This is a genomic window from Polaribacter vadi (assembly GCF_001761365.1).
Taxonomy (GTDB): Bacteria; Bacteroidota; Bacteroidia; order Flavobacteriales; family Flavobacteriaceae; genus Polaribacter; species Polaribacter vadi.
In genome coordinates this window covers 2,506,029-2,563,699 of record NZ_CP017477.1, presented here as the reverse complement: position 1 = coordinate 2,563,699, position 57,671 = coordinate 2,506,029, and the positions used below count along the sequence as shown (strand labels likewise).

Genomic DNA, 57,671 nt, shown 5'->3' with positions numbered 1-57,671 from the left:
TTACAAAAAAATTACTATGATGTTTAAAACTCTTTTTAAAAATTCTGTAGCAAGTTTACTAATTGTTTCATTCTTGTTTTCTTCTTGTGCAAGCCACAAAAGATCTAACATACAGGCTAACGAAAATTTTGTAGTTGAATTAACCAAACCAAAAGCAAGAGGAGGCCTTACAACCACTGCTTTAGAAGGGCTTTTTATGGGTGCAAAATATTTGGTTGATAAATCTACCAAAAAACTCATAAACACCTATACAAACTCTATTTCTATAAACGATTATTATAATAATTTTACTGGAAAAATTAAAAAAACATATTCAGGAATTCAGCTGAAGAAGTATGCAAACCCAATTGAAAGTGAGCAGAAAACGGAAATGAAATCTATAATGACTCGTGAAATTAAAATAGAGCCAAAATCTAGAGGTGCAAAAGCAACAACAGTTTTAGCTTTAGATGATTTTTTCCCGAAAGAAAATGATGATTTATTAAATTTTCATGCGGTTATCGATTTTGAAAGTGATGAAGATAATCCTGGTGTAACTCGTTTAAGTTTTAGTGAATTGAGAGTGTTTTTCTCTAAAACAAAGGTTTTTACTGATGAAAATTTAAATGCGCGTGTTTTAATTTCTATTGAAGGTCAATGGAGAAGCACAGATGGTTCTCCACAAACAGCTACCTTAATTGAACAAGAATATGATTTTAAGAATATTAAATATGGTTATAAAAACCAAATTGATGAACCAATTTTAACAAAGTGGTATTATGATATTCCTATTTTATCTGAATTGGAAGAAAATTCAACATATGGAGTTGTTAAAGTAAATGTTCAGTTAGAAGAATATGAAGGAAATAAAAGCAAATACTTAAACAAATTGCCTTCTATTTTAAGTGATAATAAAAGTGCTATCATTAAAAATGGCTCTTCTACAATTAATAAAATTATTGACTAACTTTTACTCTTTTACAATTTCATAAATAATTTCTGAGGTATACCCATCTACTTTGTCTGAAACTACAATAACTTCTCCTTGTCCTCTTGAGTTTAAAAATGTGTTATTCACAAAACTAGCTAAAGGATTGAGTGCTCCTCTTTTTCCTTCTATTTCTCCTCTATTTTTTATGGTGGATGCAATATTAATTGGATATGGAGAAGCAATACATTTCATAACTAATTTCTCATAAGGAGGTCCATAATTCATGATTTTATCACTAAAAAGAACCGTTTTTCCTTTTTCTATTAATCTTTCTTGATTGTTCATTTCAAAGCGATCACTAGGAAAAATACTATTTATTTCTCCTTTAGAATTCACCTCAATAATCGTAAAATACAAATCTTCTTCTGAATGATTGGTAACCTCAAAAACTAGTTTATCTTTTCCTGGAACAATAGATAAAACATTGTTTCTCATGATATCTTCTGGCTTGCCTATTTCATTTTCTTCTGTTACAACATTTAGTTTTACAGGTAAAGCTCTAAAAGTAAATTCGTATTTTTTATTGTTGAAGTTCAACTTTTTCATGTAAGAACCATGAGCGTATGTTGATAATGTTTTCTTTAAAAATTTAAGGTTGTCAATTTTTACATTTTCTTCAATAGCACTAAAACCATTGGTTGTATAAACATTAAATTGATTATTTTTCTCTGTAATTATAACATCAGATTCTAAGGAATCTACAACTTTACCTAGCTTTGTTTCTTCTAAAAATTTTGTGATATCATTCTTCACTTTTTTATTTTCTAAACTTTTATCAAAAGAGATATTTAAAGAGATTTCTCCAAAGCTTTTTTTATCAATAAAAACAACATAATCTTTTTCGTTTTTGCTCTTTAAATCGCTATTTAATAAAATATTACTTTCATTAAATTTTGCAAGTACAATTTTTCCTTTCGCTATAATTTTAGTGGTATCTAATTGAGTTTCGCCAACTGGCATTAAAAAAACGGTAGTTCCTTTAAAAATTCCTTGCAACTTTCCTGCTTGTATTTTTACTGCATTGCTTGTTAATATATTTTTAATCTTAAAATATTCTTCTTGTTTTACATACTCGTTTTTAAACAGTTTTATATCTTGATTTCCTTCTATTCCTGGATTTTGATTCGGAGAAAACGTATTCATTTTAGAGGCAATCACATCAAACAATTGTCTGTAAGAAAAATCTGAACCTAAATCGTTCATGGCTTCAGAAAAAGCGTAGCTTAAAGCTCCATAACCTTCTGGATGTTCATAATTTAATTCGTCTGCAGAAGCTCCAGAAATTAAAACATAAGGAGCTGCGTTTTCACTTACTTTAACATCATCAAACATATCACTTCCTTGCACTTTTGCATTTTTACTTGGTTCCCAACCTTCAGGCGCAAATACATTTTTAGTTCCTCTTGCTTTTCCTCCTCTTGCAGAAGAACCTGAATGACAGCTGTCTAACAACAATAATAATTGTCCGTTTTTGCCTAATGTATTTCTTAAATTGGTGGTAATTTTTGCTAATTCATCATCTCTAATATGGTTTTCGCCTTTGTAATTATAAGCATAAGAAGCCATTGCATCTACAGGTACTAAAGCTTCATCTTTATCATCTGCTTCATCTAAAGTTCCATCTTCACTGCTATCAAAAATAGGTTGTCCATGACCTGAATAATGAATCACAACAACATCGCCTTCTTTTATTTTAGTTTCTTGTAATTCTTTAAAAGCATTTAAAATTCCTTTTTTTGTAGCTTCTCTATCAACTAAAGTAGTTATGTTTTCAGGGTTAAAACCTTGTCTTTCTAATGTTTCTTTAATTAATGGAACATCGTTTGCAGAACTAATTGCGCCCCAACCTGTACTTCTTGGATAATCTCCAATAGCAATAATTAAAGCATGTTTTGTAGTTTTTGTTTCTTGAGAATATGCAAAGCTAACTGCAAAAATTAGCAGTAATAAAATGTAAAACTTTTTCATAATTTATTTTATAAATAATTTATTTAATTTCAAAAAGGCTGAAAGAAATTCCAAAATAATACCCAAAATCATACACCGATTTTGTAAAAGAATCTAAATCTGTAATTGTTGTTGTATCACCAACTTCCAAGCCATTTGTAAGTTTATTTACAGTTCCATAAGCTACACCTCCAGATAAAGATATTCTACTTTTACTACCTAAAAACATGGTTGGTCCTAATAAAAAGTTGATTCCTCTAGTTTCTCCTGTTATAGGAATTGAGACTCCAAAAGAACCTCCTAAATTAAAATTTTCACCCATTACAGGATAAAAATTAATCATAGTACTAATATTTGGTGTTGAGCTATTCCCAACATCTTCACCAATAATTCCATCTTGGTCTATGTAAAAATCTTTCGCTTTTGATCCAAAATTATTTAACGTTAAAGCAATGCTAGAATTTATTTTAAAACCTCCTTTAGAGAATAATTTTAAAGTTCTGGTTTTTATCAAGTTTTCTTCTGTTGGTGTGCCATTTGCAGTTTCAGAAAAAGCACTTTGTAAAAAATTAAGTTCTATAGCAACTTTGTCAGATTCTATGGTATAATCATAGGTTTGTTCAAAATTTGAGGCTTCTAAACTTGTAAACAAATCTTTAATTTTATTTAAACTTTCTGCTGTATTTAATTGGGTTGAATTGATACTTTTCTTTAACGCTTCTAAATTTTTATAAGTGTTGCTTTTTTGCACCAATTCTCCTCTAGACATTGCTTTATCGCCATTTAAAGTACTGTCTATTTCTGTGGAAATATTTTCAATTTCGTTTGATAATTGAGCAGCATCTTCTTGAACAGCATTGTTTAAGTTGGATAAGAATAAATAATAATTATCATTAGGATTCGATAATCTGCTGTCTTTAAGTTGAGAAGAAGCTTCTTTTAAATTTTCAAGAATCTCTTTTTTATCAAAATTTGGGTTTAACAAGTTTGATAAAAAAGAGGTTTTTACAGCATCGATATTCGTCGTTAATTTATTTAAATCTGCAAATTGATTGCTAACTTTAGATCCTCTAGATTTTCCTCCTCTTGATAAATACGAACTTTCTTTAGCAACATTATCAATATTTAAATTTAAATTTTCGCCAGTAAATGATTTCATGCCACCAAGTAAGGAACTAAAGTTAAAACCACTCATTTTTGGATGAATTGCCTCTTCTTTTACATCCGTTTTTATACTAACTGCGAATGGATTTACATGAATCAGTTTTAATTCTATTAAACTATTTCTTTTAAATTTTGGTCCAGAAAGTGTGTCTTGAATATTATTAAGTTTATCTAACTTATAATAATTAATTTCTTCAGTTTGGTAATTGTAAGTAACTCTGTATTTTTCTTGAGCAATTAAAACAGTAACAGAAAATAAGAGGAAACACGTTAGTAACTTTTTCATTTGTAAGGTTTCTTGGATGATTAAACTTTTAAATCTCTAAAATAGCATATTTTATTTAAATGTAACTACCTAAAAATAGGTATATTAATTCTTAAAATAGAATGCTATAATTTTTTTCAAATCAAATACTTTGCCATTTTGTATTTTTGTAAAATGACAAAAAAATCTTTTACTGTTGATGAAATAAAACGCAAGCTAGAAAACTACTGTGTTTACCAAGATAGATGTCATAAAGAAGTGGAGCAAAAAATGCGTGAATATTTTTTAATTCCTGAAGCAAAAGAAATGATTCTTTTAAGCTTAATGAAAGATAATTTTTTAAATGAAGAACGTTTTGCTAAAAGTTTTGCTCGTGGAAAATTCCGAATTAAAAATTGGGGAAAACAGCGGATTATTAGAGAGTTAAAATTTAAAGATATTTCTGCTTACAATATAAAAACAGCTTTAAAAGAGATTGATGAATCTGATTATATTGCAACAATTTATAACATTACAGAAAATAGAAATGCTGTAATTTCTGAAACTAATATTTATAAAAGGAAACAAAAGTTAATTGGTTTTTTAATGCGAAAAGGTTTTGAAAACGAATTAATTTACAAGGTGGTTAATGAAGTGGTTTCGTAAATAACTTATAAAAAAAACTAGTTTTAAAACTTCTTTAAAAACAAATCATCATTCTTTTTCTTTGCTTTTATAACTGCATTTACATCTTCATTTGGAATTGTAATCGACAATACATAGTGTTTAATTTTCCAAGAATTGCCTTTCTTTTCCAAAACTCCAGAACCTCTACAAGTACCCATTTGTGTGTTTAAAAGTTCATCAAACCAAACAAAATTTCCTGAATTATTTACGTAGATATTTCTTTCTAAAGTAGTAAAACTCCATGCTTTTCCTTTGTCAAAATAAGGTTTACTGTAAGCTTTAAATTCTTCTTTATTCCAATTTTCTGTGGCATCTGTACCAATAAAAACAGAAATACTATCCATTTTACTAAAATAAGTTTCAAAATTTGCTTCTGATGCTGCTAAATGCCAATCATTTAATACAGTATTTACGTTAATTTTGATTTCTTTAGTTTCCAAAACGGAAATTTCTTTCATAGAATTACAACCAACTAAAATGAAAATTAACGCAAAAAAAGAAATTCCTTTTTGAATCATTATTGGTTTGTTTTAAAGTTTAAACCACCTTTATCAGTTTTTCTTGAATCAAAATTTTCCTTGATAGATTTTCTAGAAACACTATCCATTTTTGTAGAATCTAAACCAATAAATTTTACATCAACATCTATTTCGTCTTCAAACCTTTTTTTAGATAAAATGGTATTTATTTTTGCATTTACAGCAGAAAATGCTTCTAAAATTTTTTCAGTTTGTAAGTTAACTTCACTAGCTTGTATGGCTGGTATTGTAGTCATATCTGCCAATCTTAACGTTTCGTTGTAAAAAATATTTATCCTAGCATCAAAAGAAGAAATTGTAAATAAAGCTGGTTTTATACTATCTTTTAAAGATTCTACTAACCCTTTTAATTCTAAAGCATTACTTAAAACTTCTTTTGGAGAAGCTTTTTTAAATCTTTCTAAAAAATCACCAACAGCATTTAATTCTTTCCACTCTTCTACCTCTTTAACAAAAACTGGATCTATTCCTTTTACAGCAGAAAATTCGTGTTCAACGCTTAAAAGAGGTTTCGTATCTTCTTGCTGAATAGTAGTTTCCTGTTTTTTATCACAAGAAAAAATAAATAAAAGTAGTAATAGTGTTATGAAGTATTTCAAAATTATAAATTGAGTTTGTAAAAATAAACATTTTTTAAAACGGATTCCCTTATAGAAAACATAATTTTTAAAAGAAATAAATTTAAGGATACACTAATAAAAATAGTTTTAGAGAAACTAAATTACGAATAATAAAAATAAGTACCTTTGTTGTTGTTAATAATTCAATTTCGTTTTATGAGAACCGTTATTTTAGTTTTGGGTGCAAGTGGACAAATAGGCACAGAACTTACTGAAAAATTACGCCTTTTATATGGTAATAACAATGTAATAGCTTCAGATATTAGAGAAGGAAATACAGAGCTTATGACTTCTGGACCTTTTGAAATTATTGATGCAACTGATAAAGCAGCGATTTTAACTGTTATTCATAAATATAGTGTTACTCAGGTGTATTTGTTGGCTGCTATGTTATCTGCAACAGCAGAAAAAATGCCTCAAAAAGCTTGGAATTTAAACATGAATTCTTTGTTGGCTGTATTAGATTTAGCCAAAGAAAAACATATCGAAAAAATATATTGGCCAAGTTCTATTGCTGTATTTGGGCCAACAACTCCTAAACAAAATACGCCTCAAAAAACAGTTATGGAACCTTCTACAGTTTATGGAATTAGTAAAGTTTCTGGCGAGTTTTGGTGTAATTATTATCATGATAAATTTGGGGTTGATGTAAGAAGTTTACGTTATCCAGGAATTATTTCTTGGAAAACAAAACCTGGTGGAGGTACTACAGATTATGCTGTAGACATTTATTTTAAAGCTTTAAAAGATAAAAAATACGAATGTTTTTTATCCGAAAACACAACTTTACCAATGATGTATATGAATGATGCTGTGAATGCAACCATTCAATTAATGCAAGCAGATACCAAAGACATAAAAATTAGAAATGGCTACAATTTAGCTGCCATGAGTTTTACACCAAAAGAAATTGCTGCAGAAATTAAAAAGCATATTCCTGATTTTGAAATTACTTATAATCCAGATTTTAGACAAGAAATTGCAGATAGTTGGCCACAAACTATTGATGATTCTCAAGCTAGAAAAGATTGGAATTGGGAACATAAATTTGATTTAGAATCGATGACAAAAGATATTCTTGAAAGCTTAAAAAAGCAAAAGAAATAATCTTGTAAGTTTTGTTTTAATTTGCGTCTAAAAGGTTGAAATTAGAAGAGAATTATGAAAGATATTATTTCAAAAAGTTTAGAAAACACTTATACATATCAAGAATATAGAGATTTAGTAAAAGATTTATTGGCTGAAGGAAAATCTACTGGACCAGAACAATCTGACTATATTTTAAACTACAGTAAATTGAATAACAGCAGAATGAAACGTTTGGATAAAACCACCAAAATTTCTGATGAAACTGCGCAAGAAATTCAAAAATTAGCATCACCACAAACTTGGTTGGTACTTACTGAAGGTTGGTGTGGAGATGCTGCACAGAATTTACCTGTAATTCATAAAATGGCGGAACTCAACAAAAATATCAACTTAAAGTTGGTTTTGCGTGATGAAAACTTAGCGTTAATGGATTTGTTTTTGACAAATGGTGGCAGATCTATTCCAAAATTAATTGCGTTAGATACAGATAATAATGTAATTGATACTTGGGGACCAAGACCAAAAGTTGCCACAAAAATGGTTGCAGATTACAAAGAAAAAAACGGAAGCTTAGACCCTCAATTTAAAGAATATTTGCAAGTTTGGTATAATAAAGACAAAGGATTAAGTACACAAGAAGATTTTGTTTCGTTGATAAAATCGACTTTATAAACGGAAACTAACTTTATAAAAATAGATTAAAATCGCAAGTTTGAAAAATTCAAGTTTGCGATTTTTCTTTGGTATCTTTGCAGTCTAAAAAATCTATACAATGTTTGTTGATTATACCGAAATTTCTGAAGATGCTAAAGTTTGGATTTATCCTTCTAACAGAAAATTTTACCCTGCAGAGATTCCAGAAATTGAGCAAAAAATAAAAACATTTGTCGAAAATTGGAAAAAAGAGGACGAAAATTTTAAAGTTTCCTATCAGTTTTTATACAACAGGTTTATTGTTTTAATTACGGATGATGAAAATGCCACAATTACAAATACTGACATTGATGCTTCTGTTTCCTTTATTTTAGAACTGCAAGAAACGTATAAAGTTGAGTTGTTAGACAAAATGAATGTTTGTTTTAAACAAGGCGAATTTGTACAATATAAAGAGTTGAAAGACTTCAAAAAATTGGTAAAAAATAGAGCTGTTACTGCAAAAACCATCATTTTTGATAATTTAATTACCAATAATCACGATTTTAAAAACTTCTGGAAAATACCAATTGAAGAGAGTTGGTATAACCGTTTTTTATAATTTTTTATGCTTCAAGTAAACAACATCACTTTTGGATATTCTAAAAATAAAATAGTTTTAGATAATTTTAATTTCACTTTGCAAAAAGGCGAACACCTTTGTGTTATGGGTGAAAGTGGTTGTGGAAAATCTACTTTATTAAAAGCAATTTACGGTTTGTTAGATTTACAAAAAGGCACTATTTTTTGGAATGAAAATCAGGTTTTAGGTCCAGAATTTCATTTAGTTCCAGGAATGGACTTCTTTAAATATGTGGCTCAAGATTTCGATTTGATGCCTTATATTTCTGTCTCTGAAAACATAAAAAAATTCTTATCGCGTTTTTATCCTGAAGAAAGTGAAGCAAGAACGCAAGAATTGTTGGACGTAATTGAAATGAAAGCTTTTGAAAACACAAAAGTGAAAAACTTAAGTGGTGGACAAAAACAACGAGTTGCTATTGCTAGAGCTTTAGCAAATGAACCCGAATTAATTTTGTTAGATGAGCCTTTTGGACAAATAGATAACTTTAAAAAAAATTCATTAAGAAGACGTTTATTTAAATATTTAAAGGATAAAAATATTGCTTGTATTGTTGCAACACATGATAAAAATGATGCCCTTTCTTTTGCTGATCAACTAATCATCATTAGAAATAACAAGATTTTAGCAAACAATAATCCCAAAGAAATTTATAATAATCCAACAGAAAAATACATTGCTGCTTTGTTTGATGATGTTAATGAAATTGTTATTGATAACAAAAATCACTTGTTATATCCTCATCAAATAAAAATTGTAGAGAAATCTGATATTTCTGCAACTGTTTTAAACTCCTATTTTAAAGGTGCTTATTGGTTAATTGAAGCTGAAGTTGAAAATCAAATTGTGTTTTTAAATCATTTTGAAGAATTAGAAAACGGAAAAGAAATCAACTTGAAAATCTGCTAAGGAATCTTTTAAAAAATTTCTTTAATCTTTATTAAATTCCCATTAAATAAAACTTCCTCATTTTCCTTTTTTCCTAATAACAATTTTCCAATTGGTGATGAAATAGAAATCGCGAAATAGGTATTGTTTTTTACTGATAATTGCCCAGCAGAAATACTTAAAAAATAGTTGGCTTTATTTGTAATAATAACGCTTCCTAAATGTGCAATTTTAGAGCTTTTAGAAATATCAACTTTGGATAAAATTTGGTTCATTATAGAAATTCCTTCTAATTGCTGACTTGCTTTTTCCATCTCTAACTGCAACATGGCTCTACCTGTTTCGTGCTTATCTCCTGCAGAACTTTTAGTTTCAGATTGCAATCCTTTTTGGTTCGATGAAATAATTTCTTCAACAGTTTGTAAACGTTTATTTACAAAATCTTTACACAAATTAAAAAGTAGTTCTTTAGTTTTTAGTTGCGACATATTTTATCTTTATTTTTCCTCTTTTTAAAAAGTAGAAAATGCAAATGCTCCATAATTTCCATGATGGGATTTTGAAACTGAAACATCTATTTTCTTGTTATTTTGATACAAATAAGGAATTCCTAAATCGTTTTTCAAAAGTTGAGTATCATCAGTAAAAAAAGATACTAATTTATCGTTTATAATTTTGGTTGAACTTTCATTTTTGTCAATAAAAAACAACTCTGAAACCATTTTTAAATCCCTATTTTCTTTAGCAACAGAAACAATATAATTTCCTGATATTAAATAATTTATGAAATATTTTTTAGTTTCAATCTGAACGACTCCTTCCCTATCTGAAATTATTTTACAAGAAAACTTTTTAGGTGCAAAAAATCTTTTTTTATATTCTTGAACATAGCATTTATAAGCAGCTTCTTTCATAGACCAAAACAACCAAACTTTCAAAAATGGATTTGCTGATTTTAAGATTTCATTAATCTCAAAATCGGTAAATTGTTTCTCTAAAAATCCTTTACGTTGCCAATTACTTTCGGTTTTTGCAAGATTTAAATCAACAACATCATTGCCAATCATTAGGCATTCATTTTAGTTTGAATAATAATGACTGTTTCTTTTACAGAAAGCATTTTTTCCATAGAATCGTTATCAATATGAATATCAAACTCGTCTTCCACATCTAAAATAATATCAACCAAATTTGCAGAATTAATGTCTAAATCCTTTATAAAATCGGTGTCTTCATTCATGTTTTTAAACCCTTCTTCATTATGAATATAAGGTTTTACAATCGTCGTTAATTTTGCTATGATTTCTTCTTTTGTCATTTTGTAATTATAAATGTCTCCTTGAGCGCAGTCGAAAGGTTTATTGAGTTCTCGACTGCGCTCGAACTGACACGTTATTGTTATAATTTAATATTTTTTAAAGATAACACAAGCATTTACATCACCAAAACCAAAACTTGCTTTTGCAACAATATTAATTTCTTTTTCTATTAATTTTGTTGGAATTTTATCCACAGAAATCAAATCTTTAATTTCTGGATGCACATCTTCACAATTGATATTTGGAAACACAAATTGCTCTTTTATTTGCATCACAGAAGCCACACTTTCAATTGCACCAGCTGCTGCCAAACAATGCCCAATTTGCGATTTTATGGAGTTGATAAAAGGAAAATCTGCTCCTTTTCTTTGCAAAGCTTTCGTCCAGTTTTCTATCTCTAAAATATCTTTTGTTGTTGCTGTTAAATGGCCATTTATCGCATCAATTTCATCTGCAGAAATATTGGCATCTACAATTGCATCAGTAATACATTTTTGAACAGCCTCTGCATTTGGCGCTGTTAAAGTTCCTCCATTTCTTTGTCCTCCAGAATTAATATTGCCTCCTAAAACCTCTGCATAAATCGTTGCATTTCTTGCCAAAGCACTTTCTAAAGATTCTAAAACCAAAGCTCCTGCTCCACTTCCAGGCACAAAACCTGCAGCAGTTTCACTCATGGGTCTTGAGCCTTTTTCTGGATTATCATTATGCTTGTAACTCATGACTCTCATTGCATCAAAACCTCCCCAAGTATACAAACTGCTATCACTAGAACTACCTACCAACATACGTTTTGCTTTGCCGTTTTTAATGCGCTCAAATCCTAACAATAAAGCTTCTGTTCCTGTTGTACATGCAGATGAATTTGTGGTTACTTGATTCCCAAAACCTAATATTCCACCTAAATATGCAGAAATTCCACTTGCCATGGTTTGCACAACAGATGTGCTTCCTAAACGTCTTACATTTTGGTCGTCAATTTTATAAATCGATTCTCTAAATTTTTCAATTCCTGAGGTTCCTGTTCCAAAAATTAAGCCTGAATCGTAATCTAATTTCGAGTTTTCATCAACGGAAAAACCTGCATCTTTCCACGCATCAATTCCAGCCATACAACCATATAAAATAGAGGTGCTATTGAATCCTCTTAATTGTAAAGGCGATAAATATTCGAGTTTTTTTTCTTCGGATATTTCTGGAATTCCTCCAATACAACAAGAAAAACCTTTGTCTTTTAATTCTTGATGAAATGTAATTCCGGATTTGCCTGCTTTTATTGCATTTGTAAATGCTGATAAACCAACGCCATTTGGTGCAACAACTCCTAAACCTGTAATTACAACTCTGTTTTTCATTTATGCTGATTTTTTGACACGGATTTCATGGATTTTCACAGATTTGACTCTTCTTAACTTATATTTTTCATACCTGAAAGATTTTTAAAACCTGTCAGATCTATTCTAAATTATTAACATTCCAGAAATTGTTCCTCTACAAACCAATTCATTTTTCTCATTCATCATTTTAACTTTACATTTTAGTTTGTTAAATCTAAAATATTCTTTTTCTGAAATAACAGTTACTTTTTCGTTTGGTAAAACAGGTAAAAAGAAATCGATATTATTAGACGTTAAAGCAATTTTTGGTTTTTTTTCTTCGGATAAAATTTCATCTTTCAAAAGAAAAATTCCTAAACAAACTAAACCAATTTGTGCCATTGTTTCCGTTAAAATAACGCCTGGTGTAATTGGATTATTTTTAAAATGGCCTTCGTAAAAAAACTCGTTTTTTTTAAATGTATAGTTTCCAATAATTCCATTTTCTGAAATTTCTGTGAGTTCATCAACAAACAAAAATGGTTTTTTATAAGGAAGGTTTTTTATGATTTCAGTTTGATTCATTCGCTTTATTAAAAATAATTTTTGTTATTTCTACAAATCTACCATTCCAACAAAATTCGTTGTGCAGAAAAACCTGGGCCAAAACTTAACATTAAACCTCTTTCACCTTTTGCAGGATTTCTATCCATAAATCGTTCTAAAACGTATAAAACTGTTGCACTAGACATATTTCCATACAAACGTAAAACTTCTTTAGTATCGTCTATATTTTTGCCTAAAACTCCAAATAAATCTTCTACAGTTTGTACAATTTTCTTTCCTCCTGGATGAAAAATCAAGTGGTTTACATCGTCAATTGTTAACTTATTTCGTTCTAAAAAAGGATGTACAATTGCTGGAAAATGATCTGAAATTTTCTGTGGAACCTCCTTGTCTAAAATCATTTGCAAACCAGAATTCACCAAATTGAAACCCATCATATGTGTTGCATCGTAAAAATGATACATGGCTTCATCAACGATTTCTGGACCTTTATCATCTTTATAAGAAGATAAAATTACAGCTGATGCTCCATCACCAAAAATGGCTGCACTTACAATATTTGCCATAGAATAATCTTCGAGTTGAAACGTTGCTGTTGGTGCTTCTACAGCCACAACAGCTGCTCTTTTATTTGGATTCGATTTTAAAAAATTCTTTGCATAAATAATACCTGAAACTCCTGCTGCACAACCCATTTCAGTTACTGGTAAACGCACAATATCTTGTTTCATTTGAAGCGAATTAATCAAATATGCATCCATAGAAGGAATCATAATTCCTGTGCAACTTACTGTAATTATATAATCGATTTCTGTAGCCTTTAAATTGGCTTTTTCTAACGATTTTTTGAGTGATTGCTCTGCTAATTTTACAACTTCTCTTGCGTAAATATTATTTTTATCTTCGAAAGAAGTTGCTGTAAAAACTTCTTCTGGATCCATAATTGAGTAACGTTTATCAACACCTGCTCCTTCAAAAAGTTTAGTGACTTTTCTTTGAAAACGAGTGTCTTGATCTTGCATCCACATTTCTACAAACGGAATGATATCTTTTGTTTCTCGATAATACTTTGGAAGTTGTTTTGCAACCGATGTTATTTTTACTTTCATATTTTGTTGTTACACTGAGATTCACAGAGTTTTTTCACAGAGATTCTCGGAGTTATTCTATATATATTTTTTGACACAGATTTCACAGATTTTCACTGATACAAATGCTGTAATTTTCTTTAACTTAAATGACTAACTTACTTCAATCTTGAACCTTAAAATTTGAACTCTTCAGAATCCATAAAAAACGAAATGCCCATTTCCACGAAATTTCTGGTTTCAAATTTATTTTTTCTGACATTTCTACTAAATCCTTCCTTTTAAAACCTCTTAAAACGGATGTTAATCCATCTTCAATAATCATTTTGTTGCTGATGAAAATTGATAGTAACATAAACAAATAATAAGCTAATTTATGTCTGTGTAAATCGTTTACTACAATCCCTATTTTGGTTTGTTGTAACGTGTTTTTTAAAAATGAAACTAATGCTGGTTCCTTAAAATGATGAAAAAATAAGGTTGCTAAAACAACATCAAATTCACGTTTTTTAAAATCTTCAGAAAAAATATCTTGGGTTTCAAATGTTAACTCATGATACTCTAAAGATAATTCATTTGCATAATCAATTGCTGTTGGATTTGCATCAATTCCAATTAATTTGAATTTATAATTGTTTTTTCTCCCGAATTTTGCAACATCTCTCAAAATATCTCCATGACCACAACCAACATCTACAATGGTAATTTCTTTATCTTTTGGATGGTTTTTTAAGATTGATTTTAAACCATTTACAGTTACTTTATTTCCTCCTAACCATCTATTTATATTTTCTAATTTATCTAAAGTATCTCTTAATAAATCGCCACCAATAGAAAAATCGTCCATCAATTCTTCTTTGTCTGTTCTTTGTTTTGTGCTGATAAAAAAGTCCATTATAGCTTTATTGGTTTTCCATGTGTTTGTTTAATAATCATTGGCAATAAAAACGGCATTTTGCTTAAAATTTGTAGTAAAACGTTTGCAATTTTATCGTTTCTGAACAATTTTGCAATAAAATGACCTGATTTTAAACGCCAACTAAATTGATGATTCCATTCTGAAATATAGTTGTTTTCGAGTTCTTTTCTTGTTAAATTTTTATCATCTAAATAATTTAGAATGAGTTTAGACGCAATTTGCGCAGATTGGATTGCCATACTCATTCCATTTCCACAAAGTGGATGAATCATTCCTGCAGAATCTCCACACATTAATATGTTATTTTCTACAGGATTTTTGGTTTCAAAAGAAATTTGACTAATAGATAAAGGTTGCTCAAAAATTGGCTTTGAATTTTGGAATATCTCCTTTAAAAAGGTGTTTTTGAATACTACATTTTCCTGAAAATCATCAATATTCTTATATTTTTTAAAGGATGAAAAACTAGTGATATAACACAAATTAATCACATTATTCTCTACTTTAGAAACGCCACAATAACCACCTTTAAAATTATGAAGTGCCACTAAATTTGTTGGAAATTCTCCTTTTACATGAATCTTAACACCCAAATAAGGCGATTTTTTTTTGATGAAAGTACGTTCCAATTTTACATCTAATAACGAACGTTTACCAAAAGCGCCAATGGTTATTGTTGATGTAAAAGTGTCGTTTTCTTTCGTTTCTACACTAAAAACAGCATCTTTAAAAGTAATATTTGTAGCAACGTCTTGTAAAATTACAACGCCATTTTCTTTTGCTTTTTCTGATAAAATGAAATCTAATTTGTAGCGAGAAATTCCAAAACCACCTAAAGGTAATTTTGCAGAAATTAGGTTATTATTTGTAGTTGATAATTGAAAATCATCAATTTTTACTGCACCAAAATCAAAAGGATTGATCTCTAAAAAAGACAAATAAGGCAATACTTCATTAGATATATATTCGCCACAAACTTTGTGTTTTGGATAGCTATTTTTTTCTATCAACAAAACACTTTTGCCAAATTTTGAAAGATGAATTGCGTTACACAAACCTGCTAAACCTCCACCAATAATAATTACATCAAAATTTGGGGAATTTTCTTTCATTCAACTAAATTACTGAACAAATTTGAATAAGAATGCAAACACATCTTAAATAATTTAGCATTTAAATTCAAAATACTAAAAAAGAGAATTATAATTTCTTGTTGGCTTAATTAACCAAATCTGCCAATTCTTTACCCACCAAACTACCAATGGCAATGCCCATTCCTCCTAAACGAACTCCACAAAACACATTGTTAGAAAGTTGTTTTACAATGGCTTTCTTTTGATTTCCAACACCCATAATTCCACTCCATCTGTGTTCAATTTCAAAATTTGTATTGGGTAAAATGGTTTCTTTTAAAATTTTTTCAAGTTGATGTTGTATTATCTCAGTTTCGCCAAATTCTGAAGTTTCTTCTGTTTTAAAATCGAGATTTCTTCCTCCACCAAACAAAATACGATTGTTAATATTTCTAAAATAATAATAACCTTTGTCTAAATGAAAAGTACCTTTTATTGGTAAGTTTTTAATTGGCTTTGTAATAAGTACTTGTGCTCTTGCAGGTTGCACATTTTCCTTTAATAATTTATTAGCAAAACCATTTGTTGCAATTAATAATTTTTTAGTGTAAAAATCTAATCTGTTGGTTTTTATGTTGATATTTGCACTATTTTCTACAAAACTTTCAACTGAAATATTGTTTAAAATTTTTACACCTAAAGCCTGTACTTTTTTTAGTAGTTCTGATGCCATTTTTCCAGTATCAATCTGCCCTTCAAAATTATTAACAATGTATTGTTGATGCACTTTTTGAAAACCAAAACGATTAGCACAAACAGAAAAAACATCTTCTTTAAAAATAGGTTTTAATAGCTGGTTTATTGCTTCTTTTTCAGCAATACATTTCTCAAAAAAATCTCCAGATTCACATAATTCAAAGCCTTTATTTGGCTGAAAATCGATGTTTTTATCACCCAAATTTTTACGCAATAATTGCAATCCTTTCCAACGTTTATCTACCAAATTAAAAACTTCTTCTTCTGTATGAGAATTTAAATCATCAATAATTTCTGACAAACTACCAAAACAAGCAAAACCTGCGTTTTTTGTACTTGCACCTTGAGGTAACATTCCTTTTTCAAGAATTAAAATTTTTGCTTTTGGATACTTTTTTTGGAGTTCTAAAGCACAATTTAAACCTACAATTCCACTACCAACAATTGTAAAATCGATGTTGGTAAACCATTCTTTTAATTCCCAGTAACTGTAGTTCATTTATAGTTTTTTTTCGAAACAAATACTATTTTCCATTGCTGTGTATTGCCCATAATTTGGAATAATTTTATAACCACATTTCTTATAAAATTGTATAGCTTCAATTTGTCTTTTTCCTGTTTCTAAAACACATTTTTTATTGCCTAATTCTTTTGCCCAAATCTCTAATTCTGATATTATATTTTGTGCAAAACCTTGTCCTCTTTTTTCTGATACAACAAACATTCTTTTTATTTCCACAGAAATCTCATCGAACTTTTTTATGGCTCCACAACCAACTGGAAAATTTAATTGTGCTGAATTTATTTCAGTATCATCATAAAGTACTACAACCTGTTTTAGAACATCAATATTATTAAATTGATTATAAAAAGTATGTTCATCACCATCAGTAATTTTAAGATACGCATCTAATTGTTTTACTAAATTTATAAAATCTGAACTCTCTGAATTTGTTCTTACAATATTCATTTTATATTATTTTCTGATAAAAGCTGTTTTTGTACTTTATTATTATTAATTATAACTTTTTTATAGTCTTCAAAGTTCTTGTAATTATTGGGCGAATCTTTAATTTGATCATATAAAAATGTTTTATCTATTTGAGGATAAATAATAATTGTTTCTCCAAAACGCAAATCGAAAAGTTTCATGTTTACTAAAAGTACAGAAAAACCATCAGGACTTGCAGAAAAAACCCAATCATAAGAATTGTTAGAAACTTTAAAATCCCCTTCAGCAGTTAAATAAGGGAAATTTCTAGATTCTACCAGATACGTTTCAACAGAATTTATATCATTTGTTAAAATAAATAGCGTTAGTTTTTCTGTGATAACATCACTTTCAGGATCTATGTATTCACCTATTTTTATCCCTTTAAAAATAGTGCTATCTTTTTGTATCACAAAAGGAAAACCAGAAACAGCATAATCGTAAACAGCAACAGGAAATGGAGATTTATTCAAAGGTAAACTCTTATAATAATCACCAAATTTTTCATAGTTTTCTATATCTTGTTTAAAAAGTTGATGATCTCTTCTTGAAGTATCTAAATGTTGTAATGCTTTTTCATTTAAAGAATCTAAATGCCAATTTTTTTTATTTAACTCTGTAGTTTTTTCTTCCTTAACTTCTTGCTTTTGGCAAGATAAAATAAAGCTCAACATTACTAAAGTTAGTATAATATTTTGTTTCATCTCTAAAAATTTTTAATATATTAAACTGCAAAACATCAAAACTTAAATTTTAATTGCACCCAAACTGGTTCTTTTTTGTTAATGTTCAAATTGCTAAAAGAAAGTCCTAAAAGGCGTACAGAATTTTCTAATTCTTCTTGATATAACAACTCTTTTACAATGGGGAAAAACTCGCTTTTTTTACTCATATAATGCTCTACAGTTTTACTTCTTGTTTGTCTCGTAAAATCTGAATATTTAATTTTTAAAGTGATGGTTTTTCCTTTAGAATTACTTTTTTCCATCCGTTTTTCAATTTCATCAGCAATATCATGTAGCTTTTCTAACATAAAAATTTCAGAAGAAATATTTTCAAAAAAAGTACGTTCTGCTCCAACAGATTTTCGGATTCTATTGGGTTTTACTTCGCTGTTATGAATTCCCCTAACAATATTATAATAATGATTTCCAGATTTACCAAACAAAAGTGATAGTTCTTCTAACGATTTTTTCTTTAAATCGTTTCCAACAAAAATGCCCAAATTATACATTTTTGCAGCAGTTACTTTACCAACTCCGTAAAATTTATTGACAGGTAATTCCTCTAAAAATTTGATGACTTCTTCTGGATGAATTGTTTTTTGTCCATTTGGTTTGTTAATATCTGAAGCTACTTTTGCAATAAATTTATTAATAGAAATACCTGCTGATGCTCGTAAACCAGTTTTATCATATATTTTCTGGCGGATTTCTCTAGCAATATCATTTGCAGAAGGATTGTCTTTTTTATTGACTGTAACATCTAAATAGGCTTCATCTAAAGAGAGTGGTTCCACCAAATCTGTATATTCGTAAAAGATTTCTCTTATTTGTGCTGATAACTCTTTGTAACGTGCAAAATCTGATTTTACAAAAATAATATGTGGACATTTTTGTTTCGCCAAAACATTGCTCATAGCAGATTTTACACCAAATTTTCTGGCTTCATAACTTGCAGCAGAAACTACGCCTCTATCTCCTCCTCCACCAACAGCAATGGCTTTTCCACGCAATTCTGGGTTGTCTAATTCTGCTACAGAAGCATAATAAGCATCCATATCTACATGAATTATTTTACGAAAAGGAGGTTGTAATTCCATCTTTCGAAAATACGAAAGATGTTTCTTTTTTTTATGAAAACAAAAATCTTATTAAGATAAAAACCACCAATTAAATTGATGGTTTAGAAAAAGTTTAATTAGCTAGATGCTTGTGCTTTTTTAGGATTTAACATAATAAATGTTCCTAAAGCTGTTAAAGCTGCATATTTACCATAATTTCCTAGCTTTTTAATAGCTGCTTTTCTGTCAATTTCTTGATCTTTTTTTTCTGTTATCATCTATAAGTGAGGTTATTTTGTTCTCAAATATACAAAATTAATTTCCTAAAAAATCAATACAAATTTCGGTAACTTCTTGTAATTCTTTTGATACGTTTTCTTTTTCCCAAGGATGAGAAACATTAAAAACGTGATCTGCATTTTCGATAATTTTTAAAATGCTTTTAGAATTCCAAGAATTTATTTTATGGGCTTCATCAACAAGAATTGAAGTGTCTTTATTTCCGTGAATTACCAATTGTGGAATGTTAATTTGTTCTACAGCTTTTTGAATGTTTAAACGCTCTTCATGAACTTTAAAATTTTCATAAAACTGAATATAATGAGGCATTTTTTGTTTTGTTCGTCCATTAACAACATATTTTACGCCATCTTTTTTCCAATTTTCTAAATCGCCAATTGTAGAACTTCTTGAGCCAATATCTGAAATTGCTGCCAAAGAAATTACTTTTTTTATTCTTGCATCTTCGTTGGCTTTTATCAACACAATTCCTCCACCTCTACTGTGTCCAATTACAGAAATATTGTTAATATCAGCTTCTTTTTTATATTTTTCTTCGGATGAAATCCAATCTAAAACACTTTCTAAATCATCTAATTCTTTGGTGTAATTGTTATTCCCAAAAGCTTCTAAATCTGGAAAATCAATTGGGTTTTCTGGAGTTCCTCCATTATAAGCAAAATTAAATTTTATAAAGAAAAAACCAGCTTTTGCAAATTCTTTAGCCATTAAATTCCAAGCTCCCCAATCTTTAAAACCTTTATATCCATGACAAAAAATCACTACTTTTTTAGGCTGATGATCATCAACATAAAAAACATCGGTTACAATAGGTTTTTGGTGTTTGCCTCCAACTAATATGTTTTTGGTTACTTTCATAATATTATTGTATAAAAAGATTCAATTATATCACCTAAAATAAAAGAAAATATCGAACTAAAAAGATTAAAAAACTGCTGTTATACAAAAATATAATAAAAATGAATTCAAGTTATATTATTGGATGTACAAATAAACAGCATTTGCAATTGCAACAAAACCTGTTAAGCATCCTAAAATAAAATCCATTTTTGTGGCAATATATGTTAATTTATCCTCAATTTTATTAGCAACAATTGCATAGACAGCATATAATGTAAAAGACCCCATTGTTGAGCCTATTGAAAAGAAAAACCCGTTTAAATAGGAGTATTCAAAATACTCTAATCCTATTAGAAAGGAAATTGATGTAAAGTAAAAAGGAATCGCAATTGTGTTTAAAGAAGACATTAAAATTCCATGAAAATAGGCTTTCGATTTAGGAATATCTTCTTTTTCTTTTTTCTCTTTTGATGTATAATGCAATCTAAAAAAATTGATAGATAACAAAAGTAAAATTACAGTTCCTATTTTCTGAATTAAGGTAATATATTCTGAATTTTCCATTAAAATATTAGATAAATACGCACCAATATTTGCCTGAAAAAATAAAACAGTTGCATACCCACCAATTAAGTAAAGTGCTGCTTTTACACCATTTCTTAAACTAAACTTTACCACTGTTAAATTTAGAAAACTAGGAGTTATACTGCCTCCTGCAGCAATCATAAAACCCAAACCTATAAAGAGAAGAATATCCATATTTTTATATATCAGCAAAAAAACAAAGAAACGCATTAATAAATTAATGCGTTTCCTATTTATACTAACTTAATTACTTTCTTTAAATAACACCTTGAGCTAACATGGCATCTGCAACTTTTACAAAACCTGCAATATTTGCACCAGAAATATAATCTATAGAACCATCTTCTTGCTCTCCATATTGTACACAAGAATCGTGAATATCTTCCATAATATCTTTTAATCTAGAATCTACTTCTTCTCTAGACCAAGAAATTCTTAAAGAATTTTGACTCATTTCTAAACCAGAAGTTGCAACACCACCAGCATTACTCGCTTTTCCTGGAGCAAATAATATTTTTGCTTTTGTAAACTCGTGCACTGCATCTGGAGTAGAAGGCATATTTGCACCTTCTGAAACACACATACAACCATTTTCAATTAACGTTTTTGCTTCTTCTCCATTTAATTCATTTTGAGTTGCACAAGGCAAAGCAATATCGCATTTTACAGACCAAGGTCTTTCTCCTTTAACAAATTTTGCATTTGGATATGTATCTACATATTCGCTAATTCTACCTCTTTTTATATTTTTGATATACATTACGTGTGCTAACTTTTCTGTATCAATTCCATCTTCATCAAAAATATAGCCTCCAGAATCTGACAATGTTAAAATAGTTGCCCCTAATTCAATTGCTTTTTCTGCTGCATATTGAGCAACATTTCCTGCACCAGAAATAACAACTTTTTTACCTTTAAAAGAATCGTTTTTGCGTTTTAGCATATTGTCTGCAAAATAAACATTTCCATAACCTGTTGCTTCTGGTCTAATTAAAGAACCTCCCCAAGATTGCCCTTTACCTGTTAAAACTCCAGTAAACTCATTGCATAGTTGTTTATATTTACCAAACATAAAACCAATTTCTCTTGCTCCTACTCCAATATCTCCAGCAGGTACATCTGTATTTGAACCAATATGTCTAAATAATTCGCTCATAAAAGCGTGACAAAAACGCATAATTTCGTTGTCTGATTTTCCTTTTGGATCAAAATCTGAACCTCCTTTTCCTCCACCCATTGGCAACGTTGTTAAAGAGTTTTTAAAAACCTGCTCAAAAGCTAAAAACTTTAAAATACTTGCATTTACTGTTGGATGAAAACGTAAACCACCTTTATATGGACCAATTGCAGAGTTCATTTGTATTCGATATCCTCTATTTACTTGAATTTCTCCATCATCATCTACCCAAGACACTCTAAAAGATATTAACCTTTCTGGCTCTACCATTCTTAAAAGAATGTTTTTACCATTATAAATATCATTTTTTGCGATATAAGGAATTACAGTTTCTGCAACTTCTTGAACTGCTTGTAAAAATTCGGGTTCATGGTTATTTCTTGTTTTAACCATTTTCATAAATTCTTTAATTTTTGATTCCATAATTTAGAGTGTGTTTTTTTACGAATTGTACAAAATATAATGCTGTAAATATAATAATTTTCAGTTATGTAAAATTAGATATCATAAATTTTAAGGTTGATATTTTAGCAAAAAGCAAAAAAAAAGCATCATATAAATGATGCTTTCTTTTTTGAATTGAGTCTTTTATTTATATTACTCCTAAATCTAACATAGAATCTGCTACTTTAATAAAACCAGCAATATTTGCTCCTTTTGCATAATTTATATAACCATCCTCTTCTGTTCCGTATTTTAAACATGCTGTATGAATAGAATGCATAATCTGAAGCAATTTTTCATCTACTTCATCTTTTGTCCAGCTCATTTTCATAGAGTTTTGAGTCATTTCTAACCCAGAAGTTGCAACACCACCAGCATTTACTGCCTTACCTGGTCCGTATAAAATTTTAGCATTATGAAATACATGAACAGCCTCTGCAGTACAACCCATGTTAGAAACTTCTGCTATATACTGTACACCATTTGCAACTAATTTTAGGGCATCATCTCCATTTAATTCATTTTGAGTTGCACAAGGCATTGCAATATCGCATTTTACACTCCAAGGTTTTTCGTTCGGATAAAATTTAGAGTCTGGAAATTCTTCTGCATAAGGAGAAACAATATCATTATTAGAAGCTCTTAAGTATAATAAGTAATTTATTTTATCGGCATCTAAACCTTTTTCATCATAAATATATCCATCAGGACCAGAAATTGTAACTACTTTTCCTCCTAATTCAGTAATTTTTAAAGCAACTCCCCAAGTTACATTTCCAAAACCAGAAAGTGCAATTGTTTTACCAACAAAAGTGTCGTTTTTAGTCTGTAACATTTCTTTTGTAAAGTAAACGCCACCAAAACCTGTTGCTTCAGGTCTTATTAAACTTCCTCCCCAATTTAAACCTTTTCCTGTAAAAACGCCTGTATGCTCTTGTTGTAATTTTTTATACATACCATACATAAACCCAATTTCTCTACCACCAGTTCCAATATCTCCTGCTGGTACATCTGTACTTGGGCCAATCATTCTCCACAACTCTAACATGAATGCTTGACAAAAACGCATAATTTCAGTGTCCGATTTTCCTTTAGGATTAAAATCTGAACCTCCTTTTCCACCACCCATTGGCAATGTTGTTAACGCATTTTTAAAGATTTGCTCAAATCCTAAAAACTTTAAAATACTTAGATTTACACTTGGGTGTAAACGAATACCTCCTTTGTAAGGACCAATTGCATTATTAAATTGAATTCTGTGCCCTAAATTTACTTGCACTTGACCTGCATCATCAATCCAAGAAATTCTAAATGTTAAAATTCGATCTGGTTCTACTAAACGCTCTATAATTTTAGCAGCTTCGTATTGTGGATTTTCATTGTATATTGTTTCAATAGATTCTAAAACCTCCTTAACAGCTTGTAAATATTCTATTTCTCCAGGGTGTTTAGTTTCTAGATTTGTTAAAATTTCCTTTACATTCATAATGATACAATTAATAAATTTTTATTGAATAAATTTAAGATCAAAAATACATTTTAAAATTGATTGTGTATGAAATTAAATAAGGTGTTTTTTGATATTTAACAATAGTTTATCCATTTTTTGCGAATTTGACTATTTACCAATATATTAAAGGTGTGTTTTTTATTATATATCTATTTTACATAAATCCTTCTGGTGGTAATTCTTCAATTGATTCTTCTATATTTGAAATCGTATTTTCTAATAAAATATCTTCTTTAAAAATAGCTGCCTTATTGTTTTCACCATCAATAACAACTGTAAGTTCCTTTTTAAAAGAAATGTGTCTTAAATATTTATTTTCAAAAACAGCTTCTTGTTTATTTAAATAATCAACATCAAAAAAACCATCTTCTATAAATGGATTTATAGTTAAATAACCGACTTTGAAAGACGTTAAATTTTGGAAAAAATGGGTTCCCTGACTTGGATCTATTCTAAAATTATTTAAACCCGATTCTACAATTATTTTTGCTGCAGAAATTTGCGACCAAAGTACAGGAATTCCTAACCAAGAATCGCTAGATCCCCATCTTCCAGGACCAACCAAAATATAAGGTTTATCATTTGCCACAAATTTTTTATTAATGGCTTCAACAGCATTTGCAATATCTCTTGTGTTGGCAGCACTAAAAGTCTCTGGTTTTACATATACTACATCAAATATATTCTCGTATTTTCCATTTCCTAAAGCAGATTCAGAATAAATTATCGTTTCAGAAACATCTAGATTTTTAGGTAATTTACTAACAGTTTCCATACTTTCTATGATGGGTCTTATCTGTAAAAAACTAAATTCTTTGGGCTTTCCTGCTGGTACATCTAACTTTACAGCAAACTCTATTTCTATTGGGCTTCTCATTTCTCTTTGCCCAATTCGTAACAATTCTTGCAAAATTTCTGGTAATGGAAATGTATTGTATTTCAGAATATTATCGAATGTAATTACACGAACTCCATCATGCATTACACCTGGTCTTATTGTATTGTTTTGTAAATCGTATGTAGAAGCTACAAATTTTAAAGAACCATGGTTTTCTGCTTGCCTTATAGATACTTTCTTTTTGTTGATGGATTCACATGTTGAAATTTTATAACTATCAGGATTTAAATCTAAACCATAAAAATGTTGTTGTGTATCTCTTTGTGTAGAACCTGGAGAAGATAGTTGTAATACTTTCTTTGGATAATAAGGTGAAAAACGCAAGGTTTGCCCTCCACCAACAATAATTTCTCCTAATCCTAGAGCAATATTAGCAATTCCTTCATTCGCTTTTTCATCGCCAATAGGATAAAAATTAATGGAACGTGCTACTCCAGAAATATTAGGGTAATATACATCTTGGTATTGTTTGCCTGTAACTTCTTGCAAAATTACAGCCATTTTATCTTCTTCTATAGTATGTGCTATGGCTTTAAGATATAATTTACTGTTTTCAAAAAAAGCAGATGCAATAACCGATTTTATGGCATTAGAAACCATTTCAACTTTTTTATTGATTTCAGAATCTGGAATCATATAGGTTGCAAAAACACCTGCAAATGGCTGATAGTTAGAATCTTCTAACAAACTAGAAGATCGAACAGCAATAGGACATTTGGTTGTTTCTAAAAATGCTCTAATATCTTCTAAAGCCCATTTTGGTAAATCTTTTGAAATAAATTCATGCAATATTTTTTCATCATCTGTACATTCTGCAGCGAATTTAATAAGTTTATGAGTTTCTATAAATTGATCAAAAACGTCGGTACTAATTACAACTGTTCTTGGTATGGTTATACTAACGTTTTCGTATTTATTGTATAAATTATTTCGTTTTAAAAAGGAATCTATAAAAGCTAAACCTCTTGCTTTTCCTCCTAAAGCACCTTCACCAATTCTTGCATACCCAACAAAACCATCATACCTATTTTTATTAAATTTTACAATTACTCCTCTAGATCTATAAACTCTATAAGCTTTAATTGAATTGATTAAAAAATCTCTTATTTCATTGTTATTTTCAAATTCATCATACTCAATAACGCTTAATAAATTTGCTAAAGGAAACAATGCTCTAGATTTTAACCACTTAGAAAATTCGCTTCTTGTTGCATGATACATTAAACAATCTTCAGTAACATGTTTTATTGCATTTTGAAATTCACTTAAATCTTTAGCTGTTGCCAAAACTTTCATTTGTGTAGGATCCCAAAACTCAAAATCGCCAAAAGCAAAATATTTTATGATATAGTTTTTTATGTCTACTCCTAAAGTTTCTGAATGTTTGTATAAAAATTTTCCTTTCAATTCTAAAGCACGGCTTTCATTATCTGCATTAGAAGATTGAATTAAAAAAGGGAAATAACGCTTGTAATTTCTTACATAATTTAATAACAAAAAGCCAGCTTCTTTATTTCTAACACCATCTTTGTAATAATTAACATCTGATATTACTCCTAATAAATTATCTTTAAACGTATCAAATAAATCAATTCCTTCTTCAAAAGTTGTGGCTAGTAAAATTTTTGGTCTTCCTCTCATTAAAAGCATTTTTCTATGCTCATTTAATCCTTCAGACATAAATTCTTGCGTTTGTTTAAGAAGTACTTTATAAATAATAGGAATATATCTGGAGTAAAATTTTAATGAATCTTCTACCAATAAAATAGCTTTAACACCCACAACATTAATGTCGTTTTCGGCATTCATTCTATCTTCAGTAAGTTTTATAATCGCCAAAAATATATCTGCATTTCCATTCCAATGAAAAACAAAATCGATACTATCTGTATTTTCTTTTTGTAACTTACTTCTTAATTGAGAAGAATGATGACTTAAAGCCGCAATTGGTACATTAGGAAACGCTTCTTTAATATTTTTTGAAGCTTCAAAAGCTTTATAATTGCCAATATCTAACCACGTAATTACAATATCAATTTGATGAGTTTCCATCATTTTTATTGCTCTTTTTGCAGAATTTGCATGAATAAAATTTGGTGGATGTCTTAAGTTTAAAGAAGTATATTCGTTAAAAATTCGTTCTTCGATTCTACCATCTTCTTCAAGCATGTAGTAATCGTAATTAGAGCAAACAATTAGTACCTTATTAATTCTATTTTGCATTAATTTATCAAAAGTTACCTCTTTAAATGCGTATGTTTTTAAATTAGGTAAGATATTTCTCTTCATTTTGTTCCTCTTTTATAATTTACAAGGTATTAATTTTCCTGTGTATATTTTTCATAAAAATACGGATTCAATTGCAAAATTTAGATTCAACAAAAATAAAAATTTGTAAATTCGCCACCTAATTGAAAAGGTAATGTTAGATAAAGTAAAAGAACTTATTGGAGACGTGAATGCTTTTAAAGCAACCACTAAAGAAGAAGTTGAAACTTTTAGAATTAAATATTTAGGAAGTAAAGGATTATTAAAAGATTTATTTGCTGAATTTAAAAATGTAGATGCTGAATTACGTAAAGATTTTGGGCAAGCTTTAAACAAGTTAAAGAGTTCTGCTGAAGGAAAAGTGGCAGAATTAAACGAATCTTTAGAAAATGCTGTAGAAGAAAAAGGTATTTATGGAGATTTAACACGCCCTCAAGAACCTATTGAATTAGGTTCTAGACACCCAATATCTTTAGTAAGAAACCAAATTATTGAAGTTTTTAATAGAATTGGTTTTACAGTTTCTGAAGGTCCAGAAATTGAAGATGATTGGCACAATTTTACTGCATTGAATTTGCCTGAATATCACCCAGCAAGAGATATGCAAGACACGTTTTTCATTGAACAAAATCCTGATATTTTGTTGCGTACACACACCTCTTCTGTGCAAGTACGTTATATGGAAAATAACAAACCACCTATAAGAACTATTTCTCCTGGACGCGTTTTTAGAAACGAAGATATTTCTGCAAGAGCACATTGTATTTTTCATCAAGTAGAAGGTTTATATATAGATACTGATGTTTCTTTTGCTGATTTAAAACAAACACTTTTATACTTTACAAAAGAGATGTTTGGGAAATCTAAAATACGTTTGCGTCCTTCTTATTTCCCATTTACAGAGCCAAGTGCAGAAGTAGATATTTATTGGGGATTAGAAACTGAAACCGATTACAGAATTACAAAAGGTACTGGTTGGTTAGAGATTATGGGATGTGGAATGGTAGATCCAAATGTGTTGAAAAATGCAAACATAGATCCAACAAAATACTCAGGCTATGCTTTTGGAATGGGTATAGAGCGTATTGCAATGTTGTTATATCAAATTCCTGATATAAGAATGTTTTACGAAAATGATAAACGCTTTTTAGAACAATTTAAATCAGTTATATAATGAATTATTTTTCACAATATTGGGATGAGAATAGAGATGATGAATATGCAGATTGGGGGTTCTCAACTTGGTATTTTGAAACCAATAAGGCTGATGAAGTTTTAAAACAAATTACAGTTTATAAAAACGGAAAAGTTACTAAATACGATGAAAACAATCAAGAAGATGAGTTTGGTGGCTTATGTGAAGGCACTTTAACTATTGATGATTGTGATGGAGATGTAATTTCTAAAGAAGATTTTTATAAGATTTGGTAAAATAACCCTCCATAAAAAATATTTTAACAAACTAATTAAAAGAGTTTTAACTCATTTTAAATAAAACTAAAGCCGATAAATTTATCGGCTTTTTTCATTTAACATCAAATTAACTTCTTTTTGTTCGGTTTGTTCCGAACTAATAATTTATCTTTGCGCCATAATTTTACTATTCTTAAAGTATTAGTTTTTAAAATAGTATTAAAGTAAATAAAATGAAACAAGAAATCTGTAAAATAAAAATGGGTCTAGTAGAAAAACTAGGTGTTCATTTAGAAGATAGAGAGCAATTAGCTCCTGTTGCTGCACGTATTTTAGCTTACGTAATTCTTACTGGTAAAAAAGGAAGCACTTTTGATGATATGGTAACCATACTTTGTGCAAGTAAAAGTACCATTTCTACTCATCTTAATCATTTAAAAGATTTAAATAAAATTGTGTATTTCACCAAAACTGGTGATCGAAAAAAATACTTTATTATAAATAGAGATATGGTTTTTCATCATATAGATAATATGGTGCAAAAATGGAAAGAAGAACGTGATATACATTTAGAATTAAAAGAGTATAAAGAAAAGACAAATACTATTGAAAATGAAAACGAAAAGTTCGATTTAACTTTTCATGATGATTATATAAAATTTATAGACGGAGCCACCAGCTCTGTAGAAGAATTAAGAAATAAATTAACCAATAATAAATTAGATATTTAAATCAAGATTAAAATGAAACATACTACAATAAAAACCTTACTAGCACTAAGTGCATTTTTAGTCTTTGTAAGTTGTAACAATAAACAAGAGGCTTCTGCAACAGCAAAACAAGCGCCACCAGCAGCATTTCCTGTAACACAAATACAAACAAAAACAGTTTCAGGTTACACAGATTATCCTGCAACTATAGAAGGTATCGTAAATAGTGATGTTAGAGCAAAAACAACTGGTTATGTAGAAAAAGTATACGTAGATGAAGGTCAAAAAGTACGTAAAGGACAAATGCTATTTAAACTAGAAACGCAGTCTTTAAGTCAAGATGCAGGTGCAGCAAAAGCACGTGTTAATGTTGCACAAGTTGAAGTTGATAAATTAATTCCACTAGTAGAAAAAAACATTATTAGTCCAGTACAATTAGAAACTGCAAAAGCAAATTTAGCACAAGCAAAAGCAAACTTAAGTGGTGTTTCTGCAAATATTGGTTATGCAACTATTAAGAGCCCAATAGATGGTTATGTAGGTGCTATTAACTTTAGAGAAGGAGCTTTAATTAGTCCAAATGATGCAAAAGCATTAACTACAGTTAGCGAAATAAGTCAAGTTTATGCTTTTTTCAGTTTTAACGAAGCACAATATATAGATCATTTACAAAGATCTGAAGGTCAAAATAAAGCAGAGCGTATTAAAAACTCTCCAGATTTAACTTTGATTTTAGCAAATGGTAAAGAATATTCAGAAAAAGGACGCATTCAAACTAGTACAGGACAAATTAACCAAAGTACAGGAACTATTCAAATTAGAGCTGCTTTTGATAATCCAAAAGAAATTTTAACCAATGGAAATAGTGGTAAAATTAGATTTCCTATAGAATATAAAGATGCCATAGTTGTACCTCAAACAGCAACGTATGAACAACAAGGAAATATTATGATTTTTAAATTAGGTCCAGACAACAAAGTTGAAACTTCAATTTTAAAAGTTAAAGGAACAGTAGATAATTTATATGTTGTAGAATCTGGCTTAGAGATTAATGACAAGATTATTATTTCAGGAGTAGGAAAATTAAGAAACGGTATGGAAATAGCACCTCAGGAAACAACTTTTGAAGAGGCAATAAAACCAGTTCCAACTTTATTTAGAAATTAGATAAACAAAACACCTATTAGTCATGTTAAAAACATTTATTGAAAGACCAGTGCTTTCTACAGTAATCTCTATTATCATAGTTTTACTAGGAGTTATTAGTATAACTAGCTTGCCTATAGAGGAATACCCAGATATAGCCCCTCCAACAATTAAGGTAACAGCAAATTATACAGGAGCAAATGCTGAAACAGTTTTAGAGAGTGTAATAATCCCTATAGAAGAACAAATTAATGGTGTAGAAGGTATGACTTATATTACCTCTACAGCATCTAATACAGGAGGAGCAGAAATTACAGTTTATTTTAATCAAGAAGTTGATGCTGATATTGCAGCTGTAAACGTACAAAATCGTGTTGCAAGAGCAACTCCTTTATTACCTTCTGAGGTTACTCAAACAGGTATTATAACACAAAAGCAAGAAACTAGTGCATTAATGTTTATTTCTATGTATTCTGAAAGCGATGAATATGATGCTACTTTTATTCAGAATTACTTAAAAATTAACGTAATTCCAGCAATGCAACGTATAAGTGGTGTTGGTGATGTTAGTGTATTCTCGCAACAAGATTATGCAATGCGTATTTGGTTGAATCCAGAGAAATTGGCCTCTTATAATTTAATTCCTTCTGATATTTCTGCAGCTTTAGCCGAACAAAATTTAGAAGCAGCAGCAGGATCTTTAGGTCAGAATAATGGTGAATCATTTTCTTATACTTTAACGTATAGTGGTCGTTTTAAAGATGAAGCACAATACAGTGATATTGTAATTAAAGCTTTAGGAAATGGACAATTTTTACGTTTAAAAGATGTGGCAACTATAGAGTTAGATGCACAATCTTACGCTTCAAATGCGATGAGTTTTGGAAAACCAGCAGTATTTATGGGGATTTTCCAAACAAAAGGATCTAATGCACAAGAAATTATTGAAAATATAAAAGTTACTTTAGAGCAAGTAAAAGCAGATCTTCCAGAAGGATTAGACATTTTTGTTCCTTATGATACAAGTTTATTCTTAAATGCATCTATTGATAAAGTAATTACTACATTATTAGAAGCCTTTTTACTAGTATTCTTAGTAGTATTTATTTTCTTACAAGACTTTAGATCTACTTTAATTCCTGCAATTGCAGTACCTGTTTCAATTATTGGTACCTTCTTTTTCTTGAATGTTTTTGGATATTCGATAAACTTATTAACGCTATTTGCCTTAGTACTCGCTATTGGTATTGTGGTTGATGATGCTATTGTTGTTGTTGAAGCCGTTCACGCAAAATTAGATGAAGGTGAAAAAAACCCGAAAAAAGCAACGTTAACAGCAATGAATGAAATTTCTGGAGCTATTATTTCAATTACTTTGGTAATGGCAGCAGTATTTATTCCAGTAACATTTGTAACAGGACCTACAGGTGTGTTTTACGAACAGTTTGGTGTAACATTGATTATTGCTATTTTAATTTCAGCTGTAAATGCCTTAACATTAAGTCCTGCATTATGTGCTTTGTTATTAAAACCACATAAAGAAGATGAAGAAATAAAAGGAAAAAGCCCTTTAAAACGCTTTTACACTCTTTTTAATAGAGGCTTTAACGCAACTATAGACAGATATGGTAAGTCATTACAATTTTTATATAGAAGAAAGTTTGTTTCTGTTTTATTGTTAATCATTGCTGTTATTGGTATTTATTGGGCATCAACAACTACACCTACAGGGTTTGTACCTAATGAAGATAGAGGAATTATTTTTGCAAATATTGAGTTACCTCCAGGAGCATCTTTAGATAGAACAGATGCTGTATCTAGAAATCTATACAATAAAATAGAAGGTATAGATGGTATTGTAGCAGTTAATTTTATTAAAGGTAGAAGTTTAATTAGTGGAGCAGGTAGTAATTTTGGTTTTGGTATTATAAAACTTGAAGATTGGGCAGACAGAACAGATCCAGCACTTTCAGCACAAGCTATTACTGGAAAATTATTTGGTGTAGCAGCAGCTATTCCAGAAGCAAATATTATTTTCTTTTCACCACCAAGTATTCGTGGTTTTGGTAACTCAGCTGGTTTTGAAATTAACTTATTAGATAAGTTTGGTGGCGAATTTACAGATCTTGACAAAGCAAATAAAGAATTATCTATGGCTTTAATGAGTCATCCAGAAATTAAATATGCACAATCATCATTTAGTACAAACTATCCACAATACGAAATGGAAGTTAATGTACCTCTAGCAAAAGAAAAAGGAGTTTCTGTAACCAGTATATTCTCTACATTACAAGGATATATAGGTGGAATTTATGCTTCGGATTTCTCTAGATTTGGTAAACAATTTAGAGTATACATTCAGGCTTTACCAGAAGATAGAGCAGATGAAAATGCTTTAAATAGTATGTATGTTCGTACAGATTCTGGTGAAATGACACCAATTACACAATTTGTAATACTTAAAAGAGTGTATGGACCACAATCGGTAACGCGTTTTAACTTATTTAATTCTACCATGATTTCTGGTGCAACCAATGAGGGTTATAGTACAGGAGATGCTATTAGAGTTATTGAAGAAGAAGTTGCAAAACTACCAAGTAATTATACTGTTGCGTATTCTGGATTAACTCGTGAAGAAGTAAATGCAGGAAACCAAACAACGTTCATTTTTATATTAAGTATCCTCTTTGTCTATTTCTTATTAAGTGCGCAATACGAAAGTTATTTACTGCCATTTGCAGTTGTATTATCATTGCCATTTGGAGTATTTGGAGCCTATATAACCACTAAGCTTTTAGGACTAGAAAACAACATTTATTTTCAAATTGCTTTAATAATGCTTATTGGGTTGTTGGCTAAAAACGCCATTCTTATTGTAGAGTTTGCTTTACAAAGAAGAAAAAATGGAGAGAGTATTGTAGATGCAGCAATTCATGGAGCAAAATCACGTTTACGTCCAATTTTAATGACCTCGTTTGCTTTTATCTTAGGATTAATGCCATTAGCTTTAGCAAAAGGTGTTGGATCTGAAGGAAACAATTCTATTGGTTCTGGAGCAGCTGGAGGAATGTTGATAGGAACTATTTTAGGGGTTTTTGTAATTCCTATTTTATTTATATTATTTCAATGGTTACAAGAAAAAGTTTCTAGTAAACCAGCAGTTATTTCTCAACAAAATGAAGATTAATTATATGAAATCAATACTAAAAAATACTAGCCTTCAAAAAGGATTAGTTATAACAGTAATGGCTTTTACATTACAAAGTTGTTTTGTAGCCAAAGATTATACAAGACCAGAAGTTACAGAAACAGAAAACTTGTACAGAACAGATAATTTGCCCTCAGATAGTATTTCTATGGCAAATATATCTTGGAAAAGCTTATTTACGGACGTGTATTTAAGTGAGTATATTGCAGAAGGACTTCAAAATAATATGGATGTTCGTATTGCAATTCAGCAAATGATAGCTGCAGAAGCATACGCAAAACAAGGGAAAGTTGGTTATTTACCATCAATTAGTGTAGGCGCAAATGCTACACATCAAGAGTTGTCTAAAAATGGTCAATTTGGATCCATATTTGGAGGAGGAATAGATCAGTATGACATTACTGCTAATGTTTCTTGGGAAGCAGATATTTGGGGGAAAATTAGAAGTAACAAACGTGCAACTGCTGCTGGTTACTTACAAAGTGTAGCTGCTCATCAAGCTGTAAAAACACAATTAATTTCTAGTATTGCTACTACATATTACCAGCTTTTGGCTTTAGATTCTCAATTAGAAATCACCAAAAAAACGATTGAATCTCGCAAAAATGGTGTAGAAACTATCAAAGCTTTAAAGGATGCTGGATTAACAAATCAGGTTGCTGTAGATCAAAACATTGCACAATACAACAGTGCAAGAGCACTAGGAGTAGATATTGAAACTGCTATTTTTAAAACTGAAAATACATTGAGCATCTTATTAGGAAAAAATGCTCAAAAATTTGAAAGAGGTAGTTTAACAAATCAGAAAATAGAAACCGAATTAAAACTGGGAGTTCCCTCTACTTTATTAAGTAACAGACCAGATGTTATGGCTGCAGAGTATAATTTAATTCAATCTTTTGAATTATCTAATGTAGCTAGAAGTAATTTTTATCCATCATTAAAATTAACGGCTTCAGGAGGTTTCCAAAGTTTAGAGTTAGATAATTTAATTGATACAAATTCTTTATTTGCTACAATTATAGGTGGTTTAACACAACCTATATTTAATAAACGTAGTTTAAAAACTCAGCAAGAAGTTGCTTTGGCTCAACAAAAACAATCTTTACTTCAGTTTAAAAAAGCATTATTAGTTGCAGGAAACGAAGTATCGAATGCTTTATTTACCTATACCTCTGAAACTAAAAAATTCGAGTTTAGAAAAAATGAAGTTGAAGCGTTACGTAAAGCAGAACAAAATTCTGAAGAATTGCTTAAAAATGGTTATGCAACTTATTTAGATTTGTTAACTGCAAGACAAAGTGCTTTAAATGCAGAATTGAATGTTATAGATTCTAAACTACAACAATTAGTTTCTATTGTAGATTTATATGAAGCTCTTGGTGGAGGTTTAAAATAATGTAAAAAAATGGTTAGTAAACAAGAACTTATAGAGTGTTCTATTACCAACTTTATAAGGTATGGAAGCAAGCGTTTTTCTATGAATGAGCTTGCTTCTCAACTTGGAATATCAAAAAAAACAATTTACAAACATTTTAAAACAAAAGACGAACTTATTACAAAAGGTGTTCGTTTTATTATTGATAAATATTTACATGAAGTAGATAAAATTTTAAAGACAACTCAAGATCCTTTAGAAAGAATTATTTTGATTCAAAAAAACAGCCTTAAATATTTAATTTATTTTAATCCCTCTTTTTTATATGGTATTAAAAAATACTATAAAAATGCAGCTATTGTTTTTGAGAAGTTTAAAGAAAAATTTATTGAAAGTAAGTTAAAACCTTTGCTAAAAGAGGCTGTAGAAAAAGAGTATCTTTGCCAAAATTTAAATATAGATTTGTTTTGTTATTTGTATTTTTTAAAATTACAAAATTTAGTTTTTGAACCTAAAAACTTAATTGATATGTATTGTGAAGAAGATGTTTTTAAACTAATCGTTATCAACAGTTTAAAAGGTTATATTACACCAAACTACAAAGACACAAACAGGTTGTTTTCTTAATTACTTTATGAAAAAAGACATCCAAATTCCAGAAGTTACCAACGTAGAAATGGCTGTGGTTTATGAATACAATGATTTGTATAATACAGATGATTGGAATGTGTATATCATCAATAATAAAAATGTTGATTTAGAAATGGTTGTGATAGTTACACAAGGTTTTTCTGACACTAAAATAACTTCTTTATTTCGTAAAAAAATTGATGTTTTACCTGCAAATTCTTTCGCTAAAATAGAGCTCATTCAACCTGAATTATTCAAATTAAACAATCGTTTTCAAGTTACTTTTTTTGAAGGAAATACATTGTTTGAAAAAACATTTATCTTTAAAGAAAACACGATTAAAGAAGGCTCTTTAAGAATGATTGATGAAATTAAAAAACGAGGAATTTTAGCTAGTTAAATCAATCAAACTCTGCCTCTATTTTATGAATATTAGCAATATCTTTATTCAAATATTTAATACTAATTTTTGGCGGAATTGAAATTTCAATACAGGTTTCTGAAAAAACTAAACTTTCAGAAGATAATTTAGATTGAAAATCATTAGACAATAACAACGATTTTAAAATCATTTTAAACATTTTCTTGTCTTTATATTCTTCATACAAAATATCGATTTCCTCTTTATCAATTTCTTTAAATCTTGTAAAATGAATTTCTACAGAAGGTGGAATTGAAACTCCAACAATTAACCTATTAGTTCTAAAACCAGCTTTTTCTAGAATTGGTAAAACATTAAAAACATCCTTTACATATTCTATAAACTTGTTTTTAGTATTGGAACCTAAATCACCTATTTTGGAAATTCCGTTTTTGAATTGTTCAAAAATTTGGTCTGCACCATCAGTAATAGTTTTACCTGTTTTTTTTAGAATATTTTTTTCTTTCATATTATGTTTTTTAACCCTTAAAGGGTTTGAAAACCTTTAAGGGCTGGCATTTCGAAATAACATTCATAATTGCACCTTTTTATCAACCAAAAAACTCTACAAATTTTGATTTTCTGCATTTAAAATCAACCTAAAAAACCAATAATCAAATATAGAATAACAGTAATTGCACCACCAAATAAAGCGTAAGGCAATTGTGTTTTTACATGATCTATATGATCGCTGGCAGAAGCCATTGAGGAAATTATAGAAGTATCTGAAATTGGCGAACAATGATCTCCGAAAATTCCTCCTCCTAAAGTTGCAGCAACTACAATTGTAATATCTGCTCCATGAATATTTGCCATTGGCACTGCAATTGCCAACATAATTGCAAAAGTTCCCCAAGAAGTTCCTGTAGAAAACGCAATAAAAGAACTAATAATAAAAACTACAGCAGGCAATAATTCTGGAGAAAGCCACTCTTTTGTAGCATTTGCAACGTAAATTCCTGTTTCTAATTCCTTACAAGCATCACCAATTGCAAAGGCTAATAGCATTAATAAAGCCAAAGGCATTAACTCACTAATTCCTTTTAAAGTTAAATCAATTGCTTCTTTTGGCTTCATAATTCCTTGAATAAAATACATAATCATTGCTACCAAAATTGCTGTAATTACTGCATATAAAACAGATGACGAACCAGAACCTTCGCCAATTGCTTGCGAAACGTGATTCAAAAACGATGTAGATTCTTTTACAGAGCTCCAACCTGTATAAATTAGGTTAATTGGCATCATAAAAACCATCGTTAATAAAGGCACAATCATATTATATGCCTTGGCTTCAATGCCTTCTTTTGGCGGAAAAGAAGTAATTTCATCAGAGACCATTGGTTTTGAACCTTCGTTCATTAATAAGCCTGTTTCTAAGGTTCTCTTTTCGGCTTTTTTCATTGGACCAAAATCCTTTTTAAACAAAATCACCACAAAAACAAGTGCAATTGCCAATAAAGGATAGAAGTTATACAAGATTGATGACATCATTACAGGAAATGGTTTTTCAATTCCTTGTGTAATTAATAATCCCATAATAAATGCACCCCAAGCATTAAAGGGAATTAAGATAGATGAAGGTGCAGAACTTGAGTCTGCAATGTAAGCGAGTTTTTCTCTTGGTATTTTTAGTTTATCGAAAATTGGTCTATACAAAGTACCAACAGTTAAAGAAGAAATACTGGTTTCTACAAATAATAACAACCCTGTTACAGTTGCCAAAATTTGAACCATTACTCTACTATATCCTGTTTTTTTGGTTTCTAATTTTGTTAATTTTTTGTTGATAATGTTGATAAAACCCTCAACTCCTCTAGAAAATTGAATAAATATTAATAAAGCACCAACCAAAGCACTAAACATGATGGTTCTTGTATTTCCTTCAGATTGGAACACATTTACCATTCCTTCAATCATTGCTAAAGTTCCTGTTAATGGGTTCCAGCCTTCAATAATTAACCAAGAAAACCAAATACCAAGTAATAACGCAATATAAACTTGCTTGGTTTTTAAGGCCAGAATAATTGCAATAATTGGTGGTATTACTGATAAAAATCCATATCCCATAAATAAAAAATTAAAAAGCCCATCCTAACCTTCCCAAAGGGAAGGAACTCTCAACTTTGTGAAAAACCATAAATGTAAATTATTTTTTTTTAACGCATAAACTTTATAATGGTTTTGTACTTACTCAGGTTCCTTGTATCTTTAAAATCTCAATTTAAGCGTTCATTATATGTCAAAATTTTACACAAAAATCACTTCAAAACTTCATAAATTTATAGATGCACAAAAGATATTCTTTGTAGCTACTGCTCCAAATTCTGGAAGAATAAATTTATCGCCAAAAGGCATGGATTCTTTTAGAGTGCTTTCTGAAAACCGAGTTTTATGGTTAAATGTTACAGGAAGTGGCAATGAAACTGCTGCACATTTGCTAGAAAATGAACGCATTACAATTATGTTTTGTTCTTTTGAAAAAGTGCCAAATATTTTACGTTTATATGGAAAAGGAAAAGAAATTAAAGAAGGAGATGAATCTTGGAACGAACTAATTTCGCTATTTCCAGCAACACCAGGAACGCGTCAAATTTTTGATATTACTATCGATTCTGCACAAACTTCTTGTGGAATGTCTATTCCCTATTTTGAATTTAAAGGCGAAAGAAACGATTTAAATAATTGGGCTGAAAAGCAAGGAAAAGAAGGCATCAAAAAATATTGGACTGATAAAAATCAACAAAGTATTGATGGTTTACCAACCCATATTTTAGAATAATTATAATTTTTAGTTTGTTTTATCACTTGGAAAAACAGCTTAAACTGTAAACACAAAAAAATCTATTTTAACCCAATATAGGAGCCAAATTTGTTGGTTGATACAATAACCAACCTGTTAGGCTATATCTATCTTTAAATGATTTTAAAACAGCATGAGGTACTTTATCACTTTTAAATAAAACACAACGTTTTGCAATAGGATCTACTAATTGTAATTCTCTGTTTTTATCCAAAATTTCTAATTGACCACCATCTCCTGGTTCCCAATTTTCATTGAGGTAAATAATCATAGAAATCATTCTGTTATTTCGTCCATCAAATTGATCTAAATGTCTTGCATAATATCCTCCAGAAGGATAATGAGCTAGATGAAATTCGTCTCCAGATAAACTTAAATAACAATATCTATTTAGCGTGCTTTTTGTTTCGGCCAATAAATCCCAAAAAACATGAAGTTCTTGATCTCTTTCTTTATTTAGCCAATAGGTTTTATCACCACGAATTGTTTTTTTTATGGTGTTTTGATTCAACGCACCAATTCCTGCTTGGTCAAAAACATCTATTTTATCAAAAAGAAAATTTTTAATTTCTTTGTAAAGATTGTTATCTATAAAATCATCAATAACTACATAGTTTTGCTCAGCGAGTTCGTCCATCCAAGAAAACCACTTATCAATATTGTGAATCGGTTTCAATAAAATATTTAAAATTTAGTAAAAATTAACTAGTTTAAAATTTTGAACAAAATTACTCCTGATCTAATTTCTTAATTTCAGTAATAAAGTTATCTAAATCGCTATTATTTAAAACCAAATCTATTGCTTTTTTACAAATTTTTTCTGTGTTATCTGATTTAAAGTTTAAACGAATTGCTATTTTTTGCAATAAATTAATTTCTATCAATTTTGCTTCTCCACTTGCCAAAACCATTTTTGACAAACGAAATAAACGTTCTATTCGTTCATCATAACTAATAGGTGAGTTTGTTGGAAATTTTTCTGGATTGTTAAAAATAATCGTAAATTCCTCTAATGTAATATTTAACCTTTCTCCTGCTTTCGCCAATAAAGCTCTTTCACCATCACTAATAGTACCATCTGCTTTTGCAATCTTTACAATATTTGCAAAATGTCCGATTTCTTGTTTATGTTTACCAATAGAATATAAGTCTAAAAATGCCATTTCTTTTTTTTTATAAAAGTAAAGAAAATGAAGTACAAATAAAATTTAAAAGTAATTTTAGGGAAAAATTTAATAAAATATAATTTTTGACGTTTACTTTTTTGTAATTTAGTATCAATTCCATTTTAGGGAATCTTTCATAAAAATAAAATTTACAATGAACAAATTTTCATACTTCAACAGGCAAAAAATAGCCACAGATTTACAAACTACCGAATTTGATTTACTAATTATTGGTGGTGGAATTACTGGTGCAGGAATCGCTTTAGACGCAGCTTCTAGAGGCATGAAAGTTGCTTTGATTGAAAAAAACGATTTTGCCTCAGGAACGTCAAGTAAATCCACAAAGTTAATTCATGGAGGTTTACGTTACTTGAAACAATTCGATTTTTGGTTGGTAAAAGAAGTAGGAACTGAAAGAGCAATTGTGCATAAGTTAGCACCACATTTGGTAATTCCAGAAAAAATGATTTTACCTTTAATTGAAGGTGGAACTTATGGTTCTTGGTTAACCTCAATTGGCTTAAAAGTGTACGATATTTTAGCATCTGTAGAAGGTGAAGACAAACGTAAAATGCTAGATAAAGAGGAAGCTTTAGAACAAGAACCTTTGTTGCCAGAAGCTATTTTAAATGGCGCTGGTTATTACGCAGAATATAGAACAGATGATGCTCGTTTAACAATTGAAGTCTTAAAAACAGCCTTAGATTATGGTGCAAAAATTCTTAGTTATACAGAAGCTACAGAGTTTATTTATAAAGAAGATAGAGTTGTTGGTGCCAAAGTAAAAGATACTATTTCTGGTGATAAATTTGCCATAAAAGCTAAATATGTAGTAAATGCTGCAGGACCTTGGGTAGACGAATTGCGTCAAATAAACCATTCAAAAATTGGGAAGCGTTTGCATTTAACAAAAGGAGTTCATTTAGTAGTTGCTCACGAAAAATTGCCCATAAAACAATCTGTTTATTTTGATGTGCCAGATGGAAGAATGATGTTTGCAATTCCTCGTGGACGAGTTACCTATTTTGGAACAACAGACACCAATTATCAAAAAGATAAAGATCATGTAGAAACTAATTTAGTGGATGCAACCTATTTAATATCAGCAGTTAATAACATGTTTCCAGACATTAATATTTCTTTAGATGATGTGCAAAGTTCTTGGGCTGGTTTGCGTCCTTTAATTCATGAAGAAGGAAAATCGGCATCAGAATTATCTAGAAAAGATGAGATTTTTGTTTCTGATACTGAGCTAATTTCTATTGCTGGTGGTAAATTAACTGGCTACAGAAAAATGGCAGAACGCATTGTAGATTTAGTTGGTAAAAAATACGAACGCAGATTTGACAAAGAATTTGATGAAATAAAAACCAAAGAAATTGTACTTTCTGGTGGAACATTCAAAAATTCATCTGAAGTAAGAAGTTATATAGATGCCATTCACAATAGAATTGCAGAAGTAGATTTTGATGAAAAAGATGCTGAATATTTAGTGCATAATTATGGAAAACAAACGGACATCATCTTGCAAAAATTTGATGATTTAATGCACGATAATATGCAGGAAAAAATGATCATTGCAGAAGTTTGGTTTACAATACATCATGAAATGGCTTGCACACCAACAGACTTTTTTATGCGAAGAACAGGTCGTTTATTTTTTGATGCAAACAGCGTAAAAGTCTATAAAAAACTAGTTTTTAGCGAATTTCAAAAATATTTTTCTTGGGATGATAAAACTGTTGAAAAACATCAAAAAGAACTAGAAGAAAAACTAAAAACAGCAACCACTTTTGAGTAGTTTTTTTTAGTGATTAAAATTTTAATTAACTAATTACCAAATATTTATTACCAATATTAAAAAATATAAAATTTAACACTTTTTAAAACGAAAATTTAAATTGATTTGTATTATCAATTGAAAAATAATGTACATTTGAACTGCTTAATTTATTAATTTTTGGCTTATGAGCATATTGTAATTCAACTTCAGTAACATAGTTTCTTTTTGGGAAAAAGAAACTTAAACAGAATTTTAATAACAATCTAAAATAATAAATTATGAAAACAATATATAGTGCAGCTTTAGTGCTGTTAATTGCCATTTCTTTTTCGGCTAAAAAAGTAATATTTCAAGAAAATAAATTAGTAGCTACTTTTAAAGGTATCACAGAAGACGATTTATTTAAATTTGTAGACGATAAAAATAAAGAACATTTGTTTTACGATATTGATGATGAAATTGAAATAGACTTATATGATGATACTTTTATCGGTAAGAAATTTACACTTACTTGGAAAAATCAAGAAATAGAGGATTTAGATGAAGAAGGAGAAGAAACTGGTAAAAAAATTACGGTTAAAATTATTACTTCTTTAAAATAATTATAAAACACAAAACTAGGCTGTCTAAAAAATATTAAACCTTGTCATGCTGAACTTGTTTCAGGTTGACAATAAATTTATTTTTTAGACAGCTTTTTTTATACACACTCTCTTAAAAGCGATTTGTAAGTTTTTCTCAACTTTTTTGGGTGCACACCAAATTTATACTGTAAAAAGACATATCCATTAATTAAATTTACTTTTATCCAAGAGTTTTTATCGTATTTTCTTGCACTTACAATGGCTTTAGATTGTATAATTTTAAAAGGAATTTTTTGCTTTCTAACTTTGTCTATCATTTCAAAATCTTCCATAATACAAAACTCTTCATTAAAACCTTTAAGTGTACTAAAAGTCTCTTTTGTAAAAAACTGACACTGATCTCCACCTCCAGAAAATAAACCATCTTTGGTAGTAAACTTGCTATTAAAATTTAAAAGTGTAGATTTTTTATCAAATTTATAAGCAAAAAAACCTGCTTTATTGCCTTTTTTTATGGCAACTATTATTTGTTGATAAAAGTCGTTTGGTAAAATTACATCTGCATGTAAAAATAAAAAAATAGCGCCTTTTGCTTTTGATGCTCCAAAATTCATTTGAGATGCTCTTCCTTTTTTATTGGCTATAAAATAGGTAACTTTACTATAATGTTCACAAATTAAATTACTATCGTCTGTAGATTCTGGCGAATTAGAAACAATAATTTCTATAGGAAATTTGTTAGCTTGTTCAGATAAAAACGACAACCTTTTTGTAAGGTTTTCTTGCTCATTATAAACAGGAATAATTATACTTAACATCATACTTAAACTTACGTAAAATTATATGAAACAGTTTTTATTAGTAGTATTTTTTTTATCTGCATTTCAAATCAATGCACAAAATAATGTAAATTATAGTGAAGTTGCTCAAGATTTACTTCATAATATTATGGCTAAAAAACCTTACGAAAAACAAGTAAATCTTTTAGCAGAGAGTACATTAGAAGATTTGGTATCAGAATTAAATACAGATACTAAAAAACTAGCTTTTTGGTTGAATATTTACAACTCATTTATTCAAATTTCGTTAACTGAAAACCCAAAAGAATATAAAGATAGAGGTGCTTTCTTTAAAAAAGAGAGAGTAAAAATAGCTGGTGAAACCTTATCTTTTGATGATATTGAACACGATATTATGCGTAAATCTCGTGTAAAAATTAGCTGGGGTTACTTGCGTAAATATTTCAGACCAAAATGGGAACGTAAATTACGTATTGATGGCGATTTAGAATGGAGAATTCATTTTGCATTGAATTGTGGTGCAAAAAGTTGTCCTCCAGTCGCCTTGTTTTCTGCAGAAAATTTAGATAAAGAACTCGATTTTATGGCAACCGAATATTTAAAAGAACAAACAACGTATAATGCTGAAACCAAAACTGCAACATCTGTAGTATTATTTTCTTGGTTTAGAGCAGATTTTGGTGGACTTTGTGGTGCCAGACAAATTTTAATGGATTATAAAATTACTCCAGAAAAGCCAAAAGATTTAGAGTTTAAAGATTATGATTGGACGTTATTATTAGGAAATTTTAGAACGATTCCTGAATAGAAATCCAATAATTATACAGAAGTATAAATCGTGAGTTTATTGTAGATAATAACTGCTTTAAACTCACGATTTTTTTTTAATTTTTATTCTTCCTTTTCGTTCTCTAAAATATCTTCAGTTAAATCTAAGTTTCTAATTGTTGGACTTACAATTCCAGTAGTAACAACTGTAATTAAAGTCATAGTTCCACCAAAAACTACAGCTGCAACTGGGCCTAAAATTTTTGCTGCTAAACCACTCTCAAAAGCACCTAATTCGTTAGATGAACCTACAAACATAGAGTTTACAGAAGAAACTCTACCTCTCATATCATCTGGTGTTTTTATTTGCAAAATTGTTTGACGAATTACCATCGAAATTCCATCTGCTGCTCCACTTATAAACAATGCTAACAAACTTACCCAAAAGATAGATGACAAACCAAAAGCGATAATACTCAATCCAAAAATAAAGACAGAAATCAACATTTTTCTACCCGTATTTTGGTTGATAGGAATGTACGTTGTTAATAACATCGTAACAATACTTCCCATAGAAATTGATGCGTTTAAAAGTCCAAAACCTTCTGGCCCAACTTTTAGGATATCTTGTGCAAATACTGATAAAATTGCCACTGTTCCACCAAAAAGAACAGCAATCATATCTAAAGTTAAAGTTCCTAAAATTGCTTTATTTTGAAAAACGAATTTTACACCCGCTTTTAAACTTTCTGCAACTGGTTCCCCTATTTTTTTGTTTAAAATTGGTTTTTTCTTGATTTGAAATAGTGTTATAAATGATAAAAGAACGAGTACAAAAACGATAGAAAGTGTTGTATCAACACCTAACCAACCAATAAAAAAACCACCAAAAAGTGCTCCAGAAACAGAAGCAGTTTTCCAGGTACTTGTACTCCAAGTTGCAGCATTATGATATATTTTTTTTGGCACCAATAACGCTACTAAAGAAAAAATTGTGGGTCCGAAAAACGAGCGTAAAAATCCACCGAAAAAAACCAAACCATAAATGGAATATAAAACAGCATTTGTTGACCAACTGTTGATAACTGTATCTGTTGTTAAGAAAAATAAACCTAAACTTATCAACGAAAAAGCACCTGTACACAAGGCTAATAAATTTCTCTTTTCTCTTTGATCTACAATATGGCCAGCAAATAAAGCCATAGAAAATGCAGGAATTATTTCCATCAAACCAATAATACCTAAAGAAAGTGGATCTTTTGTAATGGAATATACTTGCCATTCAATAACAATAAATTGCATAGACCAACCAAAAACGAGTAAAAAACGTACGAATAAAAAAATGTTGAATTCCTTTATTCTTAATGCTGCATAAGGATCTTGTTTCGCCATTAATTAACTCAATTTCATATCCATTAAAATGGCAAATGTTTGGTTGATGTCTGCTTCTTTTACAACAATTGTCATTTCGTTTGTTGTAGAAATAATTTCTTGCAAAGGAATATCTGCCCAAGCTAATTGCTTTAAAATAAAGTAATAAATTCCAGATTGTTCTAAATTCTCTTTTGGTAATTTTATGGTGATAGAAGCCAAATCTAACATATTATGTGTTAGTGTTTCGTTCTCGAATATTTCTTCCACAAAAGGTCTCAAATTCTTACTAGTAACAATATTCGTTTCAAAAATTCCTTGAGAAACCGTTAAAAAGTAATCCTGACTTTCAGAAGATTTGTTTAATATTTTAGCCACTTCTTTTAGTAAAGAAGTTGTATTTTTAAACGTAAAATCGCATAAATCAGAACGTACAATTACGTTTCCTAAATCTAATGCCAAACGTTTTATGTTTTTTCTGATGCGCAGTTCGCTTGCAGGCGAAAGTCTGTTTATAGCCATCATTACTGCACCAACTTTTACATCTTTCTTTAAACTTGCAGAAACTTCTGGTAAAATAATTCGTGCTAAAGAAGAAACATTAATCAATTTTTCGTTTAAAGCTTCTTCTATAAAAGGTGTTTTTCTAATGGTACTTTCTACAACTTCTTGTATGGTTTTCATTGATAAAGTTTAAAATTACAAATAATTGTTCAAAAATAAACAATTTAACACAATCAACTAACTTTTGAAAAAATAAGAGTTAGAAAATTTTACACGGAGACTCACAAAGATTAACAGAGAAAAAAATAAAAGAGTTCCTTTAATACCTATATTTCGCCTATATGAGTCTTGATTCAATTTTATAAAACTTTGTTATTAATATTTCATCCCTTTGGGATTTTTTTGCTCCTCAACTTCATATAATTATAAAAAATCACAATCTAATCTAATTTATTAGTTAACTTTTTAAATTCTTTTTTAGGGTCTTTATCATCATACAGAATATTATAAACAGCATCAATAATTGGCGTTTTTGCTCCTTTTTCTTCTTTAATTTTATAAGCACTTTTAGTGGCATAATAGCCTTCTGCAATCATGCTCATTTCATGTTGTGCAGATTTTACTGTGTAGCCTTTTCCAATCATATTCCCAAACATTCTGTTTCTACTAAAAGTAGAATATCCTGTAACTAACAAATCGCCCAAATAAGCAGAATTGTTAATGTTTCGTTTCATTTTATGTACTTTTTTAATAAAACGTTTCATTTCGCGAATTGCGTTGCTCATTAACACAGATTGAAAATTATCTCCATAACCCAACCCATGAGCAATTCCAGCAGCAACAGCATAAATATTCTTTAAAACTGCTGCATATTCTGTTCCAATAATATCGTCTGTAGTTTTTACATTGATGTACCAACTTTGCAAAGCTTCTGCCATTTTTTTGGCAATATCTTCATCTTGGCAAGCAATTGTTAAGTAAGATAAACGCTCCATTGCAACCTCTTCTGCATGACAAGGTCCTGTAATTACACCAATATTCGTTAAAGGAATATTGTATTCTCTGTTAAAATGTTCGCCAACAATTAAACCAGTTTCAGGCACAATCCCTTTTATTGCAGAAAAAATAGTTTTACTTTCTAAAGATTCTTTTAATTTTGATAATTCGCCTGTTAAAAAAGCGGATGGAATTGCAAATATTAACACATCATATTTAGCAACCATGTAATTAATATCACTAGATAAATCTAAACGATTTGCGTCTAATTCTGCAGATCTTAAATATTTTGGATTGTGATCATTTTCTTTAATATGGGCAATAGTTTGCTCATTTCGCATATACCAACCTACAGTTTCTAAGTTCTCAATCAGCATTTTAACAATCGCAGTTGCCCAACTTCCACCTCCAAAAACGGCAATTTTTTGATGTTTATTCATGTTCTTTCTATTTTGACCTCAAAAGTAAGAAAACTATTATCTTTTGATGAAAACTTGGCTGATTTATTATATTTGTTGCAAATCAATCTTATCTTATGAAAATAACCAATATTCTTATGTTCTCTTTTTTAATTTTGATGATTTCTTGTAAGAAGAAGATTGAAAAACAAGAAGATTTACCCCCAAAAACCGAACAAAAAGTTTCTACAAAATCCGCGAACGTTTCAATCTTAAAGAAAGAATTTGTAATTGAAAACTTGAATGATATTTCACATAAAGTTTGGTTGTATTTACCACCAAATTATGAAAATTCAGACGAAAAATATCCTGTAATTTACATGCATGATGCTCAAAATTTATTTGATGATGCAACCTCTTTTGTGGGTGAATGGGATGTTGATGGCACTTTAAACGCACTTTACGAAAAAACAGGAAAAGGTTTTATTGTTGTAGCCGTAGAAAATGGTGGCGAAAAAAGAATTGAAGAATATACACCTTATAAAAACGAAAAATATGGTGGAGGAAAAGGTGATATTTATATCGATTTTTTGGCAAATGAATTGAAACCTTACATAGATAAAAACTACAAAACACTAACAACTCCTGAAAATACGGCTCTTATTGGAAGTTCTTTAGGAGGTTTAATTTCGTTTTATGGTGGTTTAAAATATCCTGAAGTATTTGGTAAAATTGGAGCATTGTCAACTTCTTTTTGGTTTTCTTCTGATAAAATAAATGATTTTGCAAGAGAAAATGGCAATCAGCAAAACACAAAAATTTACTTTTTAGTAGGTGAAAAAGAAGGAGATTCTATGGTTCCTGACACTGAAAATATGGCAAAATTATTGGTAGATTTAGGTTTTCCAGCAGAAAACATTAAAACTAAAATCGTTGCTGAAGGAAAACATACAGAGTCTTTTTGGAAAACAGAATTTTTAGAAGTAATTAAATTTTTATACAACATATAATAATGAACGTACAAATCATCAACAAATCAAAACACGCAACTCCTAATTACGAAACAGAAGGAGCTGCAGGAATGGATTTAAGAGCAAATATCGAGGAGAGCATCACTTTAAAACCTTTGGAAAGAACCATCGTAAAAACAGGTTTATTTATAGCTTTACCAATTGGTTTTGAAGCGCAAGTAAGACCAAGAAGTGGTTTGGCTGCCAAAAACGGAATTACTGTTTTAAACGCTCCTGGAACTGTAGATGCAGATTATCGTGGAGAAATTGGTGTAATTTTAGTCAATTTATCTAATGATGATTTTGTTATCAATGATGGTGAAAGAATTGCACAATTAATTATTGCAAAACACGAGCGTATTTCTTGGAAAGAAGTTACTATTTTATCTGAAACTGAACGTGGTTCTGGAGGTTTTGGAAGTACAGGAGTTTAAAAACTCCTTTAACTCCCAAAGAGAAAAATGTTTTTAAATAATAATTTACTTTATAATTTTATAAAGTTGACTCATTTTTCGAACCTCATCATGCATTAAATTGAAAGGTAAAAATACGTGAGAATGATAGTTGTAATTTAATTTTTTATAAAATTGAAATGCTTGTTGCTTCTCATCCATAGCATCTAACCAAATTATTTTGTAGTCTTTTTGTTTGGCTTTTTCCTCTAACCAAATCATTAATTGTTTGCCTATTCCTTGGCCTTGTGTTTTTGGGTGCAAGTAAATTCGATGCAATTTTAGTTGTTTTTCTTCGGATAAATTAGATAGTTTATCGTCCCAAATAATCCTAAAATTACCTATTATTTCATCCTTAAAAAGTATAAAATAATATTCCGCATTTTCTTGAGAAAGTTCTTTTAAAATATTCTCTTTTGAGTATTGAGAATTTACATACCAATTTCCATCATCGTTCCAAAAATGGCTATAAGCCAGTGGATAAATTTCTTTCATCAACGTAAAAAGATTTTTACAATCTTCTTTAGTGATAATTTTTAGCTGTAAGTTTTGGGATATTTTAATCATCATTAAAAATAAAAAAACTGCTATAGATTGATTACTTCTACAGCAGTTTTAATAATAGTTAGAACTTTTAATAATACTTATTCTTGGTTTTCAATAGCAAATTTAATTTTACCTTCAAGTTCTTCTGCTAATTCGTGGTTGTCTTTGATTAATGCTTTCACAGAATCTCTACCTTGCCCAAGTTTGGTTTCACCATAACTGAACCAAGATCCACTTTTCTTTACAATTCCTAATTCTACACCAATATCTAAAATTTCTCCAACTTTAGAGATTCCTTCTCCATACATAATATCAAATTCTGCAACTTGAAAAGGTGGTGCTACTTTATTTTTTACAACTTTAACTTTGGTACTGTTTCCAATAACTCTGTCTCCATCTTTAATTTGCGTTCTTCTTCTAATATCTAAACGTACAGAAGCATAAAACTTTAATGCATTTCCACCAGTTGTAGTTTCTGGATTTCCAAACATTACCCCAATTTTTTCTCTTAATTGGTTAATGAAAATTACTGTACATTTTGTTTTAGAAATTGTACCTGTTAATTTACGCAAAGCTTGAGACATTAAACGTGCATGAAGACCCATTTTAGAATCTCCCATTTCACCTTCAATTTCAGATTTTGGTGTTAATGCTGCAACAGAATCAATTACAACAATATCAATTGCTCCAGAACGTATTAAGTTTTCTGCAATTTCTAATGCTTGTTCTCCATGATCTGGTTGCGAAATAATTAAATTATCGATATCAACTCCTAAATTTTGTGCGTAAAATTTATCGAATGCGTGTTCAGCATCAATAAATGCTGCAATTCCTCCAGCTTTTTGAGCTTCTGCAATTGCGTGCAAAGTTAAGGTTGTTTTACCAGAAGATTCTGGTCCATAAATTTCAATAACTCTACCTCTTGGATAACCACCAACACCTAAAGCTAAATCTAATCCTAAAGAACCAGATGAAATTGCATCTATATCTTCAGTAACTACATCTCCTAACTTCATAACAGAACCTTTACCATACGTTTTATCTAGCTTATCTAGTGTAAGTTGTAATGCTTTAAGTTTTGCTTCTTTTTCTTTATTTACTGCCATATTTTTGTCTAAAAATCTATTAAATTCGGTTGCACAAGTTACAAAAAACTAGGTTAATTTTCCTAATAATTTAGTTTCAATTTTGTACATTTATAAACAAATTGTTTTTGAAAGAAAAAAATGAAAAATCTTTATAATTTTGCAATTATTGGGAGTGGACCTACAGCTATATATCTATTAAAGAATATATTAACCCATAAAAATAAAATTGGTTCAAAAATAAATAGTATTACCATTTTCGAAAAAGAAAAAAATTCTGGTATGGGAATGCCTTATAATCCAGAAACTACAGATATTTATAATTTGGCAAATATTTCTTCTGATGAAATTCCTGAATTACAAGAAACTTTTGGTAATTGGTTAAGAAAGCAAAAACCTGAATTTTTAGAGGAATTAAATGTAAAAGAATTACCAATTAGTGATGCTAAAGTGTATAGCAGAATTGCCTTGGGATATTATTTTCAAGAACAATACAAACAACTTTTAGCTGCTTTAATAGCGTATGGAATAAATATTATTGAATTTAAAAATTACGAAGTAATTGATATTAAATTTATAAAAAAAAATGAGGTAGAAATTACAGATGTTCATCAAATAAAAAGAAAATTTTCTTCGGTTGTCATTGCCAATGGTCATCAATTTAAAGAAAAAGACATTCCGAAAAAAAGATATTTTGCTTCTCCTTGGCCCATCCATAAATTATTTCCTAAAAAAAATGAATTTTATAATTACCCAATTGGCATTCTTGGTGCTTCTTTAAGTGCTTTTGATGTTGTAACATCACTTGCCCATCGTCATGGAAAATTTGTGAAAGAAAAAGGAATTTTAAAATTTATAAAAAATAAAAATGCTACAAAATTTAAAATATTTTTACATTCTGCAGAAGGTTGGCTTCCTCATCTTCAATATGAACAGAAAAAACCTGTTAGAGAAATTTATCGTCATTTTAGTAGGAAACAAATTCTTAAATTAATCAACAAAAATGGCTTTATAAATATAGAAGAATTTTTTGAAATACTTTGTAAACCTGCGTTAATAAAAGCCTTTAAAGAAGATAATAAATTAGATGTTGTTAAAAAACTTGAAAATAAAAATTTTACTTTTTTAGATTTTATAAGTTTAATGGCAACAAAACATGAGTATGTAGATTCTTTTAAAGGGATGAAATCTGAAATGACAAAAGCTAAAGATTCTGTTGAAAACAATAAACCTATCAATTGGATGGAAACTTTAGATGATTTAATGTATGGATTAAATTACCATTCAGAATTACTTTCTGCAGAAGATTATTTATTATTAAATAAAAAAATAATGCCTTTTTTAATGAATGTTATTGCAGCTTTACCTTTACAATCTGCAAATATACTTTTAGCGCTTTATGAGGCTAATTGTATAGAATTAATTACAGGCAAAGTTACTATAGACAAGAATGCTCCAAACTCTAATGAAACAGTTTTATCTGTAACATCTAAAGACGGAAAAGAAAAGATTAAAACTTATAAAATGTTTGTAAATTGTGGTGGTCAAAAAAAAATAACAGTAGCTGATTATCCATTTCAATCGTTACTTAAAAACGGTTCTATAACGCATGCAAAAGCAAAATTTGCTAGTCTTAAAGAGGCAGAAAAATTGGCTATAAATAATGATAATATAACTATAAATAACAAGAAAGCAACCCTAAAGTTACCTGGTATTGCTATTGATGCCACTTATAAAATACTAGATAAAAAAGGATTAAAAAATAATTGTTTGTTCGATATTAATTTTACACATACTTTGGGAATAAGACCTTATTCTTATGGTTTGCAAGCTTGTAATGCAACAAGTTTAATTTTGGTTGAATCTTGGGTTTTAGAAAATAAAGAAGGAAACAATACTTTAAAGGATATTGAAGATATTACTAATTTGTACGAAAAAAATAAAGATTTATAATATATAGACTATGTCTTTATATTTTTGATAAAATATTACAATCACATAAAAAATGAATAAAATTACACTAATTTCTGCTGATAAAAAGTCGAAAGTAAAAATTGAGAAAGGAGAATTAATCAGTTTTAAAAAAGAAAACCAAGAATATATTCATCAAAAAGGCAATAAAGGTTGGCGAAAAGCAGATGATGAAATGTTTCCTGTCATTGGCCCAACTGATAAAAACAACTATATTATTCATACCAAAAATGGTGATGCCATTCAAGATCAACATGGTTTGTTACGTGAAATGAGCTATGATGAAATTTCTTCGGATGAAAATACGGCTAGTTTCATCAAAAAATATGAAAAAAATACCAAAATTAAGAATAGTAAATTTCCAGCAAAATCGTCTGAAGAATTCCTTTTTTGGCCTTTTGATTTTTCTTTTGAAAAAAGTTTTAGTCTAGAAAATGGTGTTTTAAAAATTGAATTTACCATTACTTCTCAAGAGGAAATGCCTTTTATGTTAGGCTATCATCCTGCTTTTTTATTATCAGATACTGGTAAAGAAACTTTTGTTGCAAATGACAAAGAATATACTTTAGACAATATTTTAACTGCTGGTTCTAATGCATTTCCTATTTTAGAAACCGATAAAATCACTTTAAAAAATATTGATAAAAAAGATTTAGAAATTTCCACAAAAGGGTTTCATAATTTTATGCTTTGGACAGAGGTTAATAATATGGTTTGCATAGAGCCAATTACACATTATAATTCTTATACAAACCAAAAATATTCGGAAAAAAATATGAGTGTTTTAAACGGAATTATCACCTTTTCTGTTTCAATAAAAATACTTTAGTTTGCTAAAAAAACACCAACATTTTATAATTCATAAACCTTGGGGAATGATTTCTCAATTTGTAAATCCTGCAAAGAGAAAAAAGAAATTATTAGGAGATTTATACGATTTTCCTGAAGGAACTATGGCAATTGGACGTTTAGATGTTGCCTCTGAAGGCTTACTTTTTTTAACGACAGATGGAAAAGTATCCCATGAAATTAGAAGTAATAAATACGAAAAAGAATATTATGTTCAAGTTGATGGAATTATAACGCAAGAAGCTGTAGAAAAACTAAAAACAGGCGTAGAAATTGGTTTTGATGGTAAAAAATATACCACAAAACCTGGCAAAGCTTTTTTAATTGAAGATCCTAAATTTCCTTTAAGAAGTCAAAAAATAAGAGACGAAAGACATGGCCCAACAAGCTGGGTTTCCATCATTATAAAAGAAGGAAAATTTAGACAAGTTCGTAAAATGACAGCTGCTGTTGGTTTCCCAACTTTGCGTTTAATTCGTGTTAGAATTGGCGAGATAGAATTGGGTACTTTAGAGGTTGGTGGTGTTAAAGAATTAGATTCATTCATAAAAAAAGAGAAGTAAAAAATACTTCTCTTTTAGTTTTAATATGATTAAAATTCGAATCCTAAATAAATTTGCCAAACTCTATTTTTGGGTTTGTCTTCGTTATAAATATCACTTTGTCCTATGTGATATCTAACTCCTAAACTTACGCCAGCATCGCTTTTAAAACCTGTACCTAAATTTATTCCCCAGTCAAAATTACTCGGCTCGAATTCTTTTGATGTATCATACAAAATAAATCCTGAATCGAAGGTTTCTTTATGAGAAATTGAAAAACCTATTTGTGGCCCAGCTTCTAAAAAGAAGCTTTTAACAGGATATAACTTTAACATTAAAGGGATGTTTAAATAGTCTAATTTTTGGGTATATGTTCCACTATTATCTATAATTTTATATCCTTGTTTTGAGTATAAAATTTCTGGTTGTATCGCAAAATATTTTCCGATATAAGATTCTCCATAAATACCAATATGATAGCCATGCAACTTTTCAGTTTCAGAATTTCCATCAAAACTTACTGAAGAAATATTATATCCTCCTTTTATACCTGCTGTTGCTTTTGTGTTTGCGTCTTGAGCGTTTAATGAAAGTGTACTTACAATCATTAAAGCTATAGTTATATATATTGTTTTCATTTTTTAGTGTTCTTTTTATTTACCTCCATTTGCTTTTAAATCTGCTAAGCATTGAGCGTCTAATGTTGGGGCTTGACCACCTGAAAGCATGTTGCCTATTCCTTGGCTTGTTTCTGCAGCCCAAAACATTAAACAACTTTCTACATTACAATGTTTTGGATGTTCTGTGTCTTCATGATCACTTTGTAAATTGGTTCCTAAGTTTGTTAAACCCAAAAGATGACCAAATTCGTGGTTAATAACAGCAGTTTCTAGTAAACTTCTATTGGGTTCAAAAGGGCTATTACTTAAACTATGAATGGTTTTTTCGTAAATTACAAAAGACGTATTCCAATAAGCACTTCCTAAAACTGCACCAGTATTGGTATCGTTAGAAGATTTGCCATCAATAAACAATACCCAAATTGAAATTGTTGAGCCTACATTGTATTGTGTTCTGTGTTGTTTTTCTAAATTTACTACTTCATCTAAAGTATAAACTTCTTTTCCTGTTGGTGCAATTTCTTTAGTCTTAAACTCAACTCCTTGTGACTTATGCACTCTATTAATTATAAAATTCTTAAAATTATTTAAAGCGGTTTCTGATGGCTTAAAACCTTCTATATACCCAACCTCTACAATTATCTTTTTGAAGCTACTATCAGAAAGTAAATCATTTGCAGATGAACCTGTAGCTTGCCTGTTTAATGCTGTATTTACATTATCTGTTGGGTTGTTAGTAACCATCTCATCTGTTTCTGAGGTGCATGAAATAAGAACTGCAAAAACAAATAGTAAGCTTGAAAAAATATTTTTCATTTTAAAAATTTTAAAACTTAACAACTGGTTTTAAGCAGTTGTTAAGTATATTAATTTACTGATTTTTCGGTTTTATTTAATTACAACTTTTTAAAAGCTAATGTTACAGAAGCATCAGTTTTACTTTTTAAAGTAACTAAAGTATTGCTATAAGTACTTACAATCCAATCGTTTTTTAAAGCACTTACTGCAGTATTATTTGCAAAATTAATATTTACAAAAGCGTCTGTTTCTGAGCTTACTGTGTATGTACCTTCTATTTCTCCTAAAACAGAATTTATGATGTTTTTAGCTACAATTTTTGAATCATTTGTAAATTCTATAGACCAATTTGCATAATCATTTGCTTTGTTTACGCCTCCAGTTATAAAGGTTTCTACTTTAAATTTTGTACCGCTTAAAATAGCTTCTACTTCTGTAGCAGTATTTGCAGCATCGTCCTTTTCATCTTCAAATTGTACACATTCAGAAATGGCATCTTGAAATTCTGCATCACTTTTAATTTGAATTGATGTTCCATTACTTAAAGTTGCACTTATTGGATAATTTACCGCAAATAACTCATCACCATCTAAACCTGTCATAAAAGTATATAGTTGTTTTTCTGATTGTACAACAACACTTCCTGTTTGTTCTAAAGTAACATTATATGTTAACATGGTTACAGGAAATTGAATGTCTATACAAGAAATAGCGTCTTTACCTTGTTGTTCTGCAGTTTCACATTGTTGTTTTAAAGTACTAAACTCTGCTTGATTGTTTACAACAACTTCTGTATAATTACTTGTTTTTACACTGATAGGAAAATCAAAAATAACAGTGTCATTATCATCATTAAATTCTCCCATAATGTTTAAAACTGTAGAAAAATCTAACTTACTTATTAATGTTATCGGTTTTCCATTTATAGTTGCTGATAAAGGAAAAAGTAATTCTGTACATGAATTTCCGTCTAAAAAATCATCATCAGAACCATCGTTCATTGCTGCTCTCTCATAATTAGATGCAGTTGTTGAAGTTGATGAATTTGCGTTCGGATTTGTACCAACTTCTGTGCTTTCTTCTGATTGACATGAAGTAAAACTTAATATTGCTGTTATTGCAATTGCTGAAATAAATTTTAATGTTTTCATTTTAATTAATTTTAAAGTTAATGTTTCTTGTTTCTATAAATAAAACAACTTTGTTTTATTTTACCCTACTTTTAATTTAGAAAGAGTTTATTTTTTTACCCTTCTAATAGTAAAACAACTAAACATATATTTACCCTACCTTTGTAATTATATTTTTTTATTTTTATCACTTAAAACCCTTTTATGACTAATAAATCTCTTTGTGATGAAATTTATTTTAATGAGTTTTATACTACTCATATACAGTCTGCTAGTAACTTTGCATACTACAAATCTGGTGATAAAAATACCTCTTTAGATTTAGCACAAGAAGCTTTTATAAAAATATGGGAAAATTGTAGAAAAATAGATTTTTTAAAAGCAAAGTCTTACTTGTTTACAGTTATTAACAATCTTTTTCTAAATAAAATAAAGCACCAAAAGGTGGTATTTGAATACGCAAAAAGTAGTCCTTATTTAGATGTAGATAACCAAACTCCTGAATATTTATTAGAAGAAGAAGAGTTTAAAGTAAAACTAAAAAATGCCATTGCAGATTTAACTGAAGGTGAACGTGAGGTTTTTTTAATGAATAGAATTGATGGTAAAAAATACAGAGAAATTGCAGAAATGCTAGAACTGTCGCAAAAAGCAGTAGAAAAAAGAATGTCATCAGCATTAAAAAAATTAAGAACTAAAATTGATGGGATTTAAAGTAGGGTAAATTACTTTTTAGTTGTTACATACATAGAAGCACAGAAAATGGAAGATAAAAATAACATCTTAAAATGGCTAAACAGAGAAACTTCTGATGAAGAATTAGCACGTTTACAAGAATCTAAAGATTTTAAAACTTTAGAGAAAATTGCACATTATGCTTCTCAAATAGAAACACCAAAAGTAAATGTTGATAAAGCACTTGAAGACTTTAAATTAAGAACACAAAAAACCGCTAAAAAAGGAAGGGTATTTCCTTTTAACTTTAAACAAATCTCTAAATATGCAGCAATAATTGTTGTGTTATTAACAACTTCTTATTTCTTATTTTTTAATAACGAAACTAGTTTTAAAACGCAATTTTCGCAAACAAAAACCTTTAATTTACCAGACAATTCTGAGGTAATTTTAAACTCGAATTCTTCAATTACTTTTAATAAAAATAAATGGAAAAGTAATAGACATTTAACCTTAGATGGTGAAGCTTTTTTTAAAGTCCAAAAAGGGAAAAAATTTACGGTAAACACAGAAATTGGAGAGGTAACTGTTTTAGGTACAAAGTTTAACGTAAAAGAAAGAACCAACTATTTTGAAGTTAAAACCTATGAAGGTTT

60 protein-coding genes (1 of these 60 only partly in view) are annotated in these 57,671 nt (G+C 29.3%); 25 read left to right on the top strand and 35 right to left on the bottom strand.

Features of this window, described 5'->3' with window-relative positions:
* The first annotated feature begins 16 nt into the window (after positions 1 to 16).
* Positions 17 to 946 carry a hypothetical protein gene (locus tag LPB03_RS11085; RefSeq protein ID WP_139058974.1) on the top strand — a complete coding sequence of 310 codons (930 nt, stop codon included), beginning with the start codon at positions 17 to 19 and terminating at the stop codon, positions 944 to 946.
* A gap of 3 nt (positions 947 to 949) precedes the next feature.
* Here LPB03_RS11085 and LPB03_RS11080 read toward each other — a convergent pair whose 3' ends face one another.
* Together LPB03_RS11080 and LPB03_RS11075 are read right to left on the bottom strand one after the other, a co-directional pair.
* A complete protein-coding gene (locus tag LPB03_RS11080; protein ID WP_065319674.1) occupies positions 950 to 2,938 on the bottom strand; it encodes a caspase family protein in 1,989 nt (662 codons plus the stop codon).
* A 19-nt stretch (positions 2,939 to 2,957) separates the two neighbouring features.
* Positions 2,958 to 4,367 carry a hypothetical protein gene (locus LPB03_RS11075; RefSeq protein WP_065319673.1) on the bottom strand — a complete coding sequence of 470 codons (1,410 nt, stop codon included), beginning with the start codon at positions 4,365 to 4,367 and terminating at the stop codon, positions 2,958 to 2,960.
* Between the two features lie 153 nt (positions 4,368 to 4,520).
* Between LPB03_RS11075 and LPB03_RS11070 the strand changes: the two genes are divergently transcribed.
* Positions 4,521 to 4,991, top strand: a complete 471-nt coding sequence (locus LPB03_RS11070) for a regulatory protein RecX (protein ID WP_065319672.1) — start codon at positions 4,521 to 4,523, stop codon at positions 4,989 to 4,991.
* Positions 4,992 to 5,014: 23 nt separating this feature from the next.
* On the opposite strand, the gene LPB03_RS11065 is transcribed toward LPB03_RS11070, so the two are convergent.
* Together LPB03_RS11065 and LPB03_RS11060 are read right to left on the bottom strand one after the other, a co-directional pair.
* Complete coding sequence (locus LPB03_RS11065; RefSeq protein WP_139058973.1) at positions 5,015 to 5,530, bottom strand: nuclear transport factor 2 family protein; 516 nt, start codon at positions 5,528 to 5,530, stop codon at positions 5,015 to 5,017.
* A complete protein-coding gene (locus LPB03_RS11060) occupies positions 5,530 to 6,150 on the bottom strand; it encodes a hypothetical protein (protein WP_065319671.1) in 621 nt (206 codons plus the stop codon). Before LPB03_RS11060 ends, LPB03_RS11065 begins: the two co-directional genes overlap by 1 nt.
* A 177-nt stretch (positions 6,151 to 6,327) precedes the next feature.
* Here LPB03_RS11060 and LPB03_RS11055 point away from each other — a divergent pair, with 177 nt between their 5' ends.
* The 4 genes from LPB03_RS11055 to LPB03_RS11040 all read left to right on the top strand — a co-directional run bounded on the left by LPB03_RS11055 (position 6,328) and on the right by LPB03_RS11040 (position 9,445).
* Positions 6,328 to 7,278, top strand: a complete 951-nt coding sequence (locus LPB03_RS11055) for an NAD-dependent epimerase/dehydratase family protein (protein WP_065319670.1) — start codon at positions 6,328 to 6,330, stop codon at positions 7,276 to 7,278.
* Between the two features lie 54 nt (positions 7,279 to 7,332).
* Positions 7,333 to 7,932 carry a thioredoxin family protein gene (locus tag LPB03_RS11050; RefSeq protein ID WP_065319669.1) on the top strand — a complete coding sequence of 200 codons (600 nt, stop codon included), beginning with the start codon at positions 7,333 to 7,335 and terminating at the stop codon, positions 7,930 to 7,932.
* A gap of 100 nt (positions 7,933 to 8,032) precedes the next feature.
* Positions 8,033 to 8,515, top strand: coding sequence for an ABC transporter ATPase (locus LPB03_RS11045; RefSeq protein ID WP_065319668.1), 483 nt, complete (start codon positions 8,033 to 8,035; stop codon positions 8,513 to 8,515).
* A 6-nt stretch (positions 8,516 to 8,521) separates the two neighbouring features.
* Entirely contained in the window at positions 8,522 to 9,445 is a 924-nt protein-coding gene (locus LPB03_RS11040; protein ID WP_065319667.1) for an ABC transporter ATP-binding protein, read from the top strand.
* 8 nt (positions 9,446 to 9,453) lie between these two features.
* Here LPB03_RS11040 and LPB03_RS11035 read toward each other — a convergent pair whose 3' ends face one another.
* The 18 genes from LPB03_RS11035 to LPB03_RS10955 all read right to left on the bottom strand — a co-directional run bounded on the left by LPB03_RS11035 (position 9,454) and on the right by LPB03_RS10955 (position 27,279).
* Positions 9,454 to 9,912: a GreA/GreB family elongation factor gene (locus tag LPB03_RS11035; RefSeq protein ID WP_065319666.1), complete on the bottom strand. Its 459-nt coding sequence runs from the start codon at positions 9,910 to 9,912 to the stop codon at positions 9,454 to 9,456.
* Between the two features lie 24 nt (positions 9,913 to 9,936).
* Positions 9,937 to 10,491, bottom strand: coding sequence for a 4'-phosphopantetheinyl transferase family protein (locus tag LPB03_RS11030; RefSeq protein WP_065319665.1), 555 nt, complete (start codon positions 10,489 to 10,491; stop codon positions 9,937 to 9,939).
* Positions 10,491 to 10,742: an acyl carrier protein gene (locus LPB03_RS11025; protein WP_065319664.1), complete on the bottom strand. Its 252-nt coding sequence runs from the start codon at positions 10,740 to 10,742 to the stop codon at positions 10,491 to 10,493. The genes LPB03_RS11030 and LPB03_RS11025 overlap by 1 nt, the downstream gene beginning before the upstream one ends.
* A gap of 87 nt (positions 10,743 to 10,829) precedes the next feature.
* Positions 10,830 to 12,098, bottom strand: coding sequence for a beta-ketoacyl-[acyl-carrier-protein] synthase family protein (locus LPB03_RS11020; protein WP_065319663.1), 1,269 nt, complete (start codon positions 12,096 to 12,098; stop codon positions 10,830 to 10,832).
* Positions 12,099 to 12,203: 105 nt separating this feature from the next.
* Positions 12,204 to 12,644, bottom strand: a complete 441-nt coding sequence (locus LPB03_RS11015; RefSeq protein WP_065319662.1) for a 3-hydroxyacyl-ACP dehydratase FabZ family protein — start codon at positions 12,642 to 12,644, stop codon at positions 12,204 to 12,206.
* 38 nt (positions 12,645 to 12,682) lie between these two features.
* On the bottom strand, positions 12,683 to 13,735 hold the full coding sequence (locus LPB03_RS11010; RefSeq protein ID WP_065319661.1) for a type III polyketide synthase: 1,053 nt from the start codon (positions 13,733 to 13,735) through the stop codon (positions 12,683 to 12,685).
* Positions 13,736 to 13,877: 142 nt separating this feature from the next.
* A complete protein-coding gene (locus tag LPB03_RS11005; protein ID WP_065319660.1) occupies positions 13,878 to 14,609 on the bottom strand; it encodes a methyltransferase domain-containing protein in 732 nt (243 codons plus the stop codon).
* Positions 14,609 to 15,745 carry an NAD(P)/FAD-dependent oxidoreductase gene (locus tag LPB03_RS11000; RefSeq protein WP_065319659.1) on the bottom strand — a complete coding sequence of 379 codons (1,137 nt, stop codon included), beginning with the start codon at positions 15,743 to 15,745 and terminating at the stop codon, positions 14,609 to 14,611. Before LPB03_RS11000 ends, LPB03_RS11005 begins: the two co-directional genes overlap by 1 nt.
* A 106-nt stretch (positions 15,746 to 15,851) precedes the next feature.
* On the bottom strand, positions 15,852 to 16,961 hold the full coding sequence (locus LPB03_RS10995) for an NAD(P)/FAD-dependent oxidoreductase (RefSeq protein WP_065319658.1): 1,110 nt from the start codon (positions 16,959 to 16,961) through the stop codon (positions 15,852 to 15,854).
* On the bottom strand, positions 16,962 to 17,432 hold the full coding sequence (locus LPB03_RS10990; RefSeq protein ID WP_065319657.1) for a GNAT family N-acetyltransferase: 471 nt from the start codon (positions 17,430 to 17,432) through the stop codon (positions 16,962 to 16,964).
* Complete coding sequence (locus LPB03_RS10985; protein WP_065319656.1) at positions 17,429 to 18,157, bottom strand: hypothetical protein; 729 nt, start codon at positions 18,155 to 18,157, stop codon at positions 17,429 to 17,431. Before LPB03_RS10985 ends, LPB03_RS10990 begins: the two co-directional genes overlap by 4 nt.
* 35 nt (positions 18,158 to 18,192) lie before the next feature.
* Positions 18,193 to 19,275, bottom strand: coding sequence for a DNA polymerase IV (gene dinB / locus LPB03_RS10980; RefSeq protein ID WP_065319655.1), 1,083 nt, complete (start codon positions 19,273 to 19,275; stop codon positions 18,193 to 18,195).
* A 98-nt stretch (positions 19,276 to 19,373) separates the two neighbouring features.
* On the bottom strand, positions 19,374 to 19,514 hold the full coding sequence (locus LPB03_RS16765) for a hypothetical protein (RefSeq protein ID WP_170324218.1): 141 nt from the start codon (positions 19,512 to 19,514) through the stop codon (positions 19,374 to 19,376).
* Positions 19,515 to 19,551: 37 nt separating this feature from the next.
* Positions 19,552 to 20,394: an alpha/beta hydrolase family protein gene (locus tag LPB03_RS10975; RefSeq protein ID WP_065319654.1), complete on the bottom strand. Its 843-nt coding sequence runs from the start codon at positions 20,392 to 20,394 to the stop codon at positions 19,552 to 19,554.
* A 117-nt stretch (positions 20,395 to 20,511) separates the two neighbouring features.
* Positions 20,512 to 21,135, bottom strand: a complete 624-nt coding sequence (locus tag LPB03_RS10970) for a LysE family transporter (RefSeq protein ID WP_065319653.1) — start codon at positions 21,133 to 21,135, stop codon at positions 20,512 to 20,514.
* Positions 21,136 to 21,217: 82 nt separating this feature from the next.
* Positions 21,218 to 22,561, bottom strand: a complete 1,344-nt coding sequence (gene gdhA / locus LPB03_RS10965; protein ID WP_065319652.1) for an NADP-specific glutamate dehydrogenase — start codon at positions 22,559 to 22,561, stop codon at positions 21,218 to 21,220.
* A gap of 169 nt (positions 22,562 to 22,730) precedes the next feature.
* Positions 22,731 to 24,068: an NADP-specific glutamate dehydrogenase gene (gene gdhA, locus LPB03_RS10960; RefSeq protein ID WP_065319651.1), complete on the bottom strand. Its 1,338-nt coding sequence runs from the start codon at positions 24,066 to 24,068 to the stop codon at positions 22,731 to 22,733.
* Between the two features lie 178 nt (positions 24,069 to 24,246).
* Positions 24,247 to 27,279, bottom strand: a complete 3,033-nt coding sequence (locus LPB03_RS10955; RefSeq protein WP_065319650.1) for a PEP/pyruvate-binding domain-containing protein — start codon at positions 27,277 to 27,279, stop codon at positions 24,247 to 24,249.
* A 133-nt stretch (positions 27,280 to 27,412) separates the two neighbouring features.
* On the opposite strand from LPB03_RS10955, the gene pheS reads away from it, so the two are divergent.
* From pheS to LPB03_RS10915, 8 genes are all read left to right on the top strand, one after another.
* A complete protein-coding gene (pheS, locus tag LPB03_RS10950; RefSeq protein ID WP_065319649.1) occupies positions 27,413 to 28,432 on the top strand; it encodes a phenylalanine--tRNA ligase subunit alpha in 1,020 nt (339 codons plus the stop codon).
* Positions 28,432 to 28,689: a hypothetical protein gene (locus LPB03_RS10945; RefSeq protein ID WP_065319648.1), complete on the top strand. Its 258-nt coding sequence runs from the start codon at positions 28,432 to 28,434 to the stop codon at positions 28,687 to 28,689. The genes pheS and LPB03_RS10945 overlap by 1 nt, the downstream gene beginning before the upstream one ends.
* A 215-nt stretch (positions 28,690 to 28,904) precedes the next feature.
* On the top strand, positions 28,905 to 29,402 hold the full coding sequence (locus tag LPB03_RS10940; protein WP_065319647.1) for a GbsR/MarR family transcriptional regulator: 498 nt from the start codon (positions 28,905 to 28,907) through the stop codon (positions 29,400 to 29,402).
* 12 nt (positions 29,403 to 29,414) lie between these two features.
* Positions 29,415 to 30,548: an efflux RND transporter periplasmic adaptor subunit gene (locus LPB03_RS10935; protein ID WP_065319646.1), complete on the top strand. Its 1,134-nt coding sequence runs from the start codon at positions 29,415 to 29,417 to the stop codon at positions 30,546 to 30,548.
* 22 nt (positions 30,549 to 30,570) lie between these two features.
* On the top strand, positions 30,571 to 33,714 hold the full coding sequence (locus tag LPB03_RS10930) for an efflux RND transporter permease subunit (protein WP_065319645.1): 3,144 nt from the start codon (positions 30,571 to 30,573) through the stop codon (positions 33,712 to 33,714).
* 4 nt (positions 33,715 to 33,718) lie between these two features.
* Complete coding sequence (locus LPB03_RS10925) at positions 33,719 to 35,134, top strand: efflux transporter outer membrane subunit (RefSeq protein ID WP_065320121.1); 1,416 nt, start codon at positions 33,719 to 33,721, stop codon at positions 35,132 to 35,134.
* A 9-nt stretch (positions 35,135 to 35,143) separates the two neighbouring features.
* Positions 35,144 to 35,740 (top strand): TetR/AcrR family transcriptional regulator, encoded by a 597-nt coding sequence (locus LPB03_RS10920; RefSeq protein ID WP_065319644.1) that lies wholly within the window; start codon positions 35,144 to 35,146, stop codon positions 35,738 to 35,740.
* Between the two features lie 7 nt (positions 35,741 to 35,747).
* The gene (locus tag LPB03_RS10915; RefSeq protein ID WP_065319643.1) at positions 35,748 to 36,143 is read left to right on the top strand and encodes a hypothetical protein; all 396 of its coding nucleotides are present in this window, start codon (positions 35,748 to 35,750) and stop codon (positions 36,141 to 36,143) included.
* Between the two features lies 1 nt (position 36,144).
* Here the strand turns inward: LPB03_RS10915 and LPB03_RS10910 are convergent, their stop codons facing one another.
* Both LPB03_RS10910 and LPB03_RS10905 read right to left on the bottom strand, forming a co-directional pair.
* Positions 36,145 to 36,633, bottom strand: coding sequence for a hypothetical protein (locus tag LPB03_RS10910; RefSeq protein ID WP_065319642.1), 489 nt, complete (start codon positions 36,631 to 36,633; stop codon positions 36,145 to 36,147).
* Between the two features lie 125 nt (positions 36,634 to 36,758).
* A complete protein-coding gene (locus tag LPB03_RS10905) occupies positions 36,759 to 38,234 on the bottom strand; it encodes a Na+/H+ antiporter NhaC family protein (RefSeq protein ID WP_065319641.1) in 1,476 nt (491 codons plus the stop codon).
* 169 nt (positions 38,235 to 38,403) lie between these two features.
* Between LPB03_RS10905 and LPB03_RS10900 the strand changes: the two genes are divergently transcribed.
* Entirely contained in the window at positions 38,404 to 38,946 is a 543-nt protein-coding gene (locus tag LPB03_RS10900; RefSeq protein WP_065319640.1) for a pyridoxamine 5'-phosphate oxidase family protein, read from the top strand.
* A 67-nt stretch (positions 38,947 to 39,013) separates the two neighbouring features.
* Here the strand turns inward: LPB03_RS10900 and LPB03_RS10895 are convergent, their stop codons facing one another.
* Positions 39,014 to 39,643 carry a 2OG-Fe(II) oxygenase gene (locus LPB03_RS10895; protein WP_231953093.1) on the bottom strand — a complete coding sequence of 210 codons (630 nt, stop codon included), beginning with the start codon at positions 39,641 to 39,643 and terminating at the stop codon, positions 39,014 to 39,016.
* A 52-nt stretch (positions 39,644 to 39,695) separates the two neighbouring features.
* Positions 39,696 to 40,130 carry a hypothetical protein gene (locus LPB03_RS10890; RefSeq protein ID WP_065319639.1) on the bottom strand — a complete coding sequence of 145 codons (435 nt, stop codon included), beginning with the start codon at positions 40,128 to 40,130 and terminating at the stop codon, positions 39,696 to 39,698.
* 157 nt (positions 40,131 to 40,287) lie between these two features.
* Here LPB03_RS10890 and LPB03_RS10885 point away from each other — a divergent pair, with 157 nt between their 5' ends.
* Together LPB03_RS10885 and LPB03_RS10880 are read left to right on the top strand one after the other, a co-directional pair.
* Positions 40,288 to 41,934, top strand: coding sequence for a glycerol-3-phosphate dehydrogenase/oxidase (locus LPB03_RS10885; protein WP_065319638.1), 1,647 nt, complete (start codon positions 40,288 to 40,290; stop codon positions 41,932 to 41,934).
* A gap of 260 nt (positions 41,935 to 42,194) precedes the next feature.
* On the top strand, positions 42,195 to 42,518 hold the full coding sequence (locus tag LPB03_RS10880; protein ID WP_065319637.1) for a hypothetical protein: 324 nt from the start codon (positions 42,195 to 42,197) through the stop codon (positions 42,516 to 42,518).
* Positions 42,519 to 42,616: 98 nt separating this feature from the next.
* Here the strand turns inward: LPB03_RS10880 and LPB03_RS10875 are convergent, their stop codons facing one another.
* Positions 42,617 to 43,321 (bottom strand): TIGR04283 family arsenosugar biosynthesis glycosyltransferase, encoded by a 705-nt coding sequence (locus tag LPB03_RS10875; protein ID WP_065319636.1) that lies wholly within the window; start codon positions 43,319 to 43,321, stop codon positions 42,617 to 42,619.
* Between the two features lie 22 nt (positions 43,322 to 43,343).
* Here LPB03_RS10875 and LPB03_RS10870 point away from each other — a divergent pair, with 22 nt between their 5' ends.
* Complete coding sequence (locus tag LPB03_RS10870; protein ID WP_065319635.1) at positions 43,344 to 44,108, top strand: DUF547 domain-containing protein; 765 nt, start codon at positions 43,344 to 43,346, stop codon at positions 44,106 to 44,108.
* A gap of 83 nt (positions 44,109 to 44,191) precedes the next feature.
* Here the strand turns inward: LPB03_RS10870 and LPB03_RS10865 are convergent, their stop codons facing one another.
* The 3 genes from LPB03_RS10865 to LPB03_RS10855 form a co-directional block, all read right to left on the bottom strand.
* Positions 44,192 to 45,460 (bottom strand): MFS transporter, encoded by a 1,269-nt coding sequence (locus LPB03_RS10865; protein WP_065319634.1) that lies wholly within the window; start codon positions 45,458 to 45,460, stop codon positions 44,192 to 44,194.
* Positions 45,461 to 45,463: 3 nt separating this feature from the next.
* Entirely contained in the window at positions 45,464 to 46,123 is a 660-nt protein-coding gene (locus LPB03_RS10860; protein WP_065319633.1) for a hypothetical protein, read from the bottom strand.
* A gap of 260 nt (positions 46,124 to 46,383) precedes the next feature.
* Positions 46,384 to 47,379 carry an NAD(P)H-dependent glycerol-3-phosphate dehydrogenase gene (locus LPB03_RS10855; protein WP_065319632.1) on the bottom strand — a complete coding sequence of 332 codons (996 nt, stop codon included), beginning with the start codon at positions 47,377 to 47,379 and terminating at the stop codon, positions 46,384 to 46,386.
* Positions 47,380 to 47,495: 116 nt separating this feature from the next.
* Between LPB03_RS10855 and LPB03_RS10850 the strand changes: the two genes are divergently transcribed.
* Together LPB03_RS10850 and dut are read left to right on the top strand one after the other, a co-directional pair.
* Positions 47,496 to 48,347, top strand: a complete 852-nt coding sequence (locus tag LPB03_RS10850) for an alpha/beta hydrolase (protein ID WP_231953092.1) — start codon at positions 47,496 to 47,498, stop codon at positions 48,345 to 48,347.
* A gap of 2 nt (positions 48,348 to 48,349) precedes the next feature.
* The gene (gene dut / locus LPB03_RS10845; protein ID WP_065319630.1) at positions 48,350 to 48,781 is read left to right on the top strand and encodes a dUTP diphosphatase; all 432 of its coding nucleotides are present in this window, start codon (positions 48,350 to 48,352) and stop codon (positions 48,779 to 48,781) included.
* A 45-nt stretch (positions 48,782 to 48,826) separates the two neighbouring features.
* Here the strand turns inward: dut and LPB03_RS10840 are convergent, their stop codons facing one another.
* A complete protein-coding gene (locus LPB03_RS10840) occupies positions 48,827 to 49,366 on the bottom strand; it encodes a GNAT family N-acetyltransferase (RefSeq protein WP_065319629.1) in 540 nt (179 codons plus the stop codon).
* Between the two features lie 77 nt (positions 49,367 to 49,443).
* Positions 49,444 to 50,451 (bottom strand): recombinase RecA, encoded by a 1,008-nt coding sequence (gene recA, locus LPB03_RS10835; protein ID WP_065319628.1) that lies wholly within the window; start codon positions 50,449 to 50,451, stop codon positions 49,444 to 49,446.
* Positions 50,452 to 50,571: 120 nt separating this feature from the next.
* Between recA and LPB03_RS10830 the strand changes: the two genes are divergently transcribed.
* Genes LPB03_RS10830 through LPB03_RS10820 form a run of 3 tightly spaced genes read left to right on the top strand, consistent with a single transcriptional unit; the run spans position 50,572 to position 53,813 of the window.
* On the top strand, positions 50,572 to 52,383 hold the full coding sequence (locus LPB03_RS10830) for an FAD/NAD(P)-binding protein (protein ID WP_065319627.1): 1,812 nt from the start codon (positions 50,572 to 50,574) through the stop codon (positions 52,381 to 52,383).
* A 52-nt stretch (positions 52,384 to 52,435) separates the two neighbouring features.
* A complete protein-coding gene (locus LPB03_RS10825) occupies positions 52,436 to 53,230 on the top strand; it encodes an aldose 1-epimerase (protein ID WP_065319626.1) in 795 nt (264 codons plus the stop codon).
* Between the two features lies 1 nt (position 53,231).
* Complete coding sequence (locus LPB03_RS10820; RefSeq protein ID WP_262502074.1) at positions 53,232 to 53,813, top strand: pseudouridine synthase; 582 nt, start codon at positions 53,232 to 53,234, stop codon at positions 53,811 to 53,813.
* Between the two features lie 29 nt (positions 53,814 to 53,842).
* Here the strand turns inward: LPB03_RS10820 and LPB03_RS10815 are convergent, their stop codons facing one another.
* The 3 genes from LPB03_RS10815 to LPB03_RS10805 form a co-directional block, all read right to left on the bottom strand.
* The gene (locus tag LPB03_RS10815; protein WP_065319625.1) at positions 53,843 to 54,430 is read right to left on the bottom strand and encodes a porin family protein; all 588 of its coding nucleotides are present in this window, start codon (positions 54,428 to 54,430) and stop codon (positions 53,843 to 53,845) included.
* Between the two features lie 15 nt (positions 54,431 to 54,445).
* Positions 54,446 to 55,228, bottom strand: a complete 783-nt coding sequence (locus tag LPB03_RS10810; RefSeq protein ID WP_065319624.1) for a membrane metalloprotease — start codon at positions 55,226 to 55,228, stop codon at positions 54,446 to 54,448.
* Between the two features lie 80 nt (positions 55,229 to 55,308).
* Positions 55,309 to 56,361, bottom strand: a complete 1,053-nt coding sequence (locus LPB03_RS10805) for a hypothetical protein (RefSeq protein ID WP_065319623.1) — start codon at positions 56,359 to 56,361, stop codon at positions 55,309 to 55,311.
* 183 nt (positions 56,362 to 56,544) lie between these two features.
* Between LPB03_RS10805 and LPB03_RS10800 the strand changes: the two genes are divergently transcribed.
* A complete protein-coding gene (locus tag LPB03_RS10800; RefSeq protein ID WP_065319622.1) occupies positions 56,545 to 57,054 on the top strand; it encodes an RNA polymerase sigma factor in 510 nt (169 codons plus the stop codon).
* Positions 57,055 to 57,102: 48 nt separating this feature from the next.
* A protein-coding gene (locus LPB03_RS10795) for a FecR family protein (protein ID WP_065319621.1) crosses the window boundary here: on the top strand, positions 57,103 to 57,671 show its 5' portion. The gene runs 346 nt beyond the window's last position; only the first 569 of its 915 coding nucleotides appear in the window; the start codon lies at positions 57,103 to 57,105; the stop codon falls past the right edge of the window.

Excerpts from the sequence above, each read along its gene's own strand:
- LPB03_RS11085 (WP_139058974.1), top strand. The coding sequence starts at position 17 with ATGATGTTTAAAACTCTTTTTAAAAATTCTGTAGCAAGTTTACTAATT.
- LPB03_RS11080 (WP_065319674.1), bottom strand. The coding sequence starts at position 2,938 with ATGAAAAAGTTTTACATTTTATTACTGCTAATTTTTGCAGTTAGCTTT.
- LPB03_RS11075 (WP_065319673.1), bottom strand. The coding sequence starts at position 4,367 with ATGAAAAAGTTACTAACGTGTTTCCTCTTATTTTCTGTTACTGTTTTA.
- LPB03_RS11070 (WP_065319672.1), top strand. The coding sequence starts at position 4,521 with ATGACAAAAAAATCTTTTACTGTTGATGAAATAAAACGCAAGCTAGAA.
- LPB03_RS11065 (WP_139058973.1), bottom strand. The coding sequence starts at position 5,530 with ATGATTCAAAAAGGAATTTCTTTTTTTGCGTTAATTTTCATTTTAGTT.
- LPB03_RS11055 (WP_065319670.1), top strand. The coding sequence starts at position 6,328 with ATGAGAACCGTTATTTTAGTTTTGGGTGCAAGTGGACAAATAGGCACA.
- LPB03_RS11050 (WP_065319669.1), top strand. The coding sequence starts at position 7,333 with ATGAAAGATATTATTTCAAAAAGTTTAGAAAACACTTATACATATCAA.
- LPB03_RS11045 (WP_065319668.1), top strand. The coding sequence starts at position 8,033 with ATGTTTGTTGATTATACCGAAATTTCTGAAGATGCTAAAGTTTGGATT.
- LPB03_RS11040 (WP_065319667.1), top strand. The coding sequence starts at position 8,522 with ATGCTTCAAGTAAACAACATCACTTTTGGATATTCTAAAAATAAAATA.
- LPB03_RS11035 (WP_065319666.1), bottom strand. The coding sequence starts at position 9,912 with ATGTCGCAACTAAAAACTAAAGAACTACTTTTTAATTTGTGTAAAGAT.
- LPB03_RS11030 (WP_065319665.1), bottom strand. The coding sequence starts at position 10,491 with ATGATTGGCAATGATGTTGTTGATTTAAATCTTGCAAAAACCGAAAGT.
- LPB03_RS11025 (WP_065319664.1), bottom strand. The coding sequence starts at position 10,742 with ATGACAAAAGAAGAAATCATAGCAAAATTAACGACGATTGTAAAACCT.
- LPB03_RS11020 (WP_065319663.1), bottom strand. The coding sequence starts at position 12,098 with ATGAAAAACAGAGTTGTAATTACAGGTTTAGGAGTTGTTGCACCAAAT.
- LPB03_RS11015 (WP_065319662.1), bottom strand. The coding sequence starts at position 12,644 with ATGAATCAAACTGAAATCATAAAAAACCTTCCTTATAAAAAACCATTT.
- LPB03_RS11010 (WP_065319661.1), bottom strand. The coding sequence starts at position 13,735 with ATGAAAGTAAAAATAACATCGGTTGCAAAACAACTTCCAAAGTATTAT.
- LPB03_RS11005 (WP_065319660.1), bottom strand. The coding sequence starts at position 14,609 with ATGGACTTTTTTATCAGCACAAAACAAAGAACAGACAAAGAAGAATTG.
- LPB03_RS11000 (WP_065319659.1), bottom strand. The coding sequence starts at position 15,745 with ATGAAAGAAAATTCCCCAAATTTTGATGTAATTATTATTGGTGGAGGT.
- LPB03_RS10995 (WP_065319658.1), bottom strand. The coding sequence starts at position 16,961 with ATGAACTACAGTTACTGGGAATTAAAAGAATGGTTTACCAACATCGAT.
- LPB03_RS10990 (WP_065319657.1), bottom strand. The coding sequence starts at position 17,432 with ATGAATATTGTAAGAACAAATTCAGAGAGTTCAGATTTTATAAATTTA.
- LPB03_RS10985 (WP_065319656.1), bottom strand. The coding sequence starts at position 18,157 with ATGAAACAAAATATTATACTAACTTTAGTAATGTTGAGCTTTATTTTA.
- dinB (WP_065319655.1), bottom strand. The coding sequence starts at position 19,275 with ATGGAATTACAACCTCCTTTTCGTAAAATAATTCATGTAGATATGGAT.
- LPB03_RS16765 (WP_170324218.1), bottom strand. The coding sequence starts at position 19,514 with ATGATAACAGAAAAAAAAGATCAAGAAATTGACAGAAAAGCAGCTATT.
- LPB03_RS10975 (WP_065319654.1), bottom strand. The coding sequence starts at position 20,394 with ATGAAAGTAACCAAAAACATATTAGTTGGAGGCAAACACCAAAAACCT.
- LPB03_RS10970 (WP_065319653.1), bottom strand. The coding sequence starts at position 21,135 with ATGGATATTCTTCTCTTTATAGGTTTGGGTTTTATGATTGCTGCAGGA.
- gdhA (WP_065319652.1), bottom strand. The coding sequence starts at position 22,561 with ATGGAATCAAAAATTAAAGAATTTATGAAAATGGTTAAAACAAGAAAT.
- gdhA (WP_065319651.1), bottom strand. The coding sequence starts at position 24,068 with ATGAATGTAAAGGAAATTTTAACAAATCTAGAAACTAAACACCCTGGA.
- LPB03_RS10955 (WP_065319650.1), bottom strand. The coding sequence starts at position 27,279 with ATGAAGAGAAATATCTTACCTAATTTAAAAACATACGCATTTAAAGAG.
- pheS (WP_065319649.1), top strand. The coding sequence starts at position 27,413 with ATGTTAGATAAAGTAAAAGAACTTATTGGAGACGTGAATGCTTTTAAA.
- LPB03_RS10945 (WP_065319648.1), top strand. The coding sequence starts at position 28,432 with ATGAATTATTTTTCACAATATTGGGATGAGAATAGAGATGATGAATAT.
- LPB03_RS10940 (WP_065319647.1), top strand. The coding sequence starts at position 28,905 with ATGAAACAAGAAATCTGTAAAATAAAAATGGGTCTAGTAGAAAAACTA.
- LPB03_RS10935 (WP_065319646.1), top strand. The coding sequence starts at position 29,415 with ATGAAACATACTACAATAAAAACCTTACTAGCACTAAGTGCATTTTTA.
- LPB03_RS10930 (WP_065319645.1), top strand. The coding sequence starts at position 30,571 with ATGTTAAAAACATTTATTGAAAGACCAGTGCTTTCTACAGTAATCTCT.
- LPB03_RS10925 (WP_065320121.1), top strand. The coding sequence starts at position 33,719 with ATGAAATCAATACTAAAAAATACTAGCCTTCAAAAAGGATTAGTTATA.
- LPB03_RS10920 (WP_065319644.1), top strand. The coding sequence starts at position 35,144 with ATGGTTAGTAAACAAGAACTTATAGAGTGTTCTATTACCAACTTTATA.
- LPB03_RS10915 (WP_065319643.1), top strand. The coding sequence starts at position 35,748 with ATGAAAAAAGACATCCAAATTCCAGAAGTTACCAACGTAGAAATGGCT.
- LPB03_RS10910 (WP_065319642.1), bottom strand. The coding sequence starts at position 36,633 with ATGAAAGAAAAAAATATTCTAAAAAAAACAGGTAAAACTATTACTGAT.
- LPB03_RS10905 (WP_065319641.1), bottom strand. The coding sequence starts at position 38,234 with ATGGGATATGGATTTTTATCAGTAATACCACCAATTATTGCAATTATT.
- LPB03_RS10900 (WP_065319640.1), top strand. The coding sequence starts at position 38,404 with ATGTCAAAATTTTACACAAAAATCACTTCAAAACTTCATAAATTTATA.
- LPB03_RS10890 (WP_065319639.1), bottom strand. The coding sequence starts at position 40,130 with ATGGCATTTTTAGACTTATATTCTATTGGTAAACATAAACAAGAAATC.
- LPB03_RS10885 (WP_065319638.1), top strand. The coding sequence starts at position 40,288 with ATGAACAAATTTTCATACTTCAACAGGCAAAAAATAGCCACAGATTTA.
- LPB03_RS10880 (WP_065319637.1), top strand. The coding sequence starts at position 42,195 with ATGAAAACAATATATAGTGCAGCTTTAGTGCTGTTAATTGCCATTTCT.
- LPB03_RS10875 (WP_065319636.1), bottom strand. The coding sequence starts at position 43,321 with ATGATGTTAAGTATAATTATTCCTGTTTATAATGAGCAAGAAAACCTT.
- LPB03_RS10870 (WP_065319635.1), top strand. The coding sequence starts at position 43,344 with ATGAAACAGTTTTTATTAGTAGTATTTTTTTTATCTGCATTTCAAATC.
- LPB03_RS10865 (WP_065319634.1), bottom strand. The coding sequence starts at position 45,460 with ATGGCGAAACAAGATCCTTATGCAGCATTAAGAATAAAGGAATTCAAC.
- LPB03_RS10860 (WP_065319633.1), bottom strand. The coding sequence starts at position 46,123 with ATGAAAACCATACAAGAAGTTGTAGAAAGTACCATTAGAAAAACACCT.
- LPB03_RS10855 (WP_065319632.1), bottom strand. The coding sequence starts at position 47,379 with ATGAATAAACATCAAAAAATTGCCGTTTTTGGAGGTGGAAGTTGGGCA.
- LPB03_RS10850 (WP_231953092.1), top strand. The coding sequence starts at position 47,496 with ATGTTCTCTTTTTTAATTTTGATGATTTCTTGTAAGAAGAAGATTGAA.
- dut (WP_065319630.1), top strand. The coding sequence starts at position 48,350 with ATGAACGTACAAATCATCAACAAATCAAAACACGCAACTCCTAATTAC.
- LPB03_RS10840 (WP_065319629.1), bottom strand. The coding sequence starts at position 49,366 with ATGATTAAAATATCCCAAAACTTACAGCTAAAAATTATCACTAAAGAA.
- recA (WP_065319628.1), bottom strand. The coding sequence starts at position 50,451 with ATGGCAGTAAATAAAGAAAAAGAAGCAAAACTTAAAGCATTACAACTT.
- LPB03_RS10830 (WP_065319627.1), top strand. The coding sequence starts at position 50,572 with ATGAAAAATCTTTATAATTTTGCAATTATTGGGAGTGGACCTACAGCT.
- LPB03_RS10825 (WP_065319626.1), top strand. The coding sequence starts at position 52,436 with ATGAATAAAATTACACTAATTTCTGCTGATAAAAAGTCGAAAGTAAAA.
- LPB03_RS10815 (WP_065319625.1), bottom strand. The coding sequence starts at position 54,430 with ATGAAAACAATATATATAACTATAGCTTTAATGATTGTAAGTACACTT.
- LPB03_RS10810 (WP_065319624.1), bottom strand. The coding sequence starts at position 55,228 with ATGAAAAATATTTTTTCAAGCTTACTATTTGTTTTTGCAGTTCTTATT.
- LPB03_RS10805 (WP_065319623.1), bottom strand. The coding sequence starts at position 56,361 with ATGAAAACATTAAAATTTATTTCAGCAATTGCAATAACAGCAATATTA.
- LPB03_RS10800 (WP_065319622.1), top strand. The coding sequence starts at position 56,545 with ATGACTAATAAATCTCTTTGTGATGAAATTTATTTTAATGAGTTTTAT.